The sequence below is a fragment of the Enterococcus sp. HMSC078F03 genome (genome assembly GCF_001811595.1).
Classification (GTDB): Bacteria; Bacillota; Bacilli; order Lactobacillales; family Enterococcaceae; genus Enterococcus; species Enterococcus faecalis.
Window position 1 is genome coordinate 1 of the sequence record NZ_KV805556.1, and the last position, 57671, is coordinate 57671.

40 protein-coding genes and 3 pseudogenes (1 of these 43 running past the window's edge) are annotated in these 57671 nt (G+C 36.2%); 38 read left to right on the forward strand and 5 right to left on the reverse strand.

What is annotated here, in order from left to right:
• The 3 genes and pseudogenes from HMPREF2810_RS05570 to HMPREF2810_RS05580 all read left to right on the forward strand — a co-directional run.
• Positions 1–308, forward strand: a 308-nt coding sequence (locus tag HMPREF2810_RS05570) for a hypothetical protein (protein ID WP_204370610.1), incomplete at its 5' end; no start/stop codon positions are given.
• Between the two features lie 459 nt (positions 309–767).
• Positions 768–1013: a DNA-binding protein gene (locus HMPREF2810_RS05575; protein WP_227331248.1), complete on the forward strand. Its 246-nt coding sequence runs from the start codon at positions 768–770 to the stop codon at positions 1011–1013.
• A gap of 103 nt (positions 1014–1116) precedes the next feature.
• Positions 1117–2310: pseudogene (locus tag HMPREF2810_RS05580) on the forward strand (tyrosine-type recombinase/integrase).
• Between the two features lie 594 nt (positions 2311–2904).
• Here the strand turns inward: HMPREF2810_RS05580 and HMPREF2810_RS05595 are convergent.
• Both HMPREF2810_RS05595 and HMPREF2810_RS05600 read right to left on the reverse strand, forming a co-directional pair.
• Entirely contained in the window at positions 2905–4827 is a 1923-nt protein-coding gene (locus HMPREF2810_RS05595) for an FUSC family protein (protein WP_010715289.1), read from the reverse strand.
• 108 nt (positions 4828–4935) lie between these two features.
• Positions 4936–6393, reverse strand: a complete 1458-nt coding sequence (locus HMPREF2810_RS05600; protein ID WP_010715288.1) for a helix-turn-helix domain-containing protein — start codon at positions 6391–6393, stop codon at positions 4936–4938.
• Positions 6394–6620: 227 nt separating this feature from the next.
• On the opposite strand from HMPREF2810_RS05600, the pseudogene HMPREF2810_RS05605 reads away from it, so the two are divergent.
• The 13 genes and pseudogenes from HMPREF2810_RS05605 to sprE all read left to right on the forward strand — a co-directional run bounded on the left by HMPREF2810_RS05605 (position 6621) and on the right by sprE (position 27055).
• Positions 6621–9280 (forward strand): annotated as a pseudogene (locus HMPREF2810_RS05605) (bacterial Ig-like domain-containing protein).
• Positions 9256–9615 (forward strand): hypothetical protein, encoded by a 360-nt coding sequence (locus HMPREF2810_RS05610; RefSeq protein WP_002401395.1) that lies wholly within the window; start codon positions 9256–9258, stop codon positions 9613–9615. The pseudogene HMPREF2810_RS05605 and the gene HMPREF2810_RS05610 overlap by 25 nt, the downstream one beginning before the upstream one ends.
• Positions 9608–10159: a WxL domain-containing protein gene (locus HMPREF2810_RS05615; protein WP_002357217.1), complete on the forward strand. Its 552-nt coding sequence runs from the start codon at positions 9608–9610 to the stop codon at positions 10157–10159. Before HMPREF2810_RS05610 ends, HMPREF2810_RS05615 begins: the two co-directional genes overlap by 8 nt.
• Before the next feature lie 98 nt (positions 10160–10257).
• Entirely contained in the window at positions 10258–11238 is a 981-nt protein-coding gene (locus HMPREF2810_RS05620) for a WxLIP family cell surface protein (RefSeq protein WP_025192233.1), read from the forward strand.
• A 208-nt stretch (positions 11239–11446) separates the two neighbouring features.
• Positions 11447–12463, forward strand: a complete 1017-nt coding sequence (adhP, locus tag HMPREF2810_RS05625; protein ID WP_002408844.1) for an alcohol dehydrogenase AdhP — start codon at positions 11447–11449, stop codon at positions 12461–12463.
• 47 nt (positions 12464–12510) lie between these two features.
• The gene (locus HMPREF2810_RS05630; RefSeq protein WP_002408845.1) at positions 12511–12906 is read left to right on the forward strand and encodes a hypothetical protein; all 396 of its coding nucleotides are present in this window, start codon (positions 12511–12513) and stop codon (positions 12904–12906) included.
• A gap of 504 nt (positions 12907–13410) precedes the next feature.
• Positions 13411–19038, forward strand: coding sequence for a TIM-barrel domain-containing protein (locus HMPREF2810_RS05635; protein WP_025192232.1), 5628 nt, complete (start codon positions 13411–13413; stop codon positions 19036–19038).
• 81 nt (positions 19039–19119) lie between these two features.
• A complete protein-coding gene (locus tag HMPREF2810_RS05640; RefSeq protein WP_010715284.1) occupies positions 19120–21078 on the forward strand; it encodes an amidase domain-containing protein in 1959 nt (652 codons plus the stop codon).
• Between the two features lie 418 nt (positions 21079–21496).
• Positions 21497–22228 (forward strand): response regulator transcription factor FsrA, encoded by a 732-nt coding sequence (gene fsrA, locus HMPREF2810_RS05645; RefSeq protein ID WP_073340375.1) that lies wholly within the window; start codon positions 21497–21499, stop codon positions 22226–22228.
• Between the two features lie 88 nt (positions 22229–22316).
• The gene (locus HMPREF2810_RS05650; RefSeq protein ID WP_002408849.1) at positions 22317–23045 is read left to right on the forward strand and encodes a quorum-sensing system protein FsrB; all 729 of its coding nucleotides are present in this window, start codon (positions 22317–22319) and stop codon (positions 23043–23045) included.
• Positions 23042–24385 (forward strand): sensor histidine kinase FsrC, encoded by a 1344-nt coding sequence (fsrC, locus tag HMPREF2810_RS05655; RefSeq protein ID WP_010715283.1) that lies wholly within the window; start codon positions 23042–23044, stop codon positions 24383–24385. Before HMPREF2810_RS05650 ends, fsrC begins: the two co-directional genes overlap by 4 nt.
• A gap of 234 nt (positions 24386–24619) precedes the next feature.
• Complete coding sequence (gene gelE / locus HMPREF2810_RS05660) at positions 24620–26152, forward strand: gelatinase GelE (protein ID WP_080005928.1); 1533 nt, start codon at positions 24620–24622, stop codon at positions 26150–26152.
• A 48-nt stretch (positions 26153–26200) separates the two neighbouring features.
• A complete protein-coding gene (gene sprE, locus HMPREF2810_RS05665) occupies positions 26201–27055 on the forward strand; it encodes a serine proteinase SprE (protein WP_002379530.1) in 855 nt (284 codons plus the stop codon).
• Between the two features lie 147 nt (positions 27056–27202).
• Here the strand turns inward: sprE and HMPREF2810_RS05670 are convergent, their stop codons facing one another.
• Positions 27203–28033, reverse strand: a complete 831-nt coding sequence (locus tag HMPREF2810_RS05670; protein ID WP_002419889.1) for an MBL fold metallo-hydrolase — start codon at positions 28031–28033, stop codon at positions 27203–27205.
• Positions 28034–28424: 391 nt separating this feature from the next.
• Between HMPREF2810_RS05670 and HMPREF2810_RS05675 the strand changes: the two genes are divergently transcribed.
• The 3 genes from HMPREF2810_RS05675 to HMPREF2810_RS05685 all read left to right on the forward strand — a co-directional run bounded on the left by HMPREF2810_RS05675 (position 28425) and on the right by HMPREF2810_RS05685 (position 33151).
• Positions 28425–29279: a LysR family transcriptional regulator gene (locus HMPREF2810_RS05675; protein ID WP_002408854.1), complete on the forward strand. Its 855-nt coding sequence runs from the start codon at positions 28425–28427 to the stop codon at positions 29277–29279.
• A 381-nt stretch (positions 29280–29660) separates the two neighbouring features.
• Positions 29661–31049: an MFS transporter gene (locus HMPREF2810_RS05680; protein WP_010715282.1), complete on the forward strand. Its 1389-nt coding sequence runs from the start codon at positions 29661–29663 to the stop codon at positions 31047–31049.
• A gap of 41 nt (positions 31050–31090) precedes the next feature.
• On the forward strand, positions 31091–33151 hold the full coding sequence (locus HMPREF2810_RS05685) for an LTA synthase family protein (RefSeq protein ID WP_002381784.1): 2061 nt from the start codon (positions 31091–31093) through the stop codon (positions 33149–33151).
• 148 nt (positions 33152–33299) lie between these two features.
• Here the strand turns inward: HMPREF2810_RS05685 and HMPREF2810_RS05690 are convergent, their stop codons facing one another.
• Positions 33300–34139 carry a helix-turn-helix domain-containing protein gene (locus HMPREF2810_RS05690; RefSeq protein WP_010715281.1) on the reverse strand — a complete coding sequence of 280 codons (840 nt, stop codon included), beginning with the start codon at positions 34137–34139 and terminating at the stop codon, positions 33300–33302.
• A 202-nt stretch (positions 34140–34341) separates the two neighbouring features.
• Here HMPREF2810_RS05690 and HMPREF2810_RS05695 point away from each other — a divergent pair, with 202 nt between their 5' ends.
• From HMPREF2810_RS05695 to HMPREF2810_RS05785, 19 genes and pseudogenes are all read left to right on the forward strand, one after another.
• Positions 34342–34917 (forward strand): WxL domain-containing protein, encoded by a 576-nt coding sequence (locus tag HMPREF2810_RS05695; RefSeq protein ID WP_002419876.1) that lies wholly within the window; start codon positions 34342–34344, stop codon positions 34915–34917.
• Positions 34918–35006: 89 nt separating this feature from the next.
• The gene (locus tag HMPREF2810_RS05700) at positions 35007–36056 is read left to right on the forward strand and encodes a WxLIP family cell surface protein (RefSeq protein ID WP_010715280.1); all 1050 of its coding nucleotides are present in this window, start codon (positions 35007–35009) and stop codon (positions 36054–36056) included.
• A 118-nt stretch (positions 36057–36174) separates the two neighbouring features.
• A complete protein-coding gene (locus tag HMPREF2810_RS05705; protein WP_256278761.1) occupies positions 36175–38220 on the forward strand; it encodes an L-type lectin-domain containing protein in 2046 nt (681 codons plus the stop codon).
• A 366-nt stretch (positions 38221–38586) separates the two neighbouring features.
• A complete protein-coding gene (locus HMPREF2810_RS05710) occupies positions 38587–39432 on the forward strand; it encodes a glycosyltransferase family 8 protein (protein ID WP_002398726.1) in 846 nt (281 codons plus the stop codon).
• The gene (locus HMPREF2810_RS05715; RefSeq protein ID WP_002408861.1) at positions 39422–40321 is read left to right on the forward strand and encodes a glycosyltransferase family 8 protein; all 900 of its coding nucleotides are present in this window, start codon (positions 39422–39424) and stop codon (positions 40319–40321) included. Before HMPREF2810_RS05710 ends, HMPREF2810_RS05715 begins: the two co-directional genes overlap by 11 nt.
• A gap of 133 nt (positions 40322–40454) precedes the next feature.
• A pseudogene (locus HMPREF2810_RS05720) lies at positions 40455–41392 on the forward strand (magnesium transporter CorA family protein).
• Between the two features lie 36 nt (positions 41393–41428).
• Positions 41429–42259, forward strand: coding sequence for a manganese catalase (locus HMPREF2810_RS05725; RefSeq protein WP_002419870.1), 831 nt, complete (start codon positions 41429–41431; stop codon positions 42257–42259).
• A 279-nt stretch (positions 42260–42538) separates the two neighbouring features.
• Positions 42539–43270 (forward strand): GntR family transcriptional regulator, encoded by a 732-nt coding sequence (locus HMPREF2810_RS05730; protein WP_002360115.1) that lies wholly within the window; start codon positions 42539–42541, stop codon positions 43268–43270.
• Between the two features lie 11 nt (positions 43271–43281).
• Positions 43282–44454: an AgaS family sugar isomerase gene (locus tag HMPREF2810_RS05735; RefSeq protein ID WP_002357242.1), complete on the forward strand. Its 1173-nt coding sequence runs from the start codon at positions 43282–43284 to the stop codon at positions 44452–44454.
• Positions 44455–44476: 22 nt separating this feature from the next.
• The gene (lacD, locus tag HMPREF2810_RS05740) at positions 44477–45472 is read left to right on the forward strand and encodes a tagatose-bisphosphate aldolase (protein ID WP_002357245.1); all 996 of its coding nucleotides are present in this window, start codon (positions 44477–44479) and stop codon (positions 45470–45472) included.
• 15 nt (positions 45473–45487) lie between these two features.
• Positions 45488–46429: a hexose kinase gene (locus tag HMPREF2810_RS05745; RefSeq protein ID WP_080348864.1), complete on the forward strand. Its 942-nt coding sequence runs from the start codon at positions 45488–45490 to the stop codon at positions 46427–46429.
• A 32-nt stretch (positions 46430–46461) separates the two neighbouring features.
• Positions 46462–48276, forward strand: a complete 1815-nt coding sequence (locus HMPREF2810_RS05750; protein ID WP_016614679.1) for a glycoside hydrolase family 35 protein — start codon at positions 46462–46464, stop codon at positions 48274–48276.
• Positions 48273–48752 (forward strand): PTS sugar transporter subunit IIB, encoded by a 480-nt coding sequence (locus HMPREF2810_RS05755; RefSeq protein ID WP_002408868.1) that lies wholly within the window; start codon positions 48273–48275, stop codon positions 48750–48752. The genes HMPREF2810_RS05750 and HMPREF2810_RS05755 overlap by 4 nt, the downstream gene beginning before the upstream one ends.
• 13 nt (positions 48753–48765) lie before the next feature.
• Positions 48766–49665 carry a PTS mannose/fructose/sorbose/N-acetylgalactosamine transporter subunit IIC gene (locus HMPREF2810_RS05760; protein ID WP_002357253.1) on the forward strand — a complete coding sequence of 300 codons (900 nt, stop codon included), beginning with the start codon at positions 48766–48768 and terminating at the stop codon, positions 49663–49665.
• Complete coding sequence (locus HMPREF2810_RS05765) at positions 49652–50461, forward strand: PTS system mannose/fructose/sorbose family transporter subunit IID (RefSeq protein WP_002357254.1); 810 nt, start codon at positions 49652–49654, stop codon at positions 50459–50461. Before HMPREF2810_RS05760 ends, HMPREF2810_RS05765 begins: the two co-directional genes overlap by 14 nt.
• Positions 50462–50480: 19 nt before the next feature.
• Positions 50481–50888, forward strand: a complete 408-nt coding sequence (locus HMPREF2810_RS05770; RefSeq protein ID WP_002419866.1) for a PTS sugar transporter subunit IIA — start codon at positions 50481–50483, stop codon at positions 50886–50888.
• A gap of 150 nt (positions 50889–51038) precedes the next feature.
• Positions 51039–55013 carry an endo-alpha-N-acetylgalactosaminidase family protein gene (locus HMPREF2810_RS05775; protein ID WP_010715275.1) on the forward strand — a complete coding sequence of 1325 codons (3975 nt, stop codon included), beginning with the start codon at positions 51039–51041 and terminating at the stop codon, positions 55011–55013.
• A gap of 240 nt (positions 55014–55253) precedes the next feature.
• Positions 55254–56408 (forward strand): AI-2E family transporter, encoded by a 1155-nt coding sequence (locus HMPREF2810_RS05780; protein WP_002386882.1) that lies wholly within the window; start codon positions 55254–55256, stop codon positions 56406–56408.
• A gap of 120 nt (positions 56409–56528) precedes the next feature.
• A complete protein-coding gene (locus HMPREF2810_RS05785; protein WP_002420102.1) occupies positions 56529–57173 on the forward strand; it encodes a DUF998 domain-containing protein in 645 nt (214 codons plus the stop codon).
• A 46-nt stretch (positions 57174–57219) separates the two neighbouring features.
• On the opposite strand, the gene HMPREF2810_RS05790 is transcribed toward HMPREF2810_RS05785, so the two are convergent.
• Positions 57220–57671 carry the 3' portion of a hypothetical protein gene (locus HMPREF2810_RS05790; RefSeq protein ID WP_002361963.1) on the reverse strand. The gene runs 118 nt beyond the window's last position, so only the last 452 of its 570 coding nucleotides appear in the window; its start codon lies beyond the right edge, outside the window — the gene reads right to left on this strand; the stop codon is at positions 57220–57222.

The following is a 57671-nucleotide window of genomic DNA, read 5'->3' on the forward strand; positions in this document are numbered from 1 at the left end:
TTTTTCATTTACACAAAATATTTTACACTCTCTTAAATATAAATAAACGTAAATCATGTATTACAAATGAAGCAGCCACATTGATTAAAGATTCTATAAAAAATAGCAACCTGCTTAGTAGATTATTTTTAAATAGTATTATTTCTGAAATAGATGATCAATTAACTGCAGAGGAATTCGATGATTTTTTAAATGAGTCAATGGATATAGCAGAATCTCTTGAAACAAATCAGGACATAATATTGCAAAGAGATAGATGTATTAGCAAACTTCAAGATAATTTACCATGTATTTTTTGGGAAATATAGAGTAAAAAATAGAGTAGATTAGTTTAATTTCAACTAACCTACTCTATTTTTTTATAAAATTATTGTATAACTTGAAAATTCTCCCTCCCAAATTGTTATAGATATGAAACAGGAAACAACCAATAAATTTCCTGCTCATGTCCTTTGAAAACTAAATAAAAATCTATCAGTACCTTCCATTTACGAGGAGCATGTTTTAGCTACGCCAAGACAAGAAAAAAATTCTTCGAGCGAATAATTTCTAAAACAACTTAATTGTCAACTAAGGCCAAGAGTCGTAAATGTATTAATGATACTTCCGTGAGGCTCGCCATAATGGAGGGGAGAGGTGAAATTCCTATGATGCTTCTGACAAAAGCAGCTGATAGAATGATGCAAGCTTTTAACAGCAAGAAAAGAAAGGAGAAATAATTTTTGGAGGAAAATCAAAATGAATGGTTAGAGAACCTAGTAGAAAAGATGAACCAAAGTTTTCAAAAACTCCTGGCTAGGCAACAATTACCCTTGGTTTTAACCAATGAAGATTTGAGAAAAATGTTCCAAGTCAGTGATAGCACATTGAATCGATTATTTAAAACAGGAAGCTTTCCAATGTGTTGGTTAGAAATTAGAGGACATTATTTGAGAGATGAAGTTTTAGAATGGTTGGAGATGAGTAATCAAGATGAATTTCGTGAAAATCTGGAATTATTACGGTCTTTGTAGTATTTTTAATTTCGCAAAAGCGCGGTATAATTATTTTATGGAACGCGATTATCCAAAGAAAAAGCAGTTGATTTGGCTCCTTCTGTAAAGGAGGATCTGCAAATTGGAAACACAGGATCGTTTTAAAAAGAAAATAGCAGCTAACGGTCAAGTAACTTGGTACTTTCAAGCATTTAGAACAACTCGTCGTGGCTTCAAATCAAAACGAGCTGCTCAATTAGAGTACTTAAAGATGAAAAAACAACAAAAGTAACGGAAGAAGATTAGAAAGAATACAATTGATTCCAATCCAACCTTTCAAGAAATATCTGATCAATGATTTGAGTATTATCGTTCTTTAAATGAGCAAAAGAGAGCAACTTACGACAAAAAGAAAGAAATTTTAAAAACGTTGAACCGTTGGACTGGTGAGAAAGAATTAGAAGCGTTAGATTCAGATTATTTGGAAGAGTTATTGTTCGTTCTGAAAGAACGTGGCATTGATGGTGAAGTCAAAGGGTATGCTAAGAATTCCTTACAAGCCCTTCGACAAACGTTAAATTTGATTTTTAAGTATTGTGTGAAGAAAAAGATTCTTCATAAAAATCCCATGGAAGGCGTTCGTTTTCCTAAATATCAGAAAACAGTGGAAGAGCTTAAGCAATCCTTATATTCAGTCAATCAAAAATATTTAACCAAAGACGAGTTACAAACCGTATTGAACTATGCCATAGTAAACGAGGATTTACCAATGTCAACCTTATTTCATGTTTTGTTTTATACTGGTTGCCGAATTGGTGAAGCGTTGGCGATTCAACCGCAAGATATTGATTTTGAAAATAATGAAATTTTATTTTTTAAACAAATATCTAAAAGTAGTAAAGCCAAAGATTTTACAGTTGAAACAACGAAAACCGTTAGTTCAGCTAGACGAGTAGTGGTTACACCATTTTTAATGGAAAAATTAAAAAGACTAATTCATTACTTAGAAGAGATGAAGAAAACAATTTCTTTTCAAATTGAAGAACCTTACTTATTTGTTTATTTAGGTGAAGGGAAGCAAGGAATTCCTTTTCGAAGAGATTATGTCAATACTCATATTAAAAGATGTGTCGCCAGATCAGGTATCGATAAACCGTTTCATACACATTTAACCAGACATACAATGACTAGTTTGTGTGCCAGTTATTGTAGTTGGGATGTTTTAAAAGAACGGTTAGGTCATACAGACAAATCGACTTCTGAAATTTATCGACATATCACGTCAACAGAAAAAGTTTCACCATTAAATGCTTTTTTATCTATTGAAAATACATGAGAAATGTAGTCAACTGGTAGTCAGTTGAAAAATAACAGCTACAAATCAGTCTTTTCAGGACATTCATACTAGCAAAGAAATCCGTCGTTAATCTTTACTATTCGACAAACGAACACCCTCTTGCTCAGCAAGAGGGTGTTTTTGTGTGTAATTAAGTAAAAAATCACTTTGACTTTTTTTGAAGTCACATAAGTGTGAAAATTAGGTTTTTGGACAATGATTCAGAAATCTTTTGAAAATTGAAGGTGTGAGGAAATTTAGAAAGATAAAAAGAGGGAGTACTGAAAACCGAAATTTCAGTTAAGTGCTTGGATCAAGAAACAAAAACTACGTTAGTTTATCAATATCAGTTGAAATTGGAGAAGAAGCAGAATGGGGTGATAGTATTGGCAAATCAATTATTCAGGGCCATGGTTACAGGATTTTTGTTTTTTATATTCAATCAAAAAGAAATAAATACAAAGAACACAGATAAGTATTTTAGCAAGTAACCAATAGATAGCAGAACTGTTGGTGCTATAAGAATAATAGAAGCCATTTTTAAGCCTAGGAAAAATTCCCTTTGGATTTTTCCTAGGCTTTTTGTTTATTTAATCATTTGATATTTGCTAAAAAGAAATTAGCTGTAGAATTTTTTAAGATTACCAGTGATTGTTCAATTTGAGGAAAATAAATGGATTGTTTGGACTGGTTGATTAGTCGATTATTTTGGGGATTCGTGAGTGAAAGTATTTGCTGTGAATAGTTAAGTAACTCAGTGTTTAGTGTGTCCGGCTTAACTGGTGCTAATTTTTTTAAGTAGTGTTGTGTTTTCATAAGTTCTAAAAGAAGCTCTTCCATAGCAGTTTGCATTTCCAACAGTTGATCATTTAGTTGTTTTTGTTGCATTAAGCTTTCAGCAGAGGCATCGTTACTATAAATAGGAGATTCAAGAACAATTTCTTGAATAGAATAGTTTACTCTACGTTGTACCCGATAAGCTAGTACCCAAGCATCACTAGGCAACGTGGTCTCTTCATTGATTAACGCTAGCAAAATAGAGCTGATCGTTTTTGACCAACTATTGATATTTTTACGTAATACTTGACTATGCCATGTTGGGAAAATAAAAAACATAACAAAAGCAATAAGCGCACCAATAATTACATCAAAAACTCTTGTATAGCCTGCAGAACTACCACCTAATGTGAAAGTTAACCAAGTGGTCACACTTAGCATTAGAAATGCTTGACTTAATTTACGGACGGTTTCATACAATATAACTAGCAAACAAGACAATAACATTGGCCATAAAGGATTTAGGTTTGTTAAGTTAGCAATTAATTGAGACAAAAAGATGCCTAAACAACCACCTAAAATAGAACCAATAGTTCTTGAAGTGATTTTGCCGAGTGTACCATGATACCCTGGCATAACCATCAAACAACCAGAAATAACTACCCAGAATTCGTGATTAGCTAAAGGCAAAGGGTACATGTAATTAAGAATAAGCGAACAAAAATGACAAACTAAACCTGTTAAAGCTAAACGAATTGCGAATCTAGCAGAGCTGCCTTTGTAAGAATGAAGAATCTCTTTGGCTTCTGCAAGTCCTTCTTTTGTGGGTAAGAAAGATTTAAATGAGATTTTTTTAAAGGATTGTTTGTTTTGTATCAAAAGGATTGCTGATTTTATTTCGGTGTTTGCTAAAGCAAATTCTTGAAGAGGAAAGGTTAATTGTTCTCCTTTTAAAAAGAGTAGAATTGCTTTTAAAGCAGGAAGATTTTCAGCTGCATTGGTTGAATCTAACGAACCTGCAATTGCATCTGCTTGTGAAACCAAGGGATAAATCCATGGTGTTTTTTGATGATTGACCCATGGCATTGTTTCAACAGATTCGCGTACTTTTATTCTGAAATGGACATAGCGTGCGGGTTTTCCTTGTGCTAATAAATATAATTGTTCATATAAATCGGCTACTAATTTTCGTGCTTCATTATTTTGCGGCTTAGAATAAAGACAATAGATTAAACAAAGGATGGACATACCTAAAATTATTGCACCCAGACCTTCAAAAGATTGACCAATAGACAAATTGCCTTTTAATTGCGCACCAGCTAGTAAAGAAATGGTCCCAAAGAGACATCGAATATACAGACCAATACTAAAGTTTCTCACAATCCCTGAAAAATACAAACCAAGGACGAATAATAAAATAATGAATATACTTGACGACTGTAAAAGTATCCCCAGACTGGCACCAATAAAAATCATTAAAATACCATTTATGGCACTTCTTTGTGGAGGGCCATGTCGTGGTAAGACACAAATTACAGTGCCCAAAAAGCTACCAACATTTACTAAAACAAAAGCGAAAGGAAAGACTATTGTTAGAACAGCACCAACAGCATTTGCAATAATGATACTAAGAACAAGGGCAAACCAGTTCTGTCTTGTATCAAAAGTTAGTATAGGGCGACTATACGCCCAAGACGATTCTAAGAAGACCTCAAAAAATTTTTTGATAGATAATTTCACAAAACATTCCTTCTTTAAAAATTTATTAAAAGCTAAAAAATTATTCCTCTGCTAGTATACACCTCTAATTTTTTTTTTCAAATTTGCTCTTTTTAAGAAAACTCACAATTATAAGCCAACATTAAGTTTAGCCATATATTTTTGTTGAATAAATTCTGTAAGCTCATGCCAACTTTCTTCATTTTCAATGGAATCTAAGTAGAAAATATCTTGATTAGAAGTAGCTTTTTCGAAGGAATCTGTGATGATGATATCCGCATTTGTGAAGTCTTCGGTAATAGAGATTGCGTTTGTATTATATAAGGAGGATAACCGTGTTTTAATAAAATAATTTGCATAAAAATCTTTGATAATTTGTAAATAGATTCTCACTTGTACTTTTTTTTCGGACACAGACAATGTGTAAAGCAGTTGACTGAGTAACTCTAAATGCGTTTCTTGGTGAACTAATTTTTCCACCGTTCCTTTTATTCGATTAAAGTATGCCACATCTGACGGAGTACAAATTTCTGGCTGCGGTAAATAAAGTGTTAAAAAAGTATAATAATTGCCCTCCGTTAAAAAGTACCAAGCATTAAAAATAGAAAGATAGTAAACGTATTGATAATCATGCTGATTTGTCAGTAAGTAGGCTACTTGCTTAAATAATTTTTTTGATAAGACACAATAAGGATGGTTAGATTCTATAAATAATTTTTCTATTTGTTTCGTTTGCTTTTCCGAAAAGATATAAGGGATAAAAATGCGAGATAAAAAATTAAAGTATAAAATTTCAGTTTTTCTTGTTTCGCATTGAATGTCAGCGAAGGAGTGTTCAAGAAAAAATAAAGTCACATGACTGTATTGATTGATCAGAATAAAAAAAGAATGCAGGTTTTTAGAGTGCGGCATCTTTAAGAAGTTTTGTGCACTTGTTCTAGTTTTAAATATCGCATATAAAATATAAAACGCTCTTTTCTTCATTCGGACATTTTTATAGGATCGTTCAAGAAGTGCATCAGGTAGACTTTTTTTTATTTCTTCAAGACTTATTTTAGAAAAAGGCCAAGCCAATTCTTGAAAGGAATCTTGTAGGAAAATGAAAGAAAACACTCGAATCGATAATTCATTGCCAGTTAATTGATAAATACCCTTAATACTAACGATTACTATATCAAAAATTTTAAAAAAGTTATTCAGTTGTTTCGTGATTTTTACCAGATAATGTTCAGAAATATATAAAACTTTAATTAATTCGTTTTTATCAATGGAAGAATGTGTGACTAATTGTACGCAATAATTAAATTGTACATTGTTTTTTAAAAGATTGAGTTTTAACGTGTAGGCGTATTCGACCGCGCTTTTTCGGTACGCTGGATTTACACAAACAATGCCATTATTGTTAGAGACAATAAAATGTTGGATTTGATAAGTATCCTCGAATTCTTGATTTATTTTTATCAGATTTTCCTTGACCGTTCTTTTTGAAATTTTTAAATTGGAAGAAATTTCATTTAACGACGTATGAGCTCGCTTGACTATATAAAATAAAATTTCTAGCTCATTCGTTAGGTAGGATGGAAACATGTTATGGACCTCCAAAAGTAAAATTTAGGTTCATTGTAGTCTACTTTCTTTAAATTTTTGTATTGATATGTTAACACAAGCGCAATAAGAAGCGGCCATCACAATTAATGTACAGCCTTATACATTAATTGTGTGTGGCAAAGCAATTTCAATGTTGATAAGCTAGCAGTAGTTAGAATAATTATTATTTAGTTTCTAATTCCAAAAAAGGTCAAGGTGAGTAAGCAATGAAAAAAATCAACGAACAATTAAAAATTAAAATGCCAACCTACAAAAGAAAAAAAGCATTGCTTATTTCTTTTACTCTTGTCTACTATTGGTATCGATTTCTTGTTTTTTGAGCTTGCACTTTCAAGAATGCGAAGCAGCTTCGCTCTATCAAGCGGGAGGGATAGCCATTGATTTGAGAACTGATTTACCTTATGGAATGGAGATAAGCCATGACGGAGGTGGTGGTCCAGATGGATCATTTGGAGGGAAATTACACGTAAAATTATATGGAACAGTGGACACTTCTCAAACAGAAGCATTGAAGTTTCTTTCTTTTGGTACTGTTGGAATGCAATATGGACTGATGTTTCATTTGCCAGAAAATATAAGTGCAGATAATTTTAAAGCGGCTTATGACAAGGCTTATGCGGATAATCCAGAAAATTTTTATTCAATTAGTGGAGAAAAAAACACACAGATACCAATTGTTAACACAAAAGGAATGCGGACGTTTAACGGTTCTTCAGAAGATGGTTCACCAGGATGGGGTGATCCTGATCAAGATTATAGCGGAATTGATACTGAGCATCAGGTGATGTTTTGTGAACGTGGGGACACTATTAATTTTTCTTTTACTAAACTTTATGAAATTTGGAAAAATGAACCTGACAAATCGGCCATAAAATTTGAACTTCATTTTGATTTAGATGTAGCTACTTTAATGAAGGATGGCGATTCAAAGGATTATTCCCTCAATAAAAATTTAACGAAACATCGCTTACCAGTATCAAATGTTTTGTCGGATGGCACTGAAAGTGATCAATTTTCGTTGTCGGCAGATTTTTTTGGTCGAACTTACGAATCAGATACAACGAATACGGTTAATCATAATTGGATATTGCTTAGTCCGGATATGTGGTTACGTGCGACAAGTTTAGCGGCAGCAGCAAATCATGATCCAAATAATTTGAATCATCAAATTATCACTGGAATCACAGGAAAAGTGGCTACTTGGTCTTCTTATATCTCGCCATGGGACAGCGGCGATAAAGACAATCCATTATCTAATTACAATACCCAAGATGCCTCTAAATACCCTGAAATACCTGAAAGCAAAACGATGTTACCAGGGGATTTTTTATCACCAAAGTTTACGATGAACCAAAGACAAGACAATCCGCTTAATTGGACAGATGGGTATGTTGCTCAACGGTTTGCTCGCGTAGTTAATTTTCATACTCACACAGTTGATCCTAAGGCCAATGTGAATGTCACTTCACAACAACAAAACGGGTTAACAACTTATTTGTTTAGTGGCAAAGATGGTTGTGGGCTGCCGTTAGTCAACCCGCCAGGAACGGATTCTTCAGAGCCCACAGATAAAACATATATGCGCGTCACAACAGATCCATACCAAGTGACAAGTTTAGAAAAGGCAGCTTTTGTTAAAGGTCAAACCACATTTCACCCGCAACAAAAGATACCAGTAGAACTAACCGTTAAGGCTCCGACAACTAGAAAAGTTCAGATTGAAGAAAAAGTTTCAGGTGCTGCCCAAACTGATTTTCATAAAATTGGGGAGCAAGATTTAAAAAATTTACCAGTCACAGATGATTGCGTTAGTTTTAACTGTTTAGCAGATGCTTTACCAACTTCAGGAGATTACACATTAACATTTAGAATTCTTGATGTTGATGATACATCTAAAAGCTACTCAAACGAGAAAAGTTTAGCTGTGCACATTGATCAAGCGCAAATTAAAGTTAAATCCCAAGATACGGTTTATCAATATACTCAATGGCAACCAGAAAGTGAAGTGACTAGCCTACAAACATCAGACGGTAAAAAAGGTGATTTTCGAGACGTAAGTGTCACCATATATAAACTGGACGGAGAGCAAAAGGTTCCAGTAGATACGGTGGATACAAAAGTGGTTGGTAAATATGAAATTGATTATAAATACCTAGGATTAGAGGCGCAGACTACGCTAGAAGTCATTCCCTCTTCAGCTCATATTGGTGCACATAACGGCAGCTTTTCTGTGGGAACGCCCTTCGATCCAAAGCGTCTTTTTGATAGTGCAACAGATAATGATGGGCAGTCTATTCCTTATAACAAGATAACGATTCGCTATACGCCTGATCAGGTAAACGATGAAGTAGCGGGCGTCTATAGAATTACTTATGATATCTCTAAAATAGTAGGTTTTAGTAAAAGTATTACCGTTAATTGGACCTACTATTACTCTAATCGTCTAGACTTTTATCACTTATCTGAACAACTAATGCCTTTTGAGAATGTAAAATTTAATGGCCAAGATCAAACACAGACATTAAAAAGTTGTGAGATGAACATTGAAGATACGGGGGACCCTAATCGGACAACTGGCTGGCAGCTTGAAGTAGCCTATAATTTAAATGATCAGAAAACACAAGCGTGGAAAGACGCAGGGCTTGATCTCACGCTAAATCCAAAGTCAGTCGATTATGTAACAACTGAGCAAAATATCATGGTTAACGATGAGCAACAATTAGTAGTTGGCGTAAGTAACCAATCTATCAAAAATAAAAAAGTTTTGACGAAATTACAATTATTGCCCACATTAACTATTTCAAAAGTCACACCTGCTGATAAATATGAAGCTCAGTTAATTTGGAACTTAGAAGCAACACCGTAAGGGAAGAGGGAATAGCTGTGAAATGGTTTATCTATGATTTATTGTTTGTTGCCTTTATTCTCGGTTTGCCAATTCAAGCACAAGCTGAAGACAAGACAACTGACGCACAAGCTGGCACAAAAGTCATGGTAATAGTGAAAGAGAGTGAGGATATTGTTCCGCATCCCAATGAGCTTATACCGCAGACTAACGATATGCCAACTTCACGAGGACAACCTAATTTTTTACCAAAAACAAACGAGATTACGTCTCAAGAGACGCTTTTAGGAATCGTGGTACTCGGAAGTACATTAATCGTTGGACTTTATAAAGAAAAGAGGAAAAATAATGAATAAAAAAATAATTGGTTTAACTGTCACTTTAGGAACGGGGATTTTTTTAATTGGACAACAAACTGTGAATGCGGCTGATAATACCAATACCACAGCGAATGTGTCGGTTTTGGGTGGCGGATTAACCATTACACCATTAGCACAAATTAACTTTGGGACGGTGACAAAAGACGGCCAAGATCATACGCAACCAGATCAAAGCAAGTCGCAACTTATCATTAATGATAATCGTGGGACAACGAATACAGGTTGGTATCTGACAGCGAATTTAGAAGATAAAGGAAAAGGTGTCACTGGATTAGACGGAATGACACTTCATTTAGACACTAAAAAACCTGACGGATCTTCTGAAAAAGGTACCTTTACGGGCGTTGATTTAACCACAGATGCTTCAACCATTATTTCGCTAGATAAAAGTGATATCCGTTTATCAGACACTGTCACGACAGCCGATTTAAATGCAACGTTAAATATACCTAAAAGTATTGCTGCAAATACCTACTCTGGGACCATCGTCTGGAATGCCATCGATGGAGCACCCGCCTAAGAATTTAACATAAAACGATGTAAGAAAACGAGGCAGATAAATTGAAAAGAATTTTAAAGATACTTTTTATATTGACTATTCTCTGTTCAGGTGGAGCGATGCGTGCCTGGGCAGAGCCGTCTAATACCAATAGTTCAGCAACAATTGACAATGCGAATGCGTATACAGTCACACCCGTTTTCGGAGCAACTCAAAATAACAAAACCAGTAGTTTTTTTGATATGACATTTACTCCGAAACAAAAAGATACATTCAAATTAACGATAACCAATACTACGCCGAACCCTCAAAAATTTAAAGTTCAGGTAAATACAGCAACAACAAATAGTAATGGGATAGTTGACTATACAAAAAGTAGCTTTGAAAAAGATCCATCGATGAGTTTGGTACTTAGTGATTTGATTAGTCCCAATAGGAAGGACATTAGTGTTCCTGGTAAACAATCACAAACGATTGATTTTCAAATAACGATGCCAGAAAAGTTATTTTCAGGAATTTTATTAGGTGGAGTGACGATTCGACCTGTAGAGATAGCTGGGGACCAAAGCAAGGGTGGGATTCAAAATGTTTATATGCATACGATTGCTATTCGGGTGAATGAAACAGCAGAGACCATACCTGCAAAATTGGAAAGTGGTTCTGTTAAAATTGGGCAAATTAACCGCCACAATACTGTTTCGATGGAAATTAAAAATCCACAGCGGAAGTTATTATCAAAAGTCGAAGGAGATTTTTTTGTTAAAGAAAAAGGAACAAACAAAACGATCATTCACGAAAAGAAAAATAATCTGAGTTTTGCACCAAACACAAGGTTTGACCTGCCTATTTTACTGAAAGATTCGTTTAAACCTGGAGACTATACCTATACCATTAAGTTGAAAAACCATGAGGGGAACTGGACGTTCTCAAAAGATTTCACGATAAACAAGAAGCAAGCTGATCAGTATAATAAGCGTTCTGTTGATCATAAAGCCAAAAACCTTCACTGGCTTAAGTACCTCATGGCCTTTTTAATTCTAGTTATTTTAGGTACCGTCTGCTATATCTTGGGAAAAAAGAAGGGAAAAATGAGGTTGTAAAACCTGCCTTTAAAATAGTTGACAATTATGCAGAAAAAATCATGCCAGTATGAATTATCTATGACATAAGGGAAGAATAGCTGTCTAGCAAGGATAAACTGTCAAATTAGCGTTAATTTACGCAAGTCATTGGTGTTCCTTATTTTGGAAAGTAGTATTATACTATTATTGTTCAATGATTCACAATAGAAACAAGGAGGAAAGAACCATGTATAAAGCAATTGTCGCAGCAAAAGGAAAAACAACAAAAATTGTTGAAAAAGAATCGCGTCCATTGAAAGATAATGAAGCGCGGTTGAAAATGGAAGTCTGTGGTGTCTGTCATACGGATTTACACGTTAAGAATGCAGATTTTGGCGATGTTAGTGGTTGTACCTTAGGTCACGAAGGAATTGGGATTGTGACGGAGGTTGGAAAAGACGTTACTAGTTTAAAAATTGGTGATCGTGCATCTGTTGCATGGTTTTATGAAGGCTGCGGACATTGCGAATATTGTACTTCTGGTCGAGAAACGCTTTGTCGTTCAGTAAAAAATGCTGGATATACAGTTGATGGTGCCATGGCCGAAGAATGCATCGTCACAGACGGTTATGCAGTGAAAGTGCCAGAAAATTTAGCATCAGAGCCAGCTTCCTCTATTACTTGTGCAGGGGTAACAACCTACAAAGCGATAAAAGAATCTGGGATTCGTCCAGGTCAATGGCTAATGATTTCAGGATTAGGTGGGCTAGGTAATCTAGCTTTACAATATGCCAAGCATGTCTTTAATGCCAAAGTGGTAGCTGTTGATGTGAATGATGATCAGTTAGCTTTTGCGAAAGAAATGGGTGCGGATCTTTTAATTAGTCCAGTTAAAGATCCTGATTTTGCTGCACAACTTCAAAAAGAAATTGGTGGTGTCCATGCAGCAGTAGTCACTGCGGTAGCTAAATCAGCATTTAATGGCGCAGTCGATGCAGTCCGTGCGGGAGGAACGGTTGTCGCCGTTGGATTGCCTGTTGAGACAATGGATTTATCTATTCCACGTCTTGTTCTTGATGGCATTCACGTAGTCGGATCGTTAGTTGGAACCCGTCAAGATTTAAGCGAAGCTTTCCAATTCGGTGCAGAAGGAAAAGTTGTTCCTGTTTGTCAAACACGACAACCAGAAGAAATTAATGCTATTTTTGAAGAAATGGAACAAGGAAAAATTCGCGGGCGAATGGTCATTGATTTTCGCAGTTAATTTAGTTTTTTAGTGATTCGTTGATTTAATCTGAAAACCATGAAAGGATGGATGGAATGTTTGCGAATCTTACTCTCCGTGAGAGACGACTGCTTAAACAAGCACAAGTGGGAGCCACAATTAGCTTTATTCTTTTGTTTGTACCAATTCTGACAATCAGTCTTTTGCATACTAGTGACTCATTAGCAAAATGGCTAGGTATAGTTGGGGTAATTATGGTTTTACCATTGTTGTATTTTGCGTGGCAGATTTTAAAGATAGCATATAAAGATCAAAAAGATAATCCAACGCCTCCTTTGTGGGTTCCAAAAGTTTATGGAATTGGGCTTTCGATCAATCCCTATCACCGGTTTGGAAAGTTAATTTTTATATTGCTAGCGGTACTGATAGTTGGCATCATCATTAGTTTGCTTTTCACACCAGCAAGTCAAATCAATCACTAAAAAACGAGTAATCAACACCCTCTTGCTGAGCAGGAGGGTGTTTAATATTTTTAAATAGACTAAATTTGAGCAACAGGTATTAGATTTTTGAAAAAAGTCTTTCTTTTTCTGATGTGGATATTTTCGCAATAAAATCATCATTATAAGTGAATTAACAGGTTTATCAAGGGTTAATACTTGTTAATGGTGGCTGCTATAATTAACCGTTGACAAACACAAAAAAACCATCATACGATAATTATGTTATTAAAAAAGTGAAAAATTGGTAGTCGACAAATGAAAACGTATTCATTGGGAAATTGTGATTCTGTACTAAAATTTTTATATAAGATGAAAATAGATTGTTTTCATTTAATAATTTATTGAAAGGATGTGTTTATGAAGGGGTTACTGAAACTGACTTTCTAACAGTCTCAGTAAACTAAGAAAATCGTTATGACTTTTCATCTGGATAAAACTTTGTTGGGTTTTGGATTTTGTGAGTAATTGTGTCGGAACTATTCTATGGGAAGCAATTTTAAGGAGGAAAAAATGAACAAAGAGTATCAGGGTAAAAAAATTTACGGTAAAAAGCACTGGTTGACATTTTTATTAGTGAGTTCGTCTGTATTGGCGTTCCATTCGCTTGTTATGATGGATTCTCAAGTGGTTGATGCGCAAGAGCAAACAGCAAAAGAAGACGTAGCTGATTCAGCAACGTCAGTCGGAGCAATTGTGTCGATTGAAAAAGCGGAGAAAAACTTTGTCATTACGTATGCTTCTGGAAAAAAAGCACAAATTAGTATTTTAAACGACCATCTTTTTCGCTATCATCTAGATCCAACTGGTAAATTTGAAGAATATCCAACGCCAAATGATCCAAAGCATGTTGCGAAAATTACGGCTAAAACAATGGCCGACTATGGCACACAAGCCTTTGAGCAAACGAACGTCACAGATTCAGGAAACCAATTTACTCTAGAAAATAATGGTTTAAAAATTATATTCGAAAAAGAAAGCGCTTTGATGAAGGTTCTAGACAAGAAAAAGGATCAAGTCATTTTAGAAGAAACCGCTCCGCTATCCTTTAAAAATGATAAAGCTACACAAACGTTAAAACAAAGTAGTCAAGAAAATTATTTTGGCGGAGGAACTCAAAATGGTCGATTTACGCACAAAGGAACAGCTATCCAGATTGTCAATACGAACAATTGGGTAGATGGCGGAGTAACATCGCCTAACCCATTTTATTGGTCAACTGCAGGGTATGGCGTTGTTCGAAATACATGGAAACCTGGCAACTATGATTTTGGAAGTCATGATCCACAAACAACCACAACAACGCACGAAGGAACAGATTTTGATGCTTTTTATTTCTTTAATGATTCCTCAGCAGGTATTTTAAAAGATTACTATGAATTAACCGGGAAACCAGCTTTGATGCCAGAATACGGGTTCTATGAAGCACATTTAAACGCGTATAATCGGGACTATTGGGTGAAAGTAGCAGAAGGAACCGCGGGAGCAGTTAAGTTTGAAGATGGTAATTTTTACAAAGAATACCAACCAGGCGATCTAGGAAACTTAAATGGCACGCTAGAATCTTTAAATGGAGAAAAAGAGAATTATCAATTTTCTGCACGCGCAGTTATTGATCGATATAAGAAAAACGATATGCCGTTAGGGTGGTTCTTGCCAAATGACGGCTACGGTGCTGGCTATGGCCAAACAGATTCATTGGATGGCGATGTACAAAACTTAAAAGAATTTACTGATTATGCTCAAGCAAATGGTGTTGAAGTGGGGCTATGGACTCAATCTAATCTCCATCCAGCTGATCCTAAAAATCCTAAAAAAGGAGAACGGGATATTGCGAAAGAAGTTAGTGTCGCTGGTGTTAAAGCCCTCAAAACTGACGTGGCGTGGGTCGGGTATGGGTATTCCTTTGGCTTAAATGGTGTAGAAGATGCTGCAAATGTTTTTGTAAAAGAAACAGACGGCGCAGTTCGTCCGATGATTGTTTCATTAGATGGTTGGGCCGGAACCCAACGGCACGCTGGTATTTGGACAGGCGATCAAACGGGTGGTCAATGGGAATATATTCGCTTCCATATCCCAACATATATCGGGACTTCATTGTCTGGCCAACCAAATGTTGGTTCAGATATGGATGGAATTTTTGGTGGAAAAAATAAAGAGGTCAACATACGTGATTTCCAATGGAAAACTTTTACACCAGTACAGCTAAATATGGACGGCTGGGGCTCCAATCCGAAAACGCCATTTGCTTTTGATCAAGAAGCCACAGATTTGAACCGAGCGTATCTAAAATTAAAATCAATGATGATGCCTTATAACTACAGTATTGCCAAGGAATCAGTTGATGGACTACCAATGGTACGGGCTATGGCTTTAGAATTTCCTAATGAAGGAACAGCATATACAAAAGATTCTCAATACCAATATATGTGGGGACCCAATTTACTCGTTGCTCCAATTTATAATGGCAATCAAGATGAGGCAGGAAATTCAATCCGTGATGGAATCTATTTACCAGATGAAAAACAAGTCTGGGTTGACTTATTTACAGGCGAAAAATATCAAGGTGGCCGTGTCTTAAATGGAGTAAAAACACCGCTCTGGAAGGTGCCCGTTTTCGTCAAAGATGGCAGTATTATCCCAATGACGAATCCAAACAACAATTCAAAGGAAATCCAACGGGATCAACGATCTTTCTTGATTTATCCAAATGGCGCCACTTCTTTTAATATGTATGAAGATGACGGAATTTCAACTAGTTATGAAGCTGGGCAATCAGCTACGACTAAAATAAATAGTCAAGGCCCTAAATCAAACGAAAAAGGGGATCTGACCGTTACTATCGAACCGACAAAAGGAAGTTACAAAGGCTTTGTTGATGAACGAAGCACCACGCTTGATTTGCTAGCTTCAGAAGCACCCGAAAGTGTAACAGCAATGGTGGGGGGAACAGAAGTAACCTTGAAAGAAGCAGCTAATAAAGAAGAATTTTTAGCTGGCACAAATCTATATTATTTTGATAAAGAATTCCAAGTGAATCAGTATCTTTCTGAAGCTTCAGGAGAAAAACTGAACCAATCAGCGTTATCAGTAAAACTAGCGAAACAATCTGTGACCGCCAAAGATGTTCAAATAACTGTCAATGGTTTCATTAATAAAGGAACGATTGACGGAGGAAATACAACGGTCGATGACCAGTTAACTATTCCGGCAAATGTCGCAATCAATGAAGAAAAAACAACGCCATCTTCTTTGACTCTTCAATGGGATCAAGTAACTGAGGCAACAAGTTATGAAGTAGAGCGTGACGGGACTGTTTTCGGAAATATTCAAACGAATACAGCAACATTTGATGGATTTTCCTTCCTAAGCGAACATACTTTTCGAGTTCGAGCTGTTGGAAAAAATGGGGTTTCTGAATGGAGTGAACCGATTAAAGGAAAAACACAAGATGATCCCTATAAAGAAACAATTAATCAAGTCAAAGCAACAAGTAATTTACCAGAACAACCAGGCGCAGAATTGAAGAAATTAACAGATAAAGATTTAAGTACAGGTTGGCATACGAACTGGTCAACCGGCATCGCTAATCCAAGTGATGGGAATTTCTTGACTTTAAAATTTGATCTTGGTGCGGAGTATCAAATGGATAAAATTGAATACTTGCCAAGAGACAATGCCGGCAACGGAAATATTTTGCAGCTCCAGTATCGGACGTCGAAAGATGGAGCTAATTGGACAGAGTTTTCAGAACCTATTAACTGGAAGCAAGATGCTTTGACAAAAACCATTGAAACGAAGGACCAAGCGTATCGTTTTGTTGAAATGAAGGTATTAAAATCGGTGGGTAATTTTGGCTCTGGTCGTGAGATGCTCTTTTACAAACAACCAGGAACAGAAGGAATCTTACATGGAGACATTACTAACGATGGAACGATTGATGAAAATGATGCAATGAGTTATCGAAACTATACAGGCTTAGAATCGTTGGACAGTGATTTTAATGGCTATGTTGAAAAAGGCGATTTAAATAAAAATGGGGTAATTGATGCTTATGATATCAGTTATGTTTTACGACAATTAGATGGTGGGATTGAAATACCTGATGTCGAAGAAATTGCGGGCGGTTTATCCCTTGCTGTGGTTAATGAAAATGGCAAGGATACCTATCTTCCTGGCGATACATTAACCTTTACACTTAAAGGTCAAGACTTAAAAAATATTAATGCGTTAAGCACAAAAATGTCCTTTGATTCTAGCAAATTTGAACTTGTCGGTCAGCCTGCAACCACGAATAATACACAACACATGGAAAATTATTCTAAATATCGGAAACATTCAAATGATGTGGAGAATCTATATTTAGTTCTTAGTAATCAAGGAAATAAACAATTGTTAAACGGTTCAATGGACTTAGTTACCTTTAAAGTTAAAGTAAAAGAAACAACTCGCGTAAAACGTGCGACAACTGTTGAGCAGTCATTACAATTTGATATGAGTCAAGGCTTATTAGTGGGCCAAGGATTCCAACAAGCCACACTTTCAGATTTTTCTGTAACAGTGAAGCCAACAGAGCTAGTAGATAAAGAGTTATTACAAGCGCTAATTACGCTAAATCAAGCACGTGTCGAAAAAGAATATACACCTGAAACTTGGGCAATCTTTAAACCAATCTTAGATGAGGCAGTAGCTGTTCTAGCCAATGAGCAAGCCACACAGACAGACGTTTCTGCTGCTGTGGAAAATCTAGAAAAGGCTGTAGAACAGTTGGAAAAAATGCCTGATGTAGCGAATAAAGCTGATTTAGAAAAAGCAATTCAAGAGGGGCTAACAAAGAAACCAAGTGATGGGCAAGAATTCACCGAAGAAACTAAAAAAGTTCTCGAAGAGTCATTAGCAGCAGCTCAAAAAGTATTTGCTCAAGAAAAAGTTACCCAAGAAGAAATAGACCAAGCGACTAAAACATTGCGTGAAGCAATTGCACAATTAAAAGAACAACCCGTCGCCGTTGATAAGGAAACCTTAAAAGAGCAAATCGCTCAAGCCCGAGGAAGAAAGCCGGAAGAAGGATACCAATTTACAAAAGAAACAGAAAAACAATTGCAAGAAGCAATTCAAGCAGCTGAAGCAATCGTAGCGAAAGAAACGGCGACAAAAGAAGAAGTCTCAGAGGCTCTAAACGCATTGGAAACTGCAATGGCTCAATTAAAAGAAGTACCCCTTGTAAATAAAGACCAATTACAAGAAGTAGTCAAACGAGCGCAGCAAGTCACTCCAAGTGAAGGGCACCAATTTACTGCCTCCTCGTTACAAGATTTACAAAAAGCGCTTTTAGCAGCTAAAAACACATTGGAAAACCCAGCAGCTAATCAAAAAATGATTGATGAAGCGGTTGCTGAATTAACTAGCGCCATCGAAGGGTTACAAGAAGAAGCGTTAGTTACAGATAAAAAAGCCTTAGAGGCAATGATAGCCAAAGCAAAAGCAATCAAACCATCTGCCGGAAAAGAATTTACCAGCGAGTCTAAAGCGCGCTTAACTGAAGCAATTGACCAAGCGGAAGGGATTTTAGCTGATAAAAATGCTCGGCAAGAACAAATTGATACTGCTGAAAAAAATGTAAAAACTGCTTTGGATAGTTTAGAGGAACAAGTCCTTCAAACGGATAAAACAAAGTTGAAAGAACTGCTTCAAAAAGCAGAAACCTTGAAACCTAAAGCAGGAAAACAATTTACAAAAGCATCGCAAGAAGCTTTAGCTGAAGCAATTAAACAAGCAAAAGCACTTGTTGAGGACCCAAATGCGACGCAAGAAGCTGTGGACAAATGTTTAAGTATTTTAGCACAAGCCATTGAAGCAATGGCAGAAGAGCCAATCAGTAGCAACTCTACAGGCAACAATAGAAATCATGGCACGGTTAGCGGGACTGGTAGCGTAACCAGTCCAGGAAAGGGCACAGCAGCAGGTGGAACGACAACAAAAACCACCACTTCTGGTACTTTGCCAAAAGCAAATGAAGTTGTTTCGCCAATCTGGTCAATCAGTGGTTTTCTATTGATAGTAAGTATTGGTTTAGGAAAATTATTCTTCAAAAATAAAAAAGACCAAAATTAGCGTATCATTAACTTACAAGGCGCATTTGTACAAAAACAGTGTGCAAATGCGCAAGTAAGTAATAGGAGAGGATTTTTACGAATGAAAAGAAAGAAAATCAAGAATCAACTACTTGTTTTAACAAGTATTCTCGTTCTTCTGAGTTTGGAAGTCGCTCCAGTTGTTACGTTGGCTGCAGAATTACCAAGTAGCTCACTACAAACAGCTCTGTCCTCAGCAACAACAATTACTTCGGAAGAAAAAGTAACCGAAACAACCGAAACAACTGTTGCTACATCGACAACGTCCACTAGTAGTTCGTCATCTGAATCAAGTAGTTCTACCGATACGACTACGGAATCAACGAGTCATTCAACGACAGAAACGACAACCACAAATACTAGTTCTGAAACAAAAAAAGAACCTACAGAGCCGACAGTATCATCAGAAATCACGCAGCCTGTTGAACAATCGCAACCACTACAAGTTCCTGTGACCAAGCAAGAACCTGAAGAACCTATTCAAGTTCCTGAAGCCACCAATAACGTTGTTGAAGAAAATCAGGCTGTATCGTTAAATCCGTCCCTCAAAGTAGATGAAATAGCTTCTTCAAATTTAAAAGGCTACGAACTTCCACTGTTGTCGTCTTTTGGCGAAAAGAAACGGGCAGTCGTGGTGGCTGAAGCATTAAGACACGTTGGGAAAACAAAAAAAGAATTTAATTTGACGGAGCAAGTATTGACCAGTAGTTTCCTTGCCCAAAAAATTTACCAACAATTATTTAAAATAGACATTGGCAGTACACCGCAAGAACAAATGACATTTGGTAAAGCTCGTTCTATAGAGGAGGCAGAACCTGGTGATCTGATTTTTTGGCAAACAGCTGAAGGAAAAACGCTTCAAAATGGTGTTTATCTTGGCCAAGGAAAATATTTAATTGCCGCAGCGGAAGCGGATTCTAAAGAGAAACCAGAAGTAATTGGTCAGTTAGAGAATATCTATACTGCCAAACAACAACCAGACTCAAAAGAGGAAATACGCTTGGTAGTGACTAATCCTTTTAAGGAGTTCACATTAACGGAGTATGGCAAAGAAGTTTTAGCAACATATGGTGCGTCATTTGAAATGCAGAAGTCAGAACAAACCACAGCGTTTATTAAAAAAATTGGTGAGACAGCCAGAGAACTTGGCGAAAAATACGATGTTTTTGCATCAGTGATGATAGCTCAGGCTATTTTAGAAAGTGGCTCTGGCGAAAGTCAACTAGCCAAAGAACCTTATTATAATCTCTTTGGCGTGAAAGGTTCGTTCCAAGGAAATAGTGTTAGCTTTTCAACAAAAGAGGCTGATCAGAGGGGCCAACTTTATACAATTTCCGCTGGGTTTCGCGATTACGGTGGCTATAATGACTCACTGCAAGATTATGTTCAATTACTCCGACAAGGGATTGACGGAAATCAAGATTTTTATAAACCAGCGTGGCGTTCGGAAGCCAAAAACTACCTTCAAGCAACGCGTTTTTTAACAGGTAAATATGCAACAGACAAGCAATACGATAATAAATTAAATTCGTTAATTGCGGTTTATAACTTAACGCAATTTGATTTACCAAAAACAGTGGACGGTTTGATTATCCAATCTAAAAATGAGCTGTCAGAAGCGGAACAGCAACAAATGCATTTTCCAGTCTATGATGGGATCAATTATAATCGAAGTGGTAGCTATCCCGTGGGCCAATGTACGTGGTATGTCTATAATCGTTTCAAACAGTTGGGCACTTCTGTGGATGAATTTATGGGAAATGGCAGTGACTGGGGAAGAAAAGGACGTGCATTAGGCTATCAAGTTAGTTCATTGCCTAAAGCTGGTCGTGCGATTAGTTTCCAACCAGGAGTTGCTGGCGCAGATAATCAATATGGACATGTTGCTTTTGTTGAAGCGGTCACTTCTGATGGAATCATTATTTCTGAAAGCAATGTCATCAATGATCAAACGATTTCGTATCGTGTCTTACCTAATGTAATTGCTTATAGTAGTGGCGTGACCTACATTGGCGCTTAAGCGACTCATTCAACAGGAAGAAGTGTGGATGTTTAAGTAAAAAATTAGCACAATGATCCATGTGTGAACTAACAAATTAAAGTAACCAGAATCGACCAATGAATTGATTTTGTCATGTATAAAATGACAAGAACAGTTTGGCGGTTGATTCTTTGTTTTTCATCAACGAAGAGACAATAGTCCTCATGATTCGTTAGTAAAAGATGAATAGTCCAAAGTACTCTTTCTTGATGCTTTGTTATTTTATGTTTTTGTTTGCAGGAAACTACTGAAATCGCTATACTAAATTTATGTGAATATACTAACAGACAATCAATTTTTTATCTCTTTTATTGGTGTATAAATTGATTGAACATTATAATCATTTGTCTTTTGTTGTGTAATTTTATATCTTCTTGAGAAAGGGATGAGTGAACAAATGGCTATTTATATATTAGAAGACCAAATTATTCAAGCAAAAGCGTTAGAAGCATTGGTAACAAATATCCTACATTCAAGAAATATTTATAATGAAACAATCCATTTATTTTCACGTTCAGATGAATTATTACAAGTGGCACACCAGGACGCCCAACTAAATATCTTTTTCCTAGATATTCAAATGAACAATCATATCCAGGCAGGATTTGAGGTTGCCAAAGAAATCAGAAAAACAGACAGTGAAAGTCTGATTGTATTTATTTCTACTCACACAGAATTAGTTTTAACTTCCTACAAATATATGGTTTCAGCTCTTCAATTTATTCAAAAGAACGTGGATTTTCTAGATTTCCAAAAAGAGGTCGAAACATGTGTCGATGCATATATTCAACAAAAAGAAAATATAAAGACAAAAAGTGAATATATTATCATTAACTTAAAAGCATCTTCTATAAAAATGGATATTAATGATATTTATTTCTTTCAAACAGAATACGATCATCGTGTATCAATGGTTGGTAAAAATTTTAAAAGAGAATTTTATGGAACGTTATCAAAAATTGAACAACTGCATCCAGATTTGATTAGAGTCCATCAATCAATCATCATCAATAAAAAATATGCGTCAAAATTAAATTATAAAACGCATCTTTTAACTATGAGAGACGGAACGGAAGTACCAGTCTCAAGAAGATATTATACTCAGGTCAAGGCGCTATTTCTTACTTAGGGAGGGATAATGACTAATTAAGGAATTATCTATCTATTAGTCGCTATATTCGTTATAATTTAGTGCAATACTTGAAGAGGAGGGCGATATGCTAATCGATTGGATTCTAAAAAATATTATGGATATGGATCAGGAAGATCAATCAGGAAAAACACAATGGACAAAGTATTATCTAACCGTTTATTTTTCTGGCTTATTTAATTTTCTGATGATTCTGATTTTATCAGTTTTATTTGGGACGTTAAGCGAAACCTTTATTGTATACGTCATACTGATTTTTTTACGGCCTGTCGCAGGTGGCTGGCATGCAAAAACCAAATGGCTCTGTCGTCTAGAAAGCATTGTTATCTATGTTGCCATACCATTTGTATTGAAAAATTCTTCTGTGAGCTTACCGTTTATTTATAAAATTCTATTGATGTGCCTCTTAGTCGTATTATTTTATTGGTATGCGCCACAAGGAACAGCAATTGAACCTGTTCAGCCATCTGATTTAAACGTGCTCAAAAAGCAAAGCCTTATAAGGGTGTGTTTACTTATTTTATGTAGTCTGTTTGTCAAAGAAAAGATTGCTTCAGTAATACTCTACGGTCTCGTCATCCAAGGTCTGATGATACTCCCTGTAACAAAAAATTTAATTGAAGGAAGTGTTTTTATGAAATTTGGTAAAAAAATAATTAAAAATGTTATTGAAAAAAGAGTTGCAAAAGTCAGTGATGGTGTGGGAACTAAGCCTAGATTAAATCAAAATTCGCCCAATATATTTGGACAATGGATGGGACAAACTGAAAAACCTAAAAAGAATATTGAAAAATGATTTTGTCGTTATTAGCTACTAACGTTTTGCTTGTATCTAGCTTTATCGTTTTTGTCTTTTTACGAGTAACATTGATCAAGATTGAATGTAAAATACCGTTACTTTCATTGCTTATTGTCATTAATCTTTGTTCGTTTGCGGCATTAATGTTGGGCTACTCTTGGTTGATTTATGCGCTGACAGTCGTTGTTTTTACAGGATTTTTACTCATTCACAAAAAGAGGTTCTCAATTTTTAAAGCGATATTTTTATCCGTTTTTACATTGCTTATGGTTTCGTTTATCAATTACACGGAGCAAACGATTTTAAGTGTTTTTTTTCAACAGATTTATCAAAATAAATTATTATGGATTGCCTCAAATGTTCTTCTGTTGCTTATAAATATCTGGATTGCTTTAAAAATTCCCAATAGTGTTTTTTTAAGATTAAATCGTGTGTTAGAAAATAGCCGAATTTTTTTTGGTTGTTTACTTTTATTGTTGATTCTGTTGTTACTTTTTGTGTTTTTGATTTCGCCAGAGATTTCACCTGACTTTATGCGAGGATTTGTCACGGTAAATAGTTCTAAATTGGAGTTATTAATAAGTGTAGGTTTATTTTTAATTCTGATTGGCTTAGTCATTGAAGCTTATTTGGAAGAACAACGTATCAACACTCAATTATTGAATAATTTAACGATTTATACTGAAAAAATAGAATCCATTAACGAAGAGCTAGCGATGTTTCGTCATGATTATAAAAATTTATTGTATAGTTTACAAATTGCTATTTCATACGAAGATATTCTGGAAATCAAAAGAATTTATGAAGAAACGATTGCACCAACCAAAAAAATTATTGATAATGAAGAATTTGAACTTATGAAGTTAAATCGTTTGAAAAATATGGAACTTAAGGCACTCATAAGTATGAAAATTAATACCGCAAAGCAAGCAAAACTAAAAGTGATTGTTGATGTGCCAGAAGTATTTATTCTTGATACATCAATCGACTTAGTGGTTGTGATTCGTTTGTTGGCTATTCTATTAGATAACGCGATTGAAAACAGTGCAAAATCAGAATTGAAAATGTTCGCAATCTCAATTTTCAATAAAAATGAAACACAAGAGTTTGTGATAACAAATAGTGTCCAAGCCGAATTTGATTTTAGGGTTATGAAGAAAACCAAATTTAGTTCTAAAAGTAACCCTGAAGAGCACGGTTGGGGATTGTTATACGTAAAAGAAATTGTTGATTTTTCAGATCAATTTGATTTGCAAACGTCCTTCAATGAAGGATCGGTTACTCAACATTTAATTATTGAAAAAAATCATAACAGTAAAAAAGTTGTTAACGAATGAATTTGTTAACAACTTTTTTACTATGGTATTGAGATATGAGGGGCAATACAGGGAAAAATGTCGGCTGATTAAGGAATTTAGATAGTGCCGGTTAGGTAGTTGTCTATAATGAAAATAGCAACAAATATTTACGCAGGGAAAGGAGCAGTCGTTTAACGGGAAAGATTAGGGAGGATAAAGCAATACTTTTGTTGGGAAAAGAAATAAAAGGAAACTGGGGAAGGAGTTAATCGTTTGATGAAGGGAAATAAAATTTTATACATTTTAGGTACAGGCATCTTTGTTGGAAGTTCATGTCTATTTTCTTCACTTTTTGTAGCAGCAGAAGAACAAGTTTATTCAGAAAGTGAAGTTTCAACAGTTTTATCGAAGTTGGAAAAGGAGGCAATTTCTGAGGCAGCTGCTGAACAATATACGGTTGTAGATCGAAAAGAAGATGCGTGGGGGATGAAGCATCTTAAGTTAGAAAAGCAAACGGAAGGCGTTACTGTTGATTCAGATAATGTGATTATTCATTTAGATAAAAACGGTGCAGTAACAAGTGTTACAGGAAATCCAGTTGATCAAGTAGTGAAAATTCAATCGGTTGATGCAATCGGTGAAGAAGGAGTTAAAAAAATTATTGCTTCTGATAATCCGGAAAATAAAGATCTTGTCTTTTTAGCTATTGACAAACGTGTAAATAATGAAGGGCAATTATTTTATAAAGTCAGAGTAACTTCTTCGCCAACTGGTGACCCCATATCATTGGTTTATAAAGTGAACGCTACAGATGGAACAATTATGGAAAAACAAGATTTAACGGAACATGTCGGTAGTGAAGTAACGTTAAAAAACTCTTTTCAAGTAACGTTTAATGTGCCAGTTGAAAAAAACAATACGGGAATTGCTTTACACGGAACGGATAACACAGGGGTTTACCATGCAGTAGTTGATGGCAAAAATAATTATTCTATTATTCAAGCACCATCACTAGCGACATTAAATCAGAATGCTGTTGACGCCTATACGCATGGAAAATTTGTGAAAACATATTATGAAGATCATTTCCAACGACACAGTATTGATGATCGAGGGATGCCCATCTTGTCAGTTGTTGATGAACAACATCCAGATGCTTATGACAATGCTTTTTGGGATGGAAAAGCAATGCGTTATGGTGAAACAAGTACACCAACAGGAAAAACGTATGCTTCCTCTTTAGATGTAGTTGGTCATGAAATGACACATGGTGTGACGGAACATACTGCCGGTTTAGAATATTTAGGACAATCAGGTGCGTTGAATGAATCTTATTCTGATTTGATGGGTTATATTATTTCGGGTGCATCTAATCCAGAAATTGGTGCGGATACTCAGAGTGTTGACCGAAAAACAGGTATTCGAAATTTACAAACGCCAAGTAAACACGGACAACCAGAAACCATGGCTCAATACGACGATCGAGCACGGTATAAAGGAACGCCTTATTATGATCAAGGCGGTGTTCATTATAATAGTGGAATTATTAATCGGATTGGTTACACCATTATCCAGAACTTAGGCATTGAAAAAGCACAGACTATTTTCTACAGCTCGTTAGTAAATTACTTAACACCTAAAGCACAATTCAGTGATGCTCGTGATGCGATGCTTGCTGCTGCAAAAGTTCAATATGGCGATGAAGCAGCTTCAGTGGTGTCAGCAGCCTTTAACTCTGCTGGAATCGGAGCTAAAGAGGATATTCAAGTAAACCAACCAAGTGAATCTGTTCTGGTCAATGAATGAAAAAAATTCCCCAATTAAATAAAAATGGATAAGGAGTGGCATAATCTTATGAAAAAGTTCTCCATACGAAAAATTAGTGCTGGTTTTTTGTTTCTGATTTTAGTAACTTTGATAGCCGGTTTTAGCCTCTCTGCAAATGCAGAAGAGTATATCGTTCCTGCCGAAAGTCATTCACGACAAAAAAGATCGTTACTGGACCCTGAAGACAGAAGACAAGAAGTGGCAGATACAACCGAAGCGCCTTTTGCGTCAATCGGAAGAATCATTTCCCCTGCCAGTAAACCAGGCTATATTTCTTTAGGAACAGGCTTTGTTGTTGGAACTAATACAATTGTCACCAATAATCATGTGGCTGAAAGTTTTAAGAATGCCAAAGTATTAAATCCGAATGCCAAAGATGATGCTTGGTTTTATCCAGGTCGAGATGGCAGTGCGACACCATTTGGCAAATTCAAAGTGATTGATGTAGCTTTTTCCCCGAATGCGGATATTGCGGTAGTGACTGTCGGCAAACAAAACGATCGTCCAGATGGCCCAGAGTTGGGAGAAATTTTAACGCCATTTGTTTTGAAAAAGTTTGAATCTTCAGATACCCATGTCACAATATCAGGCTATCCAGGTGAGAAAAACCACACACAATGGTCTCATGAAAATGATTTGTTCACATCTAACTTTACAGACTTAGAAAATCCATTACTATTTTATGATATCGATACAACTGGTGGTCAATCTGGTTCACCAATCTATAATGATCAGTTTGAAGTAGTTGGTGTTCATTCCAATGGTGGCATTAAGCAAACAGGAAACCATGGTCAAAGACTAAATGAAGTGAATTATAACTTTATTGTCAATCGAGTGAATGAAGAAGAAAATAAACGTTTATCCGCTGTGCCAGCAGCGTAAAGAACCATAAAAATACTCGGAATTTCCAGAATCACGGGAAATTTCGAGTATTTCTGTTTTTTAAGATAGTGTAAGTTACGATATAAGTACCTTGTAATTATCGGTTAAAAGCATATAATAGTGCTGAAAAGAAGGCAAATAATCCGATTAAGTTAGTATTTCTAAACCATCATAACTCGTAATGATTTCATGCTTTTGAGATAAAGCCGCCATCTCCGCATAAGACAAGCCGCCATTGTGAGAAAAATGGTTGGCAACGTAAATCGTTTTATCTGTGACGAGTTTTCTTTCTTTTAATTCTGCAATTAATTTTAAATTTTCTTCCCAATTCATATGACTATTGCCAGTTTCGTTTGTTTGACTAGTACAATCTAAAGAAACAATACTAAGAAGTAAGTGGCTCTTTTCAAGATATTCAAACATTTCTGACGTAAAGTAACCTGTATCATGGGTGGATAAAAAAGCATCTTTACCATCGTCTATAACGAAAATAAAACAATCTTCACTGAAATTTCCATGTTGTGCAGGAAGGGGATAAATCGTATAGTTCGCAATAGTAAAACACTTGTAGGGCTGAATAACCTGATAATGTAATCGGGTATTGTCTTGACGACCTTCTAAATCAAAGGCGCGCTGATAAAACGTCTTAACTGCTTCATTTCCATAAACAGTTAAACGATTGGGAACATCTAATGCATAACCAGACATTCGATAAGCCAAATCCTCGCCGTAAAAATGATCGGAATGCCAATGAGAGATTAGTAAAGAGTCAAATTCTGCAAAACACAAGTCATACTGCAACAAGTGTAAATAAGAATCCCCTGGAAAATCAATCAGCAGGACATCATCAATAATTAATTGAGTTTGTGTACGAATTTCTCGTCCTTTTTTCTCTCGAGCGTACTTACATAATTTACAATTACAAAAAATTCCTGGAATCCGTTCTGCTGCACCCGTGCCTAAATAATTGATTTTCATTGGGAGTACCTAACCTTTCTTTGACATTCTTCATACTTAGTAGATAACGCTGAACCTTAAAGTAAATGGGCATGGAAACTGAAACATTTGTTGTGTCCATCTTACCTTTTTTAGAAAAGAATTGAAATGGAATTTCTTAAGTAAATTTGCGTAAAATAGAAAAAGCTAGACGCCTTTTTTAATAAGCTGAATTTGTTGCGAATGTTCATGCTATTTCCGAGATAAAGTTTTACCAAAGGCACTTTCATATCCATCTACTATTAGTTATAGAAAAATAACAAGATGGACATAGCTTATTAGAGCAAAAATAACTACGCTATTGATAAAGAGTGAGGCGTGTTTTGAACAGGTTACGTGGGCAAATGAATTTGAATAAAAGGGATGACAAAAGATGACTATTGAAAAATTAGAATATTTTTATACCATTGCAAAATATAATAGTATTTCCAAAGCAGCCTCTGAACTCCATGTTAGTAAATCAACCTTAAGTGCGTCATTAAAAGATTTGGAAAGTGAATTGGGCCATTTACTTTTTGACCGTAACGGGAATTCTTTGACGTTAAATTCCTATGGTGATAAAATCGTCCAATCTGTATATATCATTTTAAACGAGGCCAAGAAAATGAAACTTAATCTGCATGAAATGATTGAGAATCCAGTGATGCGTTTAGGTTTTGGAAATACGTCCTTGATGTATAAAGTGACAGAAAATGAGGATCAACTGAATCGTTTTTGGGAATGTTACCATGGTTCATCGTTTGAGTTATTGAATAAATTGGAGAATCATGAGTTGGATTTTGTGATTACTTCTGCAGATGTGAATAGTCCAGTTTTAAAGAAAGAACAATTAATTGAACTAAAAATGTATCTTTGTGTTTCAAGAGAAATTAAACAAGAAATTGAGGAAGAAGGTTTCATCTGTTTGACCAACTATCCATTTCTATTTTTGCCTCATCACTTAGATCATTTAGAAGCTACCAAGAGTGTGCTAGAAATGTTGCAATTAACAAGTCCGCTTGTTTGTTGCTACGATACGTTGATGCTTACTCGTCTCATTGAAAAAAGTAAAGGAGTTTATGCGGTGATCTCTCTTCGGAAAGAACAACTGCAGGAAATTGATTCTAAACTCTTCTTTTTACCGATTGAACGAAAACAAAAATTTTATTTATACCGAAATGTTTCCAGTTCGGTTTTTGTCCAACCTGGTCAAATCAAGGCAACTTTACAAAAGTTGCTAGAGACTTAGCCATTAAAATTACTTTGGAATAGTTACTAAAAATAGCTTTATTCGCTTAGATTTACTTCTGCTGCGGATAAGGCTATTTTTGTTGTTCATTGTTTAAAAGAGATGCTCAATTATGGGACTGTTCGATATTTCTGAACGGAATGTTCAATTATTTAATAACTTAAGAATCGATAAATCGTATCTATTACGGTTCAATTTAAAGGGGTTCTGGTGTATAGTTTGGCTATCTAAAGATTTACTTTTTTAAGTATAAAATAACTAAATGGCAAGGAATATAAAGAACTGTTGATACGTGAGTACTTGCGATAACCGTGTCGTTAGAAGTTTAAGTGTCATTGTTGCTTTTCCTGTTTTATGTAGTTGCTAGAAAGGACTGTTTTTATGATCGATAGAAAAAAAGTTATTTTGTATACTTGTTGCATGAGTTTGTTTGTAGTGACCATGGATGTTACGGTTGTCAATGTGGCGTTACCATCCATTCAAAGTGATTTTCACACGAATCTGTCTACATTACAGTGGGTAACAGATGGGTACACTTTAATGGTAGCATCCTTATTATTGTTATCTGGGTCTACAGCAGACCGAATTGGCCGTAAACGAGTCCTTCAATTGGGCTTAGCCTGTTTTGGTTTAGCGTCTTTCCTATGTGGGATTTCGCAAACCCCAGGGCAATTGATTGCGTTTCGCATGTTGCAAGGGATTGGTGGTTCTATGTTAAATCCGGTAGCAATGTCTATTATTACACAGGTATTTACCGAAAAGTTAGAACGAGCGAAAGCAATTGGCTTGTGGGGCTCTGTTACAGGGATTTCCTTAGGAATGGGCCCGATTATTGGCGGACTGATTGTTTCTTATTTTAGCTGGCGGTATGTCTTTTTTGTTAATGTACCGATCATTGCTACGGCAATCATCCTTACACAAAAGTTTGTACCTGAGTCAAAAGTAGAGAAGACGGTGAAAAATGATTTTGTTGGTCAAGCATTGATGATTCTTTTTCTATTTAGTTCTATCTATTCCATTATCGGACTACCTAGAAAAGGGCTTTTCGCGCCAGATATTTTAAGTACTGGGATAATCGGCTGCTTAGCCATTGTTATTTTCTTTATTTATGAATATAACATTGACAATCCGTTAATCAATCCGCGCTTCTTTTTGTCTATTCCCTTTACATCGGCTTCTTTTTTAGCTATTTTTGGCTTTATCATATATAACGGTTATTTATTTTTAAACACGCTATATTTGCAAGAAACGAGAGGCTTCAGCCCGTTGGAAGCTGGCTTATCAACCATTCCTTTGGCTTTTGTTAGTTTTCTTGTTGCCCCGAGAGCCGGCGAAATGGTAGGGAGAATAGGGACGAAACGTCCTATTATGCTTTGTGGTATTTCAATGTTGGCTGTTAGCTTTTTACAATTATTTGTAACTAAAACAACGCCTATGATTATTTTATTTGTTATTTATATCTTTTTAGGCATTGGGTTTGGGATGTTAAATTCACCGATTACCATTACAGCGATTGAAGGAATGCCATTTTCTCAGTCAGGAACGGCAGCAGCCATTGCGGTGACATGTAAGCAAATTGGCAATTCTTTAGGGGTGGCGCTACCAAGTCTTTTAATTACAAAGCCTATTACTAGTTCCCTTACTCGAACACCTTTTACAAACGTATGGCTTTTATTTGGATGTTGCGCCATTGCGATTATCTTTTTAAGTTATTTATCCAATTCTCCGCTAGCGAAAAAGTCATTGCGCAGAGTTAGGTTTTATTTTTAACAAATCAAGATTTTTTTGAAGGGAAAGGAAGACAAACTTAGATGAAAAAAATAAATAACCGATTAGGACTCTTTTTATTTTTTGTTTTACTCTTTTGGGCAAAAACGATTCTGGCGTATTACCTAGATTTCTCATTGGGCGTTAAGGGCAGTCTCCAACGAGAAATTTTGTGGTTCAATCCAGTTGCTACTACGCTGTTATTATTTGGCTTTAGTTTGTATTTTAAAAAGCATAAAACATTTATGCTTAGCTTAACTCTTTTAAATGTTTTAAATACATTAATTTTATATTTGAATATTATTTTTTATCGTGAATTCACTGACTTTATTACCATCCAATCTGTTTTTGGCTTTTCAAAAGTTTCAGAAGGGATTTCTGGTGATTTACTTGCCTTAATGAGGGTCCACGATGTCTTTTATTGGCTAGATACTTTAGTGCTGCTCGTTTTGGTATTTTACTCTTTTAAACAGCGACGGAATCATCAAGTCTTCATGACTAAACCTATCAACAGAAGATTGGCGATCTCAATTAGTTGTTTAAGTGTCTTGCTCTTTTCGGTTAACTTATTTTTAAGCGAAACCGATCGTCCTCAATTGCTTCAAAGAATTTTTGACCGTAATTATATTGTAAAATATCTTGGCTTGGATGCATTCACAGCCATCGATGGTGTCAAAACAGCCATGTCAAATGAGGTAAGAGCAGAAGCTAGTTCAAACGAATTACCTGAAATCATGAAATTTACCAAGCAAAATAATTTACCGCTTAATCCGCAGTATGCCGGGATTGCCAAAGGAAAAAATGTATTTGTGATTCATTTAGAAAGTTTTCAACAATTTTTGATTAATATGAAAGTCCAAGGTCAAGAGGTTACACCGTTTTTAAATCAGCTCTATCAAAACAAAGCGACAATCAGTTTTGATAATTTCTTTCATGAAGTAGGGCAAGGAAAAACGAGTGATGCGGAGAACATGTTAGAAACAGGAACATTCGGGCTCCCGCAAGGCTCTCTTTTTACACAATTAGGATCAGACAATACTTTCGAAGCGGCTCCCGCAGTTTTAGGACAAAAAGGCTATACAACCGCTGTTTTCCATGGAAATGTGGGGAGTTTTTGGAATCGAGACCATGTGTATAAAAACTTAGGATATCAATACTTTTTTGATCGGTCATATTTTTCAAAAGATGACAAAATGCTAGGTTACGGTATTTTAGATAAACAATTGTTGCGTGAATCAGCTAGTGAGCTTGAGCATTTACAGCAGCCATTCTATGCGAAGTTTTTAACTGTGACCAATCATACCCCTTATTATACGGATGACCAAAACTTCCCGTTTCCTAAATTGAACACAGGCAATTCGATTGTGGATGATTATGTTCGAACAGCGCACTATTTGGATCAATCGCTAGAACAATTTTTCCATTACTTGCAAACAACAAGTTTATACAATCATTCTATTTTTGTTATTTATGGTGATCACTTCGGTATTTCAGATGCAAACAACAAGGACTTATGTAAAGCCTTCAACCGCGATCCAAAAACGTGGACAAACTATGACAATGCGCAATTGCAAAGAGTACCTTTGATGTTTTACATGCCAGGCTATACGCAAGGGAAAATCATGCACGAATATGGTGGAGAAATTGACGTTTTACCGACACTGTACCATCTTTTAGGTGTCGATGATAAAAATTATATCCATTTTGGCACGGACCTTTTATCTCCTCAATATAAACAAGTGGTTCCTTTTAGAAATGGCGATTTTGTAACGCCTCAATTTTCTTATCTAGGTGGGGAAATCTACAATAATCAAGGGAAAAAATTAGACCAAGTTCCAGCAGATTTAAAAGCAGAAGTCACGAAAGATAACGATTGGGTGAAAAAATCGTTAAGTTTATCTGACAAATTAAATCAGGAAAACCTTTTACGTTTTTATAAACCACAAGGATTCCAAGAAGTTCAACCAAAGGACTACAACTATGATGTGGCTTTTGAAAAAAACAAAGTCTTAGAAGTAGAAAAACAAAAAAATGCACAATCAACCAGCTTGTTTAGTCAAAATGGCAATCAAACGACAGTCCAAAATTATCCGACTACGCCATAGATCATTTAAGAAGGATAACTTTTGTAAGGGAAAAAGGATCTTGTATGAAGTGAAGGACAAAAATCATTTTAGATTTTTGTCCTTCGCTTTTATAATAGTTTTTTTAAAGACAATAGTAAATACTGTAAAAGTCACAAAAATGAACCTATTAATAGATAGTTTTAATATACTCAAAGTATTGCTGATATTTGCGAGAAAAATTATCCATCTCTAATAAATGAAAAATTTGAAAGGCCTCATTAACTTTTTTTGTACCCGCAAGTGGTGCTCCTTTGGCATAGCAAAGCAAGCCTTCTAAGAATAAAGCCATTGTTTTTCCGTATAAATCTCGAATTTCTAACATTGCTCGAAACTGTTTCAAATAACTTAGCCCTTCGTTGAGATACTTGTTGTTTACACAGAGAAGGATGGTATTGATGAGTATTTTGCTATATGGAGAATTGTAGCCATCAGAAGCAGAATAAAGATTTCTTTTTTTGAGCAATCGATTGACAATAATTAACAAGGTTTCGATAGGAATTTCGTCCATAATCGTAATGAACATCGTGACTTCCCTACTAGTCCAATTTTCTAAGTTCATCAAGTTTTGAACAATATGAGCTATATTTTCGGCGACGACATTGCCACCCAAACGATAAATAAACAGGTTAATTAATTGAATCGTAATTTCTTCTTCGTGTGGCAGTTTTCCAGTTAAAATCGCTGTTTTATAGTCCTCGAGACTTTTCATATTTCCTGCATGATAAAGTTCGGTAATCTCAAACCAAGTCTGATCTTTTAAAGCTTTCTGATAGTCATTGTGAATATACATAAATTCTTCTAATCGAACATTCAAATTTTTTATGATCTCCATAAATATATCGATGGTAGGGGTACTAATGTTTCGTTCAATTCGGCTGTAATAGCTCAGTGTCACAACTCCTTGGCAAACATCTTTTTGAGTTAACCCTTTGTCTTTTCGAATTTTTCTGATTGTTTGACCATACACGCCAGTTTTCCTCCTTGGTCTCTGAAAGTTTCTTACTGTTTCCCTATTATACCATCATAGAAAGGTCTTTCTCTAATGAAAATGACTTATAGTACATCTTTTTTTAAAAGTAAAAACATCTTATGTTATGCTCCAATTCAGGCTAATTATCTTTTAGGTAGTTAAGGTCATTTTTTTAAAATTTTAAAAAGGATGGGATAGGATGAAAAAAAGTATTTTATCAACAATAGCAGTACTGGGAGTGACTTTGGGAGGTGGAGCAATCAATTCGTATGCCGCTGAAGCGAACCCAACAGCTGAATTGACAAGTGAAGCATCTTTGACAATTCAACCAGGAATCTTAAATTTAGATGCAGTTTCTAACTTTAATTTTGGAGAGCTAACGATTCAAGATGTTGCGGAATCTGATCAAACATTGACTGGAACACCAGAGATAACGAAAGTATCTGATTATCGAGGGCCAAACGAATCCGGCTGGATGTTGTCGTTAAAACTATCAGATATTAAAAATGAAAATAACGTAAAATTACAATCTGCGAAATTGAATTTAGCAACCACACGGGCAAAAGGTGATGCGACAGTTACTGCTACGACAACAATTGACGCTGGCACGACTGAGCCGACACTTGTCGCTAGTGCAAACGGAACAACTGGATTGGCAGCGAATGAATTTGATTTATCAAACACGACGTTAACTTTTCCAAAACAAAATATTAATAGTGGTCGCTACAGTGGAACGGTTACTTGGGTGTTAACAAACGCTTATACTCCTGAATGAAGCAACCTAGACAAAAAAATTAGTAATTTGTCTGTAAGTTAAATGGCTCAACAACAGAGTTGAAATTTTGGCTGTTAGGAGGAGAGAGCATGACGGTTAAAAGTAACACTACTTTTTTGTTATTTTTTTTCACATTATGTAGCATATTTTTTAGCATAAATAGTAAAGTAATGTCTGTAGAGGCGGAAACGACCGCTTTTACTGTGACACCCGAGTATCCTGAAAATCAAGTATCAGAAGCTACATATTTTGATTTATATCTTCAGGAAAATAAACAAACGTTGACTCTTCTAGTTACAAATACATCTGAACAAACATTGCAAGTAAAAGCGAGTGCTTTAAACAGTTATACAACATCTACGGGTATAATTGCTTATCAAAGCCGTGAAACTGCAGAAATGTATCAGGGGCAGTCATTCACTCAATTTGTTGAACCAAAACAACAAATAATAAGTCTGAAGCCTTCTGAAAGTAAAAAAGTTTCGTTTCAGTTAGACAGTCAACGACAAAAAATTACTGGTGAAGTGCTAGGTGCTTTTGCTTTTGAAACAATTACTTCCCCAAACCAAGAAAAAGCAATGCATTCAATGATTCAGGCAAAATATCTAACCCAAATCGGTGTCAGGTTACGCACCGATTTGGGTTCACTGCCTGAGCCTAATTTACTTTTTGACAAAACTGAGCCAGTCATAAAAAATGATACTGTAGTTATCAAAAGTACCTTGATAAACAACCAGCCTACCGCATTTGGTAAGGTAAACGTTGAGACAACTGTCTATGATAAAACAAATAAAAAAATAATTGGTACGAAAAAAGCAGACAACTATCAAATTGCTCCTAACTCCTTGATTCCAATTTTAACAGAGTTAAAGGAAGAAACCTTAAAATCTGGAACATATAATGTTCATATCGCAATTCATTCCTCAAAAGGCAACTGGGTGTTCGATGACTCGTTTACTGTTTCTGCTGCTCAAGCGAAAGTAATTAATCAAAAAACAGTCTTTTTCACCAAACAGAAAGATGAATCTATTATATTTTCAATTTTAGTTGGAATGCTGATTGTGTTTTTACTAGCAATTCTGGGCTTACTTTGGAAATATTACCAATTAAAAAATAAAAAGAGGGTGAATCAAGAATGAAGCCCAGCAAATTAGGCGGCTTGTTTTTTTACTTTCCTATTTACTACTTTTCTTTGGTGGCCTATTTTTCTTTCCCGGTGAAGGGTTAGCAGCAATCATTGAACCAGCGTTTGAGACATTGCCAATTGATCAAACGATGATTTCGACGGTAGGAAAAGCGGGAAGTCCAAGTGGATCTGAAAATCACCGCTATGTTCAGATTAATGATACAACACCGAGTTCTAGTGGGGCAGTTTGGTTTAATAACCCAGTGAGTTTTACAAATGATTTTAAAATTGAGATGGCTTTTTATATTGAAAATGTAACAAATGATAGTGATGGATTAACATTTGTTATGCAAAGTAATGGTCCGACAGCAATAGCCGAAGAAGCTGGTCCAACGATTGGAGTATGGGCAAACACAGGAGATTCTACACCATTAAGTAAGGGGGCAATTCCTAACAGTTTGGCGATTGAATTTGATACCTTCTATAACAATAATAGTAATCTTATTGCAAACGATGGCATGATGGATCGTGATACAAGTTCCAAAGGTCATCATATTGCCTGGGCTTATCCGGGGGCAGAAACTTCCTATACAAAAGATGGTATTTTTAAGATTGACAAAGTCCTTCATCACCGAAATGAAAAAGGAGTGACAGATTTATCTGATAGTAAGTGGCATAAATTTATCGTGGAATTTAAACGAGAAGCGGGAACATTTACCTATTCTGTTCCTGATTATGCCTTAAATATTACGATTCCTGTGGATACGGAGTTTAAAAATAACTTAGGCTTAAATGAAAATAAACGTGTTTATTTTGGATTTACTGGAGCAAACGGGGGCTATGCACAAGCAAAAGCTATTTCATTTACAAATGTGGAAGGGCTGGTAGATTTGCAATTACGTACGGGTGTTGCACAATCAGCGGATAACCAATTGCTAGCAGACACTGGGATTCCTCAAAACGAAGTTCATTCTGTCGACAGAAGTCAAGAAATCACGTATATGACAGCGATTGATTATTTACAAACAAGTGATTTACTTCGTTTACAAGCCGGGACGAGGATCCAAATGACACTCCCTGATAACTTTGAAGTGCTAGAGAATAAAGTTTACTTCGGGAGTGCTCAAGAAATTGGGACAGGCGCTCAACCAACGGGAGGACAAGCACTCCCTTTTACAAGAGAAAAAGACAAAATAGTCATTACATTACCGGCACTTGAAAGAGGCACGTTGTATGGTCTTTATTTCAAAGTGAAAAATAAGCTCGTTCAAATAAATAGCCTGCTGGATTTAACTGTTCCTGTTTCTAGTACTTTTTCCGGGAATGCTTTTTCTAAACCAGTGACTACCGGGGATCCAGCTGCCCATTATTACAAGCTAACAGGGAAATGGATGCCGACAATTACAACTGGTCATTCTTCTGCAACGGAGGCAGCTCAGTCTCCTCAAATTGTAAGACAAAAACGTAAGGCCTACCTTCCTGTTCAAATTGAAGATGAAAATTCTACGTCCACTAAACTATTTATGAGTCCTATTGTTTCAGAAGAAGAATTAGCTACGACTACTTTCATTGAAAAAGCACATCTTTCGAGAGAAAATTTAACGGAGAATTTTGAAACAACTATTGAATACGAAACTTCACAGCTTCAACCTGAAAAAATGTATTACGTAGGTATGTATACAGTAGATGCTGAAGGAAATCAATCAGAAACCAAAATTCAAGCCATTGATTTCAAAGGAATTATAGAATTAACAACAGTTCCTACTGCTTTTGTTGGAAACACTTTGACAATCAACGAATTAGTTCAAACGAAGCGTGAAGATGGTTATTTCTATATGAAAATAGAAAATTTACCAGAGAATGATTCGTTGACAATTACAAATACAAGTAGTTACTCTTGGGAATTAAGCGGACAACTAGCAACTATCGTTGAACAACTAGAAAGCTGGGGACAAGAGGTCTCTCTTTGTTTTTTTGAAAAGAATACTCAAACATTACTTTTTCAATTAACCAAAGATGAACAGTTAATTCTAAAGCAAGAAGTAGAAGGTAAGGATGTAACTAAAAGTTTAAATGATTATGATCTATATTTTCGTTTTAAAGCTGATCCTTTAAAGGTTGTACCAGGACGGTATTCAGGAAATGTTAGATGGCGGTTATCAGAAGTTAAGCCTTGAAAATGAGAATATTTTTAAAGATTATTAAACAAAAAACTGACTACTTAACTGAGTAGTCATTTTTTTATTGGTAATATTTTTTTTAATATTAAAACAAATAAGAAAATCTAGAAGCAATACTTTTATCCGAAGTAAAAAAATAGTAGTGGCAGTATTAAGTAGGTTTTGTTTTGCATAATATATCCCTAAATTAGAGGTCTATTATTTATTTTTGTTTCCTCATAAATATTTTTTAATAGCAATAAAATATATTTTTTTTATAATTTAATTATGTTTATTAAAGCGTATGATTTGCATAAATATTTTTTCGGTCCTATTCTGGTTATGAACTTAGCTATAAAAAGATGAAAGAAGAGAGTGGTTTTGATGAGAAAAACTCAGAAGATTGTGCCAATTGTGACAGCTTCAGACGAAAATTATGCTCCTTATTTGAATGTAATGATGACAACTGTTTTAGAAAATTGTCATGCGGAGAGACCTGTTCATTTTTATGTGATTGATGATGGGCTGTCGCTATCTAGCAAAAAAGCACTCCGACAAACGGTTAGTAGTAACTCACAAAGTGCGACTGTTGAATTTCTAACAGCAGACAAAGAAGTTTATCAAAATTTTTTAGTGAGTGATCATATTACAACGACCGCTTACTTACGCATTTCTTTACCGTCACTTTTACAAAAATATAGCTATAAAAAGGTTCTTTATTTAGATGCAGATACGCTTGTTTTAGATGATATTGTCCAGTTGTATGATACGCCATTAGTGAACCAAACGATTGGCGCGGTTATTGATCCTGGTCAAGCATATGCCTTGAAACGTTTGGGCATCCATTCCTCCGATTATTATTTTAATTCAGGAGTCATGATTATTGATATTGACCGATGGAACGAGAAAGCAATCACTCAAAAAACAATTCAGTATCTAGAAGAAAATGGGGACCGCATAGTTTATCATGACCAAGATGCTTTAAACGCCGTTCTTTATGAAGATTGGCTAGCTTTAGAACCAAGATGGAATATGCAGACGTCTTTAGTTTTTAATCGTCATGAAGCGCCTAATGAGGCTTACCAAAAATTATATGCAGCGGGAAATCAAGAGCCAGCGATTATTCATTTTACTGGTCACGATAAACCCTGGAATACGTTAGAAAATCATCCTTATACAGCTCTTTATCTAAACAAGTTAAAGAAAGTAGGTGCAAGAAATGGAAAATAGAAAAGAATTAGCGATTGTCTCATGTTGCAATACCAACTTTGTACCGCATCTTGCTGCTATGTTTGTTTCAATTTTAGAAAATAGTCCTTCAGCGGCAGCTGTTCATTTTTATGTGATTGATGACAATATCAATTTTGAAAGCAAGCAACTACTGTATTTTACGATTAAACATACCCAAATCAATGCAGAGTTAACATTTTTAAAAATCAACCCCCATTTTTTCAAAAATGTTGTAACCAGTGAGCGAATCCCCAAAACAGCTTACTACAGGATTGCTATTCCAGAGTTGTTTAGAGGAAGCCAGATCGAACGGCTGTTGTATATGGATTGTGACATGATTGCCTTAGATGATGTCGCAAAATTATGGACAGTTGATTTAGGTGAAAATATCATCGCCGCTGTAGAAGATGCAGGGTTCCATCAACGTTTGGAAAAAATGGCGATTCCTGCAGAATCTATGTGTTATTTTAACTCAGGCTTGTTGCTAATCGATGTTAAAAAATGGTTGAATTTAGATGTAACCACTAAAGTCTTAAGATTTATTGAAGAAAATCCAGATAAATTACGTTTCCATGATCAAGATGCATTGAATGCGGTTTTACACGACCGTTGGACCCAGTTACATCCTAAGTGGAATGCCCAAGGTTATATTCTGTCAAAAGCGAAAAAACATCCGACTATTTATGGAGAAAGACAATATGAAGAAACGAGAAGAGCACCATCCATTATCCACTTTACTGGCCATGTCAAACCTTGGACGAAAGAATTTCAGTGGTATACCAAGCGTTATTATGATCAATATGCGAACAGGACTGCCTTTCGTTGTGCAAAAACATTTAGTAAATATCTTTCTTATGCCAAAAATAGTAAAGCTGTTGAACATGTTTGATAACCCTTGTTATTTAGAATAATAGAGGTACACCTCAATTAATTACTACAGAAAAGTGGAGACGTAAAGAAGACTAATTTGCGCTAGGCATTGTGCGTTTACTCGAAATATTTTTTAGAAGGAGAGATTTATAATGCCCAAGTACTACTTTATTGGTGGGGAACGAGTGAGGGAGACAGAAGAAAAAGATTTTAATTGGTTAGTGATTGACACTAGTGAAACTCAGGTAATTGAAAGAATAATTAAAGAGTATAATTTTCCTAAAGATATTTTTGTGGGTACGTCGTATCCAGAAGAAGTTTCTCGGTTTGAAACTCTTTTGGGAACGACGTTGAAACAACCGATTTCGCTAGTGCTTATGAACCTTTTGAAGGAGGGCGAGAACATTGAGGAACGTTTAGCACCTATTTCCTTTATTTCTTCAGAAAACCTTTTAATTACATGTACTAACGAAAACAATCATTTTTTTGATCGTTTATTAGAAAAATATGGTTGCAAAATAGATACGTTTGAAAAACTAATAACGTATGCGATTTTAGATATCTATTCACATTACGTAGAAGAGTTAAAGGAAAAAAACAACGGATCGATCGTCTAGATAAAAAAGCACGTATGACTACAGAAAACAAGGAGTTGTACAAACAAGCTGATTTAGAAAGAGAAATCGTTTACATTGATCATACGTTAAAGGATCAAAAAAGCACATTAGAATTACTTTGGCAATCTTCCCAGTTTGTCCATCGATTATCAGATAAAAAACTACTTTATGACGTTCAACTGAGACAACGACAAACCGAAAAAATGATTTCGATTTATAGAGACCTTTTAGAAAGTATTGGCAATCTTTTTAGCGGCATGATGGATAACCAATTAAATCATTTAATGAAATATCTTGATTCAGCGGCCTTAATTATTTCAATTCCAGCGATGATTGCTGGTGTTTGGGGTATGAATACTGGCGGCCTACCAGGTAAAAGTTCTGGTTTCGGGTTTTTATTAGTCGTCCTAGGTGCGCTCATTATCTCAGTAGCCTTTGGTTATCATCTTTACAAAAAAGATTATTCAAAATAAACAAGCATTAAAAATTATTATATAGGAGGATGAATCATGTTTAGACACCAAAAAGAATTACAGTTTGAGGCGAAACCAGACAAACCAAATCCGTTAATTGCAAAGTATCTTCAAGAGTTAATTGGTGGACAATATGGTGAAATGAGTGTAGCAATGCAATATTTATTCCAAGGATGGAGCTGTCGTGGAGAAGAAAAGTATAAAGATATGTTAATGGATATCGCTACTGAAGAGTTGGGCCACGTTGAAATGCTTGCAACAATGGTCGCTCGTCTACTTGAAGGAGCACCAGTGGAAGATCAAGAAGAAGCAATGAAAAAAGATCCAACAATTGGGGCAATTATTTCTGGGATGAATCCCCAACATGCAATTGTCGCTGGTTTAGGGCCACGTCCCGCAGATAGTGTTGGAAATCCCTGGAGTGGTGGGTACATTATTGCTAGTGGAAATATGTTAGCTGATTTTCGTGCTAATTTAAATGCAGAATCACAAGGACGCTTACAAGTTGCTCGAATTTATGAAATGATTGATGACCGTGGAGTGAAAGATTTACTTTCTGTTCTTTTAGCTAGAGATAGCTATCATCAAAATTTATGGGCAAGCGCTGTGAAGGAACTGGAAACAAAAGAGGGCTCTATCTTAGTTCCAAGCACTTTTCCTAGAGAAGAAGAACGTTTGGATATTGCCTATGATTTCTATAACTTTTCTGAAGGAGATGCAAGCAGTCAAGGCTCATGGGCTAGTGGTAAAGCATTAGATGGAGAAGGAGAATATCAATGGTTAAAAGAACCAAAAATTGAAGGAAAAGCTCCTAACTTAAAGCCTGTTACACCTAAAATGTACGGCACACCGAAATTAAAAAAATAAAAGATATTTATCTGTATATGAAAAATGAGCAAAAAAAGATTCTCTTTTAGAGGATCTTTTTTTATTAACTGGTATCATATTTAAGGGTGGTTTTTTATAAAAAAATGATTTCTTTAGGAAAAAAATATTACAATAAAGAAAAATAAAAAAATGTAAACGTTATCATTTCAAGGTTATAGCGGTATGAAGATATTTATTAATACTTTTTATTGACAAAATAAAAAAAACCACCGTACTATTGGTTTGTGGTTATAACCAGTTAGGGTAAAGGAGAAAGTTATGGAAAATGCCTTTAAAAACAAAGCTTTGTATCATCAACTTGTTGATTTGCTGCAGGAACGAATCGAAACATGCATGATTCCTCATGACAAGTTGCCCTCTGAACGTGAATTGACTGCACAATATGGAGTGAGTCGGACGACGGTCCGGTTAGCGCTACAAGAACTAGAAAATAGAGGTTCCATCTATCGTCGTCATGGCAAAGGAACATTTGTTTCAGATATAAAAAAAGAGGCCGCTGATTTAGCTGGCGCATATAGTTTTACAGAACAAATGAAAGGATTGGGTCGAAAACCACATACCCGTATATTATCCTTCGAAAAATTGGAAGCGGATAAATTTATTTGTCAGCATTTGAATCTGTCGTTAGGAGAGGCAGTTTTTAAATTAAGTCGGTTGCGGATTGCTGATAACGAGCCATTAATGGTTGAAGACACATACTTGCCTGTGAAATTTTTCTTATCACTTACGGATCAATTATTACGTAGCAAGCCATTATATGATCTATTTTCGGAAGATTTTAAGCAAACCGTTCGTTTAGCTGATGAAGAATTATACGCTAGCATTGCGTCAAAAGAAGATGCCAAATTATTGATGATTCCAGAAGGAGCGCCAGTCCTTCATTTAGCACGCCAGACATATAACATGAAAAATGAAATTATTGAATTTACGTTGAGTGTGGCACGAGCAGACCAATTTCATTATCAGATACGCCATATTCGGAATAGTTAGGAGAGTTAAGTATGTTTACAGCAGAAAAAGAAGAACTAGAACAACTAGGAGCGGAAATCACGACACGTGAAATTCGTCAGCAACCTGAGCTTTGGCAAGAAACCGTGACACTTTATCATGAAAATCAAACAGCTTTGGAAAACTTTTTAAAAGAAGTCCAAGCCAAAGCGCAAGGAAAACGAACAAGAGTAATTTTTACAGGAGCAGGGACTTCGCAATATGTCGGTGATACGGTTGTACCTTATCTCCGAGCACACGGCGACACACAAGCCTTTTCATTCGAAAGTATTGGAACAACGGATATTGTGGCCAAACCAGAAGATTATCTGATTAAAGACGAACCAACACTGTTAGTTTCGTTTGCAAGAAGTGGAAATAGTCCTGAAAGTTTAGCGGCAGTTGAAGTAGCTAATCAAGTGGTTGAAACAATTCATCATTTAGCGATTACTTGTGCCGAAGAAGGACAACTGGCACAAATAAGCCAAAAAGAAGAAAACAGCTTTTTATTCTTAATGCCAACACGTTCCAATGATGGTGGTTTTGCGATGACTGGTAGCTTTTCTTGCATGACCTTGGGTACATTACTACTCTTTGATCAAACAGCCTTTGAGCAAAAACAAGATTATGTAACCGCTCTAATTAAATTAGGTGAAGAAGTGCTATCCCGTGAAGAAGAATTAAATGAAATTGTTAACCTTGATTTTGAACGAATTGTTTATGTTGGTTCTGGAAGTTTAGCTGGTTTGACAAGAGAAGCGCAATTAAAAATCTTAGAACTAACAGCCGGCAAAGTTGCCACAATTTTTGACTCTTCTATGGGCTTCCGTCATGGACCAAAATCATTTATTAATGAAAAAACAATAATGTTTGGTTTTGTTAATAATACACCATACACAAGAGATTATGACTTGGATATCTTAGAAGAAGTTCACGGTGACGAAATTGCGGCGGGTGTTTTTGCGATTGCTCAACCCGGCAAACGTAATTTCTCAGGTTCAACTATTGAATATTCCGCAGAAACTGCTCTATTACCTGATGGCTATTTAGCATTAGCAGATATTATGGTAGCCCAAACAGTCGCACTTTTAACATCTATTAAAGTTGGAAATAAACCGGATACCCCTTCACCGACAGGTACAGTGAATCGTGTGGTTAAAGGCGTAACGATTTATGACTATAAATAATACAACATTTGGAGGAGGAACTATGCTTACGTTAACAGCTGGAAAAAAAGCGGCAATGGATCGTTTGTCAACCCAAGAAGGAATCATTAGCGCATTAGCCATTGATCAACGAGGTGCCTTGAAAAAAATGATCAAAGCGCTAGATGTAGAGCCAACTGATGCACAAATTGAAACGTTTAAAGAATTAGTCTCGAAAGAATTGACACCTTATGCGTCCGCCATTTTATTGGATCCAGAATATGGATTGCCTGCTGCAAAAGCACGCGATACCGAGGCTGGATTGTTACTCGCTTATGAAAAAACGGGCTATGATGCAACAACTCCGGGACGATTACCTGATTTACTAGCAGATTGGTCTGTTTTACGCTTGAAAGAAGAAGGCGCAGATGCGATTAAATTTTTACTCTACTATGATGTGGATGAGGATCCAGAAATCAATCATCAAAAACATGTATTTATTGAACGCTTAGGGAGTGAATGTGCAGAAGAAGACCTACCATTTTACTTAGAATTAGTTTCTTACGATGCACAAATAGCAGATGCGACTTCTTTAGAATATGCAAAAGTTAAACCGCATAAAGTGAATGAAATGATGAAAGAATTTTCTAAACCCCAATATAAAGTAGATGTATTGAAAGTGGAAGTTCCAGTTAATATGAATTTTGTAGAAGGTTTTGCGCCAGCTGAAACAGCGTATACAAAAGAGGAAGCGGCGAATTATTTCTTAGAACAAAGTCAAGCCACTGATTTACCATTTATCTTTTTAAGTGCCGGTGTCTCAACAGAACTATTCCAAGAAACACTACGTTTCGCTAAAGAAGCTGGTTCAACATTTAATGGTGTTTTATGTGGCCGTGCTACGTGGAAAAATGGCGTGAAACCTTTCGTTGAAGCAGGAGAAACTGCGGCTTGTGATTGGTTAAAAACAGAAGGCCGAGAAAACATTGAAAGTTTAAATGAAGTCATCGCGGCAACCGCCAGCTCTTGGCATGCAAAAGTTCAAGTAAACGAAGGGTAATTGGGAGGCATAGCTGTGATAGTAACAGTAACAATGAATCCGTCAATTGATATATCCTACCTATTAAATCATCTAAAGCTTGATACCGTTAATCGGACCAGTCAGGTGACCAAAACCCCTGGTGGCAAAGGACTAAATGTCACTCGCGTCATTCATGATTTAGGTGGAGATGTTATAGCTACCGGCGTTCTTGGTGGTTTTCATGGGGCGTTTATTGCAAACGAGTTAAAGAAAGCAAACATCCCCCAAGCATTTACATCAATCAAAGAAGAAACGCGTGATTCGATTGCGATTTTGCACGAGGGGAATCAAACTGAAATTTTAGAAGCTGGACCAACTGTTTCCCCAGAAGAAATCAGTAACTTCCTTGAAAATTTCGATCAATTAATTAAGCAAGCAGAAATTGTTACAATTTCTGGCAGTTTAGCGAAAGGATTACCATCAAATTTTTATCAAGAATTAGTTCAAAAAGCTCACGCACAAGAGTTTAAAGTGCTACTAGATACTTCTGGTGATAATTTAAGGCAAGTTCTTCAAGGACCATGGAAACCGTATTTAATTAAACCTAATTTAGAGGAACTAGAAGGATTGCTAGAGCAAGATTTTTCAGAAAATCCATTAGCAGCTGTACAAACAGCTTTAACAAAACCAATGTTTGCTGGAATTGAATGGATTGTCGTATCTTTAGGAAAAGATGGTGCAATTGCCAAACATCACGATCAGTTCTATCGTGTGAAAATTCCAACGATTCAAGCTAAAAATCCTGTTGGTTCAGGAGATGCAACCATTGCTGGTCTTGCATATGGACTAGCCAAGGATGCCCCAGCTGCCGAACTGCTAAAATGGGGCATGGCGGCTGGAATGGCTAATGCCCAAGAAAGAATGACTGGGCATGTAGACGTAGAGAACGTGAACAAACATCTTATGAACATCCAAGTAGTCGAAATTGCTAAATAAAGAGCTTTCTTTATTTAGCAATTATCCAGGAATTGAAAGCGTTTACTAGAAAGGGTGGCAATGTGGACAGATTTGAAATTAAAGAGGAGTTTCTTTTAAATGATCAACCATTTAAAATTTTATCAGGCGCCATTCATTATTTTCGTGTAGATCCCTCAGATTGGCATCATTCACTTTATAACTTGAAAGCTTTAGGCTTCAATACAGTTGAGACATATGTGCCATGGAATTTACATGAACCGCAAAAAGGAACATTTCATTTTGAGGGAATATTAGATTTGGAGCGCTTTTTAAAATTAGCACAAGAACTTGGACTATATGCGATTGTGCGGCCGTCTCCTTATATTTGTGCAGAATGGGAGTTTGGCGGTTTTCCAGCCTGGCTATTAAATGAACCAGGACGAATGCGTTCGAATAATCCAACCTATCTGAAGCATGTCGCGGAATATTATGATGTTTTAATGGAAAAAATTGTTCCGCATCAACTTGCTAACGGTGGCAATATTTTAATGATTCAAATCGAAAACGAATATGGTTCATTTGGCGAAGAAAAAGCGTATTTACGGGCGATTCGCGATTTGATGATTGCACGTGGCGTGACAGCACCATTTTTTACTTCTGACGGGCCATGGCGCGCAACATTGCGGGCAGGTAGCATGATTGAAGATGATATTTTAGTAACCGGAAATTTTGGCTCAAAAGCCAAAGAAAATTTCGGTATGATGCAAGCCTTTTTTGAAGAACATGGTAAAAAATGGCCGCTAATGTGTATGGAATTTTGGGATGGCTGGTTTAATCGTTGGAAAGAGCCAATTATTAAACGAGATCCGCAAGAATTGGCTGAATCAGTTAGAGAAGCATTAGCATTAGGCAGTATCAACTTATATATGTTTCATGGCGGCACCAATTTTGGGTTTATGAATGGCTGCTCCGCACGAGGAACCATTGATTTACCACAAATCACTTCCTATGATTATGATGCGCCACTTGATGAACAAGGGAACCCAACCGAAAAGTATTTTGCGTTACAAAAAATGCTTCACGAAGAGTACCCTGCGTTACCACAAGCTGAACCATTAGTAAAAGATTCTTTTGCGCAAACAGCAATTCCTTTAACAAACAAAGTGAGTTTGTTTGCGACTTTAGAAACGATTAGTCAGCCAGTGGTCAGCGTTTATCCGCAAACCATGGAACAATTAGGACAAAATACAGGCTACCTTCTTTACCGAACAAGCATTGAAAAAGATGCTGCAGAAGAAAAGCTAAGAGTGATTGACGGTCGTGATCGTCTGCAATTATTTGTCAATCAGATACATCAAGCAACGCAATATCAAACGGAAATCGGCGAAGATATTTACGTTATACTATCGCAAGAGAATAATCAAATCGATGTTTTAATGGAAAATATGGGTCGTGTCAATTACGGGCACAAATTATTTGCAGATACTCAGAAAAAAGGGATTCGAACGGGTGTCATGGCAGATTTACATTTTATGACGCAATGGCAACAATATTGTTTACCTATGACAAGCTGTGAACAGGTAGACTATTCAAGAGAATGGCAACCGGATCAACCAAGCTTTTACCAGTATCATCTGGAGTTAGCAGAAGTGAAAGATACATTTATTGATGTTTCTAAATTCGGCAAAGGAATTGTTTTTGTTAACCAAACCAATCTTGGTCGTTTCTGGAATGTTGGTCCGACGCTTTCCTTATATATTCCCAAAGGATTATTAAAAGAAGGGCAAAATGAGATCGTCATTTTTGAAACGGAAGGAACGTACCAACCAGAAATTCAGTTAGTAAAAGAACCACTATATAAAGAAATGAAAGAGGGATTACAATGAGTATTATTGGCGTAAGAATTGATGGACGTTTGATTCATGGACAAGTAGCAAATTTATGGGCGACAAAATTGAATATTTCCAGAATTATGGTCGTTGATGATGAGGTTGCAGGGAATGCCATTGAAAAAAGTGGTTTGAAATTAGCAACACCAGCTGGCGTGAAACTAAGCGTGTTACCAATTGAAAAAGCTGCTCAAAATATTTTAGCAGGAAAATACGACTCACAACGTTTACTAATTGTGGTACGGAAACCAGATCGTTTATTAAAACTAGTAGAACTTGGGGTGCCGATTAAAGAAATCAATGTTGGGAACATGTCTCAAACAAACGAAACACGGTCGATTACTAAGTCAATCAATGTGGTCGATCAAGATATTGAGGTTTTTAAAGAGTTAAATGCTAAAGGTGTCCATCTGATTGCTCAAATGGTGCCAAGTGACAAAGCGGAAGACTTTATGAGTTTGATAACAAAATAGGAGGGAACAAAAAATGAATATCTTATGGTGGCAGATCTTATTATTAACATTATACGCAGGATACCAAATTTTAGATGAATTACAAATTTATTCTTCATTAAGTGCGCCAGTGTTTGCAGGTCTTTTTGCAGGATTAGTGATGGGGGATATTAAAGCAGGACTTATTATTGGTGGAAGCATGCAATTAACTGTATTAGGAGTTGGGACTTTCGGGGGTGCCTCCAAAATTGATGCTAACTCAGGTACGATTCTTGCCACAGCATTTTCTGTGTCTTTAGGAATGAACCCTGAACAAGCAATCGCTGCTATTGCAGTACCAGTTGCTAGTTTAATGATTCAATTAGACATTTTGGCTCGTTTTGCGAATACCTACTTTGCACATCGGATTGATAAAATGGTCGAAGATATGAACTACAAAGGAATTGAACGTAACTTCTTAATGGGTGCCTTACCTTGGTCTCTTTCTCGAATGATTCCAGTCTTCTTAGCACTTGCTTTTGGTGGTGGTTTAGTACAAAAAGTTGTATCTGTCCTAAATGGCGATTTGAAATGGTTAGGTGATGGCTTGTCTGTTGCTGGGGCGGTCTTACCAGCGGTCGGTTTTGCAATTTTACTACGTTACTTACCAGTGAAAAAACATTTCCCTTATTTAATTCTTGGTTTCACTGTAACTGCTTTACTAGGAACAATCTTTACAAACATGCAACTTTTAGGAACATCTGTTGCGAGCGTTGTGAAAGACTTCAGTGGTGTATTTAACGCACTACCAATGTTAGCAGTCGCTTTAATTGGTTTCGCTTTAGCCGCAATTAGCTACAAAAATGGTCAAATGATTCCGAGTGGGCCAGCAGCAAAAAAAGAACATGCAGCGAATGATTCAGACGAAGGAGAGATTGAAGATGACGAAATCTAATTATAAATTGACGAAAGAAGATTTTAAACAAATTAATCGCAGAAGCTTGTTTACTTTCCAATTAGGTTGGAACTACGAAAGAATGCAAGGATCAGGTTACTTGTATACGATTTTGCCACAATTGCGTAAAATTTATGGGGATGATACGCCTGAATTAAAAGAAGTGATGAAAACACACACGCAATTTTTCAATACTTCAAACTTCTTTAATACGATTATTACAGGGATCGATTTGGCCATTGAAGAAAAAGAAGGCATTGCTGGAAAACAAACAGTTTCAGGTTTGAAAACTGGTTTAATGGGACCGTTTGCAGCAATTGGGGATTCAATTTTCGCAGCTTTAATTCCAACTATTTTTGGGGCGCTAGCTGCCAACATGGCGATTAATGGTAACCCAACTGGTATCTTTATCTGGATTGTTGCTCAAATTGCCGTGATGGTCTTCCGTTGGAAACAATTGGAATTTGCGTATCGCGAAGGAATTTCTTTGGTAACAACTATGCAACACCGCTTAACTGCCTTAACAGATGCTGCAACTTTACTAGGGGTCTTCATGGTTGGCGCTTTAGTGGCAACAATGGTTAATGTCAAACTATCATGGGCACCAAGTATTGGGGATGTAACACTTAACATGCAAAATAACTTGGATATGATTTTACCACGTCTACTTCCTGCAGGAATTGTCGGTGGCGTTTATTGGATGCTAGGTAAAAAGAATATGACGTCTACTAAAGCCATTTTTATCGTATTAATTGTCTGTGTCGCATTGTCTGCGTTAGGTGTTATTTCAAAATAAGTAAGACAGGAGAAAATCGATGAGTGAACATTTAGTTTTAGTAAGTCATGGCCGTTTTTGCGAGGAATTGAAAAAAAGTGCGGAGATGATTATGGGACCGCAAGAAACAATTTCCACTGTTGCTTTATTACCAGAAGAAGGTGAAGCTGACTTTTTAGAAAAATTTGAAGCGATTACGGAATCGTTAGAAGATTTTGTTGTCTTTGCTGATCTATTAGGGGGGACACCTTGTAATATTTTATCTAAAAAAATTATGCAAGGTGCTTCGTTTGACTTATATACTGGGATGAATTTACCGATGGTTATCAGCTATGTAAATGCAAGTTTATTAGCGATCGAAGGTGACTATGTTAATGAATCAGCAGAAAGTATTGTGAAAGTCAACGAATTGCTGCTAAATGTTGCAGTAGATGACGAGGATGAATAATTCTGACTTGTTGTCGTAAGTAATCAAAGTTTTTAAGAAAATGATTTAGAGATGGACGTTCCAAAAATAAAAGAATTTATTTTTGGAACGCCCCTTTAATTGCTAATAATGAAAGCGTGTTCAAAAAATGTTAGGGGGCTGATTTATCAGATGAAACATGGGAAAATAAAACGATTTAGTACATTGACACTATTGGCAAGCGCAACGATTTTAGTACCATTAAGTACGTCTGCAGAAGAAACAACAAACAGCAGCACTGAAACAAGCTCATCAATGGTGGAACCTACCGCAACAGAGGAAAAATTGTGGCAATCTGATTTTCCAGGAGGGAAAATTGGTGAGTGGCAAGATGTGATTGGTAAAACAAATCGAGAATTAGCAGGAGAGTCATTGGCGATTTCACGAGATGCAGCAGCAGGTAATAATGCCGTATCTTTAAATTTAGATTCCCCTAAATTAGCTGATGGTGAAGTAGAAACAAAGTTTAAATACACTGCTGGAAGCGGTCGAACGGGTGTGATTATACGTGGTAATACCAAAGATAGCTGGGTTTTTGTAGGCTATAACGCGAATGGCAAATGGTTAGTTGAAAGCCCTAATTCGTGGAATGATTCGATTTCTGGGCCAACGTTAAATGAAGATACGAATTATTTGTTGAAAGTACGTTATGTTGGTGAAAAAATTACTATCTGGCTTAACACCACGTTGATTTACGAAGGAGAACCTGTTTTGGCCAACGGAGACAAAATTCCAACAGAAGCCGGACATGTGGGTGTCCGTTTGTGGTACGACAAAAAAATTGTCAATTATGACTATTTTAAAAATGGCCCCGTAGATAGCATTCCAGAAATTGTGCCAGAAGTGACACAAATTGCGCCAGTCAAAGTTTTTACAAAAATTGGTGTCGCACCAAAATTACCGAAACAAGTAAAAGTGACCTATAATACTGGTAAAGAAGCCAATGAAGCAGTCCGTTGGGATGAAATCGATCCTGATGCATACAAAGAACCAGGGACTTTTGAAGTCGACGGTACTTTGGAAAATACAAACATCAAAGCAAAAGCCAGCGTTGTTGTTGCTAAAGACAATGAAGCTGAAAAAGGCGACAAAATCTCTTCTGCAGATTTAACAGCCGTGGTTGATCCACAATTTCCACGAATTATTCGCTACGAAGACCCTCAGAGTAATCAAGTGATTTTTAATGGCCAACACGAGAAAATTGACCAAGTAATGATTGATGGCAAAGCATATAAAGCAACTGCTGAAAAACAGAAGAGTGAAGCAAATCAAGCCGTTTATAACGTAGCTGTCCCAGAAATTGGTCTGCGTTTCACAACGACATTGACTGTTTCAGAAGGCCAAGAATTAGCTATGAAACTCTCAGATATTCGTGAAGAAGGAACCAAAATACACACAATTTCAATTCCAAATCAAGGCTTGATTTCTGTCAATAGTACAGATGAAGGGGCGACTTTTGCTGGCGTTGTGATGAATACTGGGACAAATGCAAATAACGGAAATAAAAATGGTGATACTATCCAAGATTTAACTACAACAAGCCAAGAAGAAACGAAAAAATATATGTACGGTTTCTTAAATACAGCGAATTATGCTGCAAGTTTTTGGACGAACGCCTATGGAGACGGCTCTGTCGATGGTAGTGATAACAATCGAATCCATAAACAAACAAAAGAAGCGGCGACTGGTTTTGTAACAACCTTGTCAAGTGGGGCATGGACCTATCGACCATTTGATGCACCGGAAGATTACACAACTGGAGAAACGCCAGAAGTGAAAGTTAAATTCTCAAAAGATAGCAACGACGACAAGCGGGTGGATTGGCAAGATGCGGCAATTGGGTTCCGTTCAATTATGAATAACCCAATGGGCGCGGAAAAAGTCCCTGAATTAGTCAACCAACGGATTCCTTTTAACTTTGCTAGTCAGGCGACAAACCCATTCTTAGTGACGTTAGACGAATCAAAACGCATTTACAATTTAACAGATGGATTAGGACAAATGAATTTACTAAAAGGGTATCAAAATGAAGGACATGATTCTGCGCATCCAGATTACGGTGCTATTGGTCAGCGACCTGGTGGGGAACAAGCGTTGAATCAATTAATTGATGAAGGCCATAAATTAAATGCCGTTTTCGGTGTGCATATTAATGACACCGAGTCTTACCCAGAAGCAAAAGGATTTAATGAGGAATTAGTTGATCCAACGAAGCGTGGCTGGGATTGGTTAGATCCGTCTTATTTTATTAAACAAAGACCCGATGCATTGAGTGGTCGTCGCTATGAGCGCTTTAAAGAATTAAAACAAAAAGCACCGAATCTAGATTATATTTATGTTGATGTTTGGGGCAACCAAGGCGAATCAGGTTGGGCAAGTCGTCAACTAAGTAAAGAAATTAATTCACTCGGTTGGTTTACAACCAATGAATTTCCGAATGCTTTAGAGTATGACTCGGTTTGGAACCATTGGTCTGCAGAAAAAGATTACGGCGGTACAACAACAAAAGGCTTTAACAGTACAATCGTTCGTTTTATTCGGAATCACCAAAAAGACACTTGGATTATTTCCGACAACCCTTTGTTAGGTGGAGCTGAATTTGAAGCCTATGAAGGTTGGGTGGGTAAAACCAATTTTAATACCTATCGCCAAAAAACTTTTGCCATTAATGTCCCAACTAAGTTCTTACAGCATTACCAAATTACAAACTGGGAAACTACAACAGCAGAAGATGGTCAAATCTATGGCACGATTAAATTAGCGAACGGTGCTGAAAAAGTGACCGTTACTCAAGCAGATGCTAATTCGCCAAGAAGCATTACGTTAAATGAGACAGAAGTTCTAAAAGGTGATGCGTATCTACTGCCTTGGAATGTCAATGGTCAAGACAAACTATATCATTGGAATCCAAAAGGCGGTACCAGCACTTGGTCATTGGATAAGAAAATGCAAGGAAAAACGAATTTACATTTATATGAATTAACAGATCAAGGGCGTATTGACAAAGGCGCAATTGCCACTACAAATAACCAAGTGACCATCCAAGCCGAGGCTAATACGCCGTATGTCATTGCTGAACCTGACAGTATTGAACCGATGACATTTGGAACAGGAACACCATTTAAAGATCCTGGATTTAATGAAGCCAATACCTTGAAAAATAACTGGAAAGTTTTCCGAGGTGATGGAGAGGTTAAAAAAGATGCCAACGGTGATTATGTCTTTAGTTCAGAAAAAGAAAGAACCGAAATCAAACAAGACATCAATCTTCCTAAACCAGGAAAATATAGTTTGTATCTAAACACAGAAACACATGATCGCAAAGCCACAGTAACTGTTAAAATTGGTGGTAAAAAATATACGCGGACAGTGAATAATTCGGTTGCCCAAAACTACATTCAGGCAGATATTAACCATACAAGCAGGAAAAATCCGCAGTATATGCAAAATATGCGAATTGATTTTGAAATCCCAGATAATGCCAAAAAAGGCTCGGTGACATTAGCGGTTGATAAAGGCAATTCCGTTACAAAATTTGATGATTTACGAATTGTTGAGCGTCAAACGGATATCATGAATCCAGACAAACAAACAGTTATTAAGCAAGATTTTGAAGACACACAAGCAGTTGGGTTATATCCGTTTGTTAAAGGCTCAGCTGGTGGTGTAGAAGATCCACGGATTCATTTATCAGAAAGAAATGAACCTTACACACAATATGGTTGGAATGGAAACCTTGTTTCAGATGTATTAGAAGGCAACTGGTCCTTGAAAGCCCATAAACAAGGAGCAGGATTGATGCTTCAAACAATTCCGCAAAATATTAAATTTGAACCGAACAAGAAATATACGGTCCAATTTGATTATCAAACTGATGGTGAAAATGTCTTTACTGCTGGGACCATTAATGGGGAGTTGAAAAATAACAATGACTTTAAGCCAGTCGGTGAGTTGACTTCGACAGCAGCAGATGGTCAAACCAAGCATTATGAAGCAGAAATAATTGGGGATGCTTCAGGAAACACTACGTTTGGTATTTTTACAACAGGTGCCGATAAAGATTTCATTATGGATAACTTTACGGTCACAGTGGAATCGAAAAAATAAATTTAGTCTATCTAAGCAACTTGGGCTACAAGTTAAACGTACTTGTAGCCCAAGTTGCTTTTTTTATGAAAAGAAGCAAGGTCTAGTGCCTCATTTTTATACTGCAGAATAAACCGACACATTTTTTAAAGTGTCAGGCTTCTTTGTGTATTTCATCAAGAACGAATGGACAAACTTGCCTTTTGCCACAAATCGTTTACAATTACAATGATAGGCATAATTTATTTAGAGGTGAAGTGATTGAAGAAATACAATGTTGATTGGAATTACTGGGTTGTCCGCTTTTTATTTGTAATGGCGCTGATTGTTGGCTATTTATTAATCACGAATTATCAGCACTTTGTCCATAGTGTTTCGGGTTTGTTAGGCATCTTATCCCCATTCATTACTGGGTTCGTGATTGCTTATTTATTGAGTGGAAGTCAGAAAAAAATCGAGGGATTACTAGAAAGAGTTCCTTTACCAGTCGTTAAAAAAGCGAAACACGGCTTGAGTGTACTCCTTTTGTACCTGATTATTTTGTTTATTTTTGTCTTGACATTAAACTATATCGTTCCGCTACTCATTAGTAATTTAGTAGATTTAGCAAACTCTTTACCCACTTTTTATGATCACATGGTTCAGTTTGTGATGAGTTTAGAAGATAAAGGGATTTTAAAAACAGCCGCGATTGAAAAATATTTAAATAGTGTCCTTAAAGATTTGTCGCCGGAACGTTTTTTAAATCAATGGACACAAGCGTTGTTTTCATTAGGAACGTTGACTAAAAATGTTTCTTCATTCTTTTTAAATGCATTTTTGACGTTGATTATCTCAATCTATGCGCTGGTATTTAAGCAATCTATTTTGACATTTGTTGAAAAGGCCGCCCACAAATTGCTGTCTGAAAAAGTGTACAAGCAAACACAAACTTGGTTAAATACAACGAATAAAATTTTCTATAAATTTATCAGTTGCCAATTTCTTGATGCTTGTATTATTGGCGTTTCATCAACGATTTTGTTAAGTATTTTGAATGTGAAATTTGCTGTGACTTTGGGGATTTTATTAGGTATTTGTAATATGATTCCTTATTTTGGTTCGATTTTTGCGTCAATTGTTGCTGGTGTGATTACGCTTTTCACAGGTGGTGTTACTCAAGCCATTACGGTGTTACTAGTTTTATTAATTTTACAACAAATTGACGGCAATATTATTGGTCCTCGAATTATGGGAGATGCCCTAAATGTCAATCCGATTTTAATTATTGTTTCAATTACGATTGGGGGAGCGTACTTCGGCGTCTTAGGGATGTTTTTAGCAGTTCCTGTTGCTGCAATCATTAAAATTATTGTCTCGGAGTGGCTAAATGAATCAAAAGAAAATGATAAGATTGTAGATTCTATTGAATCCTAAAGTAAAACTTTTCGTCTCGCGTTGACGAAAAGTTTTTTAGTGGGAAAGAAAGTTTCATTATTTGGAATTTTTGATATGCTATACTTGAAGTAAATAGAAAATCAAAATTGAGGTGAATAGATGCAGTTTTTAAAAAAATATGGCGGCTATTTTTTAGTTTTAGGGGTCTTACTTGATTTTTTTACACCTTATTATGTCGGATTCAAAGATCAAGGTTACAATCAATTGACAGAAGTAATTAGCTTATTAGGTGATGTGAATAGTCCAGTTAGGGAAACCTTTAATCGGTTAACTATCATTGCGGGAATGTTGATGTTAGCAAGTTTACCTAGGATATATGCTATTTTTTCCAGAAAAACGAAAAAAGGTGCTTGGTTAGTAGTGGCAATGATTGGCGCTTATGGTTTATTTGATTGTATTTTCAGTGGGCTCTTCAGTGTAGACACTTCAAGCGCTGGCACAGTTGCTGCCGCGCTTCATAACGGAGGATCAGCAGTCGGTTATACAGGCTTTTTGTTGTTATCAGGCGTCTTAACCATTATCTATAGTAAATACGGTTCGCAAAAAAATAAAAACCTTTTTGGCTTTTTGTTTATTTTATGTATGCTTGCAGCCGGCTTATATGGCTTAGCAAGGATTCCACAGCTACAACAGGTAAAACCATTTAATTATTTAGGCTTATGGCAAAGAGTGAGTTCATTTTGTAATTATCTACCAATGCTGGCACTGTGTTTACAAACTAAAACCAATGACAAATTTGATTGAACATTTGTCATTGGTTTTTTACTAGTTAAAATTGTCTGGTAATAACTTAATTATTGGCTACGGTGACTTCACCAGTAACAGTGGCACCATCTTTTTCTAAGTCAGCAGAATCTTTGTATTCTTGTTTATCAAAAGTAATATTGCCATTAACTTTGGTACCATTTAAAGTAAAGCCATTTGCTTTCACCTCAATATCACCTTTGACAGTCCCGTGAACGATGTTGAAATTTTCAGAAGAAACGATTAGCTTAGGAACCGTGATTTCATATTCAGCAGTTACTTTTTTATTATCATCTTGAGAATAAAGCGCTAATTTACGATAGACATCGTTGGAATCTTTCCCCTTATCATGGAAAGTACCAGCAACTGTTACCTCTTTATCAAAAGTGACATTGTCAGTAGCTGCGACAATCCAATTTCCTTTATCACTTAACGCCATTTCGAGTTCTTCAGGCTTGGCACTAATTGAAGCACCAGAGACTACTTCTGTACTTGAAT

What these genes read in the sequence shown, in the direction of transcription:
- HMPREF2810_RS05715 (WP_002408861.1), top strand. Translation starts at nt 39,422, where the DNA reads ATGGAAAATAGAAAAGAATTAGCGATTGTCTCATGTTGCAATACCAAC.
- HMPREF2810_RS05775 (WP_010715275.1), top strand. Translation starts at nt 51,039, where the DNA reads ATGAAACATGGGAAAATAAAACGATTTAGTACATTGACACTATTGGCA.
- HMPREF2810_RS05700 (WP_010715280.1), top strand. Translation starts at nt 35,007, where the DNA reads ATGACGGTTAAAAGTAACACTACTTTTTTGTTATTTTTTTTCACATTA.
- HMPREF2810_RS05755 (WP_002408868.1), top strand. Translation starts at nt 48,273, where the DNA reads ATGAGTATTATTGGCGTAAGAATTGATGGACGTTTGATTCATGGACAA.
- HMPREF2810_RS05640 (WP_010715284.1), top strand. Translation starts at nt 19,120, where the DNA reads ATGAAAAGAAAGAAAATCAAGAATCAACTACTTGTTTTAACAAGTATT.
- HMPREF2810_RS05620 (WP_025192233.1), top strand. Translation starts at nt 10,258, where the DNA reads ATGCGTGCCTGGGCAGAGCCGTCTAATACCAATAGTTCAGCAACAATT.
- HMPREF2810_RS05680 (WP_010715282.1), top strand. Translation starts at nt 29,661, where the DNA reads ATGATCGATAGAAAAAAAGTTATTTTGTATACTTGTTGCATGAGTTTG.
- HMPREF2810_RS05710 (WP_002398726.1), top strand. Translation starts at nt 38,587, where the DNA reads ATGAGAAAAACTCAGAAGATTGTGCCAATTGTGACAGCTTCAGACGAA.
- lacD (WP_002357245.1), top strand. Translation starts at nt 44,477, where the DNA reads ATGCTTACGTTAACAGCTGGAAAAAAAGCGGCAATGGATCGTTTGTCA.
- HMPREF2810_RS05675 (WP_002408854.1), top strand. Translation starts at nt 28,425, where the DNA reads ATGACTATTGAAAAATTAGAATATTTTTATACCATTGCAAAATATAAT.
- HMPREF2810_RS05725 (WP_002419870.1), top strand. Translation starts at nt 41,429, where the DNA reads ATGTTTAGACACCAAAAAGAATTACAGTTTGAGGCGAAACCAGACAAA.
- HMPREF2810_RS05575 (WP_227331248.1), top strand. Translation starts at nt 768, where the DNA reads ATGAACCAAAGTTTTCAAAAACTCCTGGCTAGGCAACAATTACCCTTG.
- adhP (WP_002408844.1), top strand. Translation starts at nt 11,447, where the DNA reads ATGTATAAAGCAATTGTCGCAGCAAAAGGAAAAACAACAAAAATTGTT.
- HMPREF2810_RS05785 (WP_002420102.1), top strand. Translation starts at nt 56,529, where the DNA reads ATGCAGTTTTTAAAAAAATATGGCGGCTATTTTTTAGTTTTAGGGGTC.
- HMPREF2810_RS05695 (WP_002419876.1), top strand. Translation starts at nt 34,342, where the DNA reads ATGAAAAAAAGTATTTTATCAACAATAGCAGTACTGGGAGTGACTTTG.
- HMPREF2810_RS05735 (WP_002357242.1), top strand. Translation starts at nt 43,282, where the DNA reads ATGTTTACAGCAGAAAAAGAAGAACTAGAACAACTAGGAGCGGAAATC.
- HMPREF2810_RS05685 (WP_002381784.1), top strand. Translation starts at nt 31,091, where the DNA reads ATGAAAAAAATAAATAACCGATTAGGACTCTTTTTATTTTTTGTTTTA.
- HMPREF2810_RS05635 (WP_025192232.1), top strand. Translation starts at nt 13,411, where the DNA reads ATGGGAAGCAATTTTAAGGAGGAAAAAATGAACAAAGAGTATCAGGGT.
- HMPREF2810_RS05760 (WP_002357253.1), top strand. Translation starts at nt 48,766, where the DNA reads ATGAATATCTTATGGTGGCAGATCTTATTATTAACATTATACGCAGGA.
- HMPREF2810_RS05600 (WP_010715288.1), bottom strand. Translation starts at nt 6,393, where the DNA reads ATGTTTCCATCCTACCTAACGAATGAGCTAGAAATTTTATTTTATATA.
- fsrA (WP_073340375.1), top strand. Translation starts at nt 21,497, where the DNA reads ATGGCTATTTATATATTAGAAGACCAAATTATTCAAGCAAAAGCGTTA.
- HMPREF2810_RS05615 (WP_002357217.1), top strand. Translation starts at nt 9,608, where the DNA reads ATGAATAAAAAAATAATTGGTTTAACTGTCACTTTAGGAACGGGGATT.
- HMPREF2810_RS05765 (WP_002357254.1), top strand. Translation starts at nt 49,652, where the DNA reads ATGACGAAATCTAATTATAAATTGACGAAAGAAGATTTTAAACAAATT.
- fsrC (WP_010715283.1), top strand. Translation starts at nt 23,042, where the DNA reads ATGATTTTGTCGTTATTAGCTACTAACGTTTTGCTTGTATCTAGCTTT.
- HMPREF2810_RS05670 (WP_002419889.1), bottom strand. Translation starts at nt 28,033, where the DNA reads ATGAAAATCAATTATTTAGGCACGGGTGCAGCAGAACGGATTCCAGGA.
- HMPREF2810_RS05650 (WP_002408849.1), top strand. Translation starts at nt 22,317, where the DNA reads ATGCTAATCGATTGGATTCTAAAAAATATTATGGATATGGATCAGGAA.
- HMPREF2810_RS05770 (WP_002419866.1), top strand. Translation starts at nt 50,481, where the DNA reads ATGAGTGAACATTTAGTTTTAGTAAGTCATGGCCGTTTTTGCGAGGAA.
- sprE (WP_002379530.1), top strand. Translation starts at nt 26,201, where the DNA reads ATGAAAAAGTTCTCCATACGAAAAATTAGTGCTGGTTTTTTGTTTCTG.
- HMPREF2810_RS05730 (WP_002360115.1), top strand. Translation starts at nt 42,539, where the DNA reads ATGGAAAATGCCTTTAAAAACAAAGCTTTGTATCATCAACTTGTTGAT.
- HMPREF2810_RS05630 (WP_002408845.1), top strand. Translation starts at nt 12,511, where the DNA reads ATGGATGGAATGTTTGCGAATCTTACTCTCCGTGAGAGACGACTGCTT.